A 57,671-nucleotide genomic window follows, 5' to 3' on the forward strand; every position below is an offset into this window, starting at 1 on the left:
CAGCGTTGCCCTGATTGTTGCCGGTGCCATCGAAAAAAACGCCCACCCGCAGGGTGACCGGGGCAGGTATACCGTACTGCTTGCTCATCATCATGCTCCTTCATGATTCGAAGAGCACAAGCAAGCGACAGATCACCGCCACCGGGAATCGGAGAACACCTGAAACGCACGCGGATATTCCACCGCTTCAATGCGCATAAAAAACCGGGGCGTAATTGGTCGCCACCCCCCGGATAGATTAAAGTATCCACCCCTGCCAGGTCCGTCGCGCTCCGCGCCCGCCCTGGCCCAATCCCAGGAACCGCCGCCGATGGAACACCGTGAAGCGCTGATCGCGCTACGCACCTTTCTTTCCTCCCAGATCCTAGGCCAGGAAAAACTGGTCGAGCGGCTGTTGATCGTGCTGCTGGCCGACGGCCACATGCTGGTCGAGGGCGCCCCGGGCCTGGCCAAGACCAAGGCCATCAAAGAGCTGGCCGAAGGTGTCGAAGCGCAGTTCCATCGCATCCAGTTCACCCCTGATCTGCTCCCGGCCGACATTACCGGCACAGAAATCTACCGCCCGGAAACCGGCAGCTTCGTGTTCCAGCAGGGGCCGATCTTCCACAACCTGGTGCTGGCTGACGAAATCAACCGGGCACCGGCCAAGGTGCAGTCGGCGTTGCTCGAGGCGATGGCCGAACGCCAGGTCAGTGTCGGGCGCAGTACCTATGACCTGTCGCCGCTGTTTCTGGTCATGGCCACGCAAAACCCGATCGAGCAGGAAGGCACCTACCCGCTGCCGGAGGCCCAGCTCGACCGTTTCCTGATGCACGTGAAGATCGGCTTCCCCGATGCGGCGGTGGAGCGACGCATTCTGGCCCAGGCCCGCGGTGAAGCGCTGGGTGGCGAAGTCAAGCCTGAACGGCGTGTCAGCCAGCAGGCCATCTTTGCCGCACGCAAGGAAATCCTTGGCCTGTACATGGCCGACGCGGTGGAGGAATACCTGGTGCAACTGGTCATGGCCACGCGCACACCGGCCAAGTTCGATACCGAGCTGGCCGACTGGATCGCCTATGGCGCCAGCCCACGCGGCTCCATCGCCCTGGATCGTTGTGCGCGGGCGCATGCCTGGCTGGCCGGGCGCGACTTCGTCAGCCCCGAGGACATCCAGGCCGTGCTGTTCGACGTGCTGCGCCACCGCATCATCCTCTCCTTCGAAGCCGAAGCGGCAGGGATCGACCAGGACCGCGTGGTCCAGCGCATCCTTGACGTCGTCGCCGTTGCCTGAGCCGATGCCCACCGCTCAGCAGGCCGAACCCGGCATCCGCATCGGCCTCGCCGAGCTGATCGACATGCGCCACCGGGTGCGCGAGATCCAGTTGTTCTCCCGGCCTGGCCAGCGCAGCCCGCTGGTCGGTCTGCACCACTCAAAGCTGCGCGGGCGCGGCGTGGACTTCGACCAAGTGCGCGTCTACCAGGCCGGTGACGACGTACGCAACATCGACTGGCGGGTCACCGCACGCACCCAAGAGCCGCATACCAAGCTGTTCCATGAAGAACGCGAGCGGCCGATCTTCATCCTCGTCGAGCAAAGCCAGCGACTGTTCTTCGGCTCGGGGCTGATGTTCAAGTCAGTGCTCGCGGCCCAGGCTGCGGCGCTGTTCGGTTGGGCTGCGCTGGGCCACAACGACCGTATCGGCGGGTTGGTGTTCGGCGATGATGAGCACCACGAAATCAAGCCGCGGCGCAGCAAGCAAAGCCTGCTGCAGTTGCTCAACCGTATGGCGAAGGTCAACCAGGCGCTGCACACCGAAGCCGCGCCCCACGCTGACAGCCTGGGCCTGGCTTTGCGCCGCGCACGTGAAGTACTGCGCCCAGGCAGCCTGGCCATCGTCATTTGCGACGAGCGCTCGCTCAGCGCCCAGGCTGAACAGCACCTGGCGATGCTCTCGCGCCATTGCGACCTGCTGCTGATGCCGGTCTCCGACCCGCTCGACCATGCCTTGCCTGCTGCTGGCCTGCTGCGTTTTTCCCAGCGCGGTGCGCAGCTGGAGCTAGACACGCTGGACACCAACCTGCGCCAGGCCTACCGTCAGCAGGCCGAAGCGCGTATCGAACGCTGGGACTTGATGGCGCAAAAGCTGCGCGTGGTGCTGATGCCACTGAGCACCCAAAGCGAAATGATCGAACAGTTGCGCGAATACCTCAATGCCCAGCGCCCAGGGAGCAGTAAATGAATCCGCTGGATCAGCTGCAGCCGCTGATCGCACCCTCGGCGATTGGCCTGTGGCCACCGGCACCAGGCTGGTGGCTGCTGCTCGCCTTGCTGCCACTGCTGGCCTGGGGCCTTTGGCGGCTGCGGCGCTGGCGCCCGGGCAAGCGCCGGGTGGTGCGTGCCGAACAGCCGCTCGACCCGGTGCGCCTAGAGGCGCTGGCCGAACTTGCCCGCCTACCCCGCCCCTACGACGGCGCGCCGGCCGGGGCCTGGTTGCAGCAGATCAACGCCTTGCTCAAACGCCTGTGCCGCAACCATTACCCCGGGGCCAACAGCCATACGCTCAACGGCCGCCAGTGGCTGGCGTTCCTCGACAACCGCTGCCCGGCCGCCGGCCTGACCCGCTGGATGGTATTGGTCGAGGGCGCGTACAAGCCCGAGTGCAAGCTCGACGACAAGGCCATCGTCGGGCTCAGCCAGGCCGTCGAAACCTGGATTCGCAAACATGTTTGAACTGGCCTGGCCGTGGATCTTCGTGCTGCTGCCGCTGCCGTGGCTGGCGCGCCTGGTGCTGCCCGCCGCTGACAGCGGCGAGCCGGTGCTCAAGGTGGGCTTTCTCCACGAGCTGGAAGGCCTGGCCGGCCGGCGTGCGCGCCTGAACCTGCCAACCTGGCGCCAGCAGGCGCCGTTCGTGGTGATCTGGCTGCTGCTGTTGCTCGCCGCTGCCCGCCCGCAATGGCTGGGCGACCCGTTACCGGTGGCCGCCAGTGGCCGTGACCTGATGGTTGCAGTGGATGTGTCCGGCTCCATGGACTTCCCCGACATGCAGTGGAAGGACGACGAAGTCAGCCGCCTCGACCTGGTCAAGGCATTGATGGGCGACTTCCTGCAGGACCGCGAAGGCGACCGCGTCGGCCTGATTCTGTTTGGCAGCCAGGCCTACCTGCAGGCACCGCTGACCTTTGACCGGCGCACTGTGCGTACCTTCCTCGACGAAGCGCAAATCGGCATAGCTGGCAAAAACACCGCCATCGGTGACGCCATTGGCCTTGCGGTCAAACGCCTGCGCCAGCGCCCTGCGCAAAGCCGCGTGCTGGTGCTGATTACCGACGGCGCCAACAATGGCGGGCAGATCCACCCATTGACCGCCGCCCGCCTGGCCGCCCAGGAAGGCGTGCGCATCTACACCATCGGCATCGGCGCCAACCCCGAGGCCAGCGGTACACCTGGCCTGCTCGGGCTCAACCCAAGCCTGGACCTGGACGAAGCCTCGCTCAAGGAAATCGCCGAGCTGACCCGCGGCGCGTACTTCCGCGCCCACGACGGTGCCGAACTGGACGCCATCGGCGATACCCTGGATCAGCTCGAACCCGTCGCCCAGCAGCCGACCCAGGCGCGCACGGCCAAGGCCCTGTATGCCTGGCCATTGGCCCTGGCCTTACTGCTCAGCGTGCTGCTGGTGGTGGCGGTGCAATGGCCAGACAACCTGCTGCAACGGGGCCTGCGCAAACCGCGCTTCCTGCAGCCCCACCCGCAATGGCGTGAGCGCCTTAAACGGCTGCGCTTGAGGAAGCGGCGATGATCGATCTGTGGCCGCAATGGTTGCGCCCCCTGTGGCTGCTGGTAGTGCCGCTGCTCGCCTGGCTGCTGTTCAAGCTGTGGCACCGGCGCAAGCGCGCCGGGCGCTGGCAGATGATCCTGCCCAAGGCATTCCACCCGGTGCTGCTCGGTGGCGGCAGTGGCAGCAACAGCAAACTGCCCTGGGTGGCCCTCGGCCTTGCCTGGTTGCTGGTCGTTCTGGCGCTGCTCGGGCCGAGCTGGCAGCGCGTGGAGGAATCCCGCCAACGCCCGGCCGACCCGCTAGTGATCCTGCTCGAACTGACGCCGCAGATGCTTGCCGAGGACACCCCGCCCAACCGGCTGCAGCAGGCTCGGCGCAAGATCCTGGACCTGCTCGAACACCGCCGCGACAGCCAGACCGCCCTGATCGTCTACGCAGGCAGCGCACACACCTTGGTGCCGCTGTCCGACGACCTGAGCACCACGCGCAACCTGCTCGAGGCCATCGACCCTTCGATCATGCCGCAGCCCGGCCAACGCGCCGACCTGGCCGTGCAAAAAGGCCTGGCCCTGCTGGCGCAGAGCGGCCTGGGCCAAGGCCGTCTGTTGCTGATCGGTTCGGCATTGAGCGGCCCGGAACGCCAAGGCATCGTCCAGGCCCTGGGCCGCCAGGGCCCGAGCCTGTTGATGCTCGGAGTCGGCACCAGCGACGGGGCTCCGGTGCGCCAGGCCAACGGCGAGTTCCTCAAGGACGAGCAAGGTGCCATTCTGGTACCGCGCCTGGACAGCGGCGGCCTCAGGGCGTTTATCAACAGCACCGGCGGACGCTACCGTCATGCCCGCATCGACGACCTCGACCTGCGTGGCCTGGGCCTGTACGACAACCCGCGCATCCTGCGCAATGACGGCCAGAACGTGCAACTCGACAGCTGGGCCGACCAAGGCTACTGGCTGTTGATCCCCCTGTTACTGCTGGCCGCCTGCGCGGGTCGGCGCGGCTGGCTGTTCTGCCTGCCGCTGCTGCTGGCCCTGCCGCAGCCAAGCCAGGCCTTGGAGTTCAATGACCTGTGGTTGCGCCCCGACCAGCAGGGCCAGCGCCTGCTTGAACAGAACCGCCCGGCGGACGCCGCCCGGCACTTCCAGGACCCGCAATGGCGCGGCATGGCGCTGTACCAGGCCGGCGACTACGCCGCGGCCGCCAAGGCCTTTGCCCAAGGCAATACGACAGCGGCCCACTACAATCGAGGCAATGCCCTGGCCCGCAGCGGCGAGTTGGAAGCCGCCCTGGATGCCTATGAGCAAGCCCTCGAACGCCAGCCCGATTTCAAGCCGGCGCTGGATAACCAGGCACTGATCCAGCAGCTGTTGCAGCAACGCGAAGCACAGGCCGAGGAACAACCGGCCAAAGACGATGCCCAAGGCACACCCGGCAGCGAGACCGAGGGCAACAGCAGCTCGGCCAGCAGCCCGGCGCAGGGCACGCCCGGCAACAATGAACCGGCCAACGCCGAACAGCCCGGCCAAGACAGCAACAACAGCCAGGCCACTCCCGGAAACCAGGGTGGCGACGATGACAGCATCACCCAGCCGCCCAAGCGGCCGGTTTCCACCAGCCTGGACGCCGAGCAACGCCAGGCCCTGGAACAATGGCTGCGGGAAATCCCCGACAACCCGGCGCAGCTGCTACGCCGCAAATTCTGGTATGAACAGCAATTGCATCAGGAAACCCCACGATGAGTCGCCTCGGCGTCTTTCTCTTCAGCCTCTTCTGGGCCCTTCTGGCCCAGGCCGAGCCGACCCTGCAGGCCAGCGTCGATCGCACTCGCCTGGGCGCCGGCGAAACTTTGGAACTGACCCTCGAAAGCCAGGATGTGACCCAGTTCGGCAAGCCCGACCTGCGCGCCCTGGACGGCGACTTCGAAGTGCGCGGCACGCGCCAGTTGAACAGCCTGCATACCCTCGACGGCGAGACCCGCGCCAGCACCCGCTGGATCATTACCCTGCTGCCAAGGCGTAGCGGCAGCCTGCGTATTCCTGAGCTGCAACTGGGCCAGTCACACAGCCAGGCCATCGATCTGCAGGTGCTGCAGGCCGACGCCAGCCGCCCGGATACTGCGTCCCAGATATTCGTCGAAGCCACGCTGGACAGCAACGAGGTCTATGTCCAGGCCCAGGCCGTGCTGACCCTGCGCATCTACCATTCGGTGTCGCTGTACGATGACAGCAGCCTGAGCCCGCTGCAGCTGGAAAACGCCAAGGTCGAGCCGCTGGGTGACTCACGCACCTATGAGAAGGACATCAACGGCGTACGCCACGGGGTGATCGAGACACGCTACGCACTCTATCCGCAGCACAGCGGCACCCTGGAAATCGCGCCGCTCACGTTCACCGCCACCGCCGCCGATAACGCTCAGCAGCCTGAGGGCACTGCACGCACCGCTCGCCAGGTACAGGTCAGGTCGCTGCCGCTGCGCCTGACCGTACGCCCGATCCCCGCCGCCTGGCCCGCGGCCGAACCGTGGTTGCCAGCCCGCAGCCTGACCCTGGAGGAGCACTGGAACCCCGACCCAGGCAGGCAGCAAACCCAGATAGGCGATTCGCTGACCCGCAGCATCACGCTGCGCGCCGAAGGGCTGTCCAGCACCCAGTTGCCGCAATTGCCCGCCACGGAAATCGCCGGGCTGCGCCGCTACCCGGACCAACCGCTGCTGCGCAACGAAATCAGCGAGCGCGGCATGACCGCCAACCGCGAGGAGCGCGAGGCACTGGTGCCCACCCACAGCGGCGAACTTGCCCTGCCGGCGCTGGAAGTCACCTGGTGGAATACCCGCGAGGACCATCTGGAGCACAGCAGCCTGCCGGCGCGTAACCTGAACGTGCAGGACAACCCTGCCCTGAGCGCCGACACCCCGGTAGGCGATGCCGGCAGCGCCAGCCATCTGCTCTGGCCTTGGCAACTCTGCACCGTGATTTTCGCCCTCACCACGGCGCTCGGTTTTACCCTGTGGTGGCGCGCCCGCTCGCAACCAGCGGTACTGCGCGCCGCGCAGACCGGCCCAAGCCCACGCACCCTGCTGGACGACCTCAAGCGCGCCTGCCAGGCCAACGACCCACAGGCCACCCGCCAGGCACTCGACGCCTGGGCGCGGCAGCAGCCGGAGACCTTGGCGGAGATGGCGGCGCGGTTCGTGCCGCTGTCGGATGCGCTGGATGGGTTGAACGGGGCGCTTTACAGCGAGAGTGGGCAGTATTGGCAGGGGGAGGATTTGTGGCGGGCGATTGGCACGATTCCACCGGCGGAACAGGTGTTGTTGCCTTCGGGTGAGCCGGGGAGCTTGCCGCCGCTTTATCCGAAGTGATTGGGAGAGGGGCGCAGCACTAAAGACAGGCCCCTCTCAGCCCGGATGCAATCCTGACCCTTCCCCCGCTGATCACCGGCAGCGATCAGATGAACCGATGCCCCTGAAACGGGTTCCAGCCCTGCTCCCCTTTGGTCTGTTTCAGGTAATAGGCATAATTGGTCAACATGCCATACAGCACGGCAAAGGCCACACTGATGCCCTGGTCCAGCGCCCGAGGCACCGCATTACCCGTGGCAGCCTCGTAAACGCCTTCAAGCAGCCCGATGCCCATAATGATGGCCAGCATGACCAGGTTCTTCTTCCACATGCCCAGGACGAACCAGTAGATCGGGCCAAAGAAGAATCCGAGGAAATTGTTGTTGATCAACAGTTTCTTGCGAAACGGCAAGGCGCGAAAAGCAGCTTTGTAACTCGTTTCACGTGGCCCTCCATGCTGATCGAAGAAAGCGAAACGCTCCTGCCATTTAGGCTTGAGGTTGGCGTAATCGGCCTGGATTTGTGGCGTGCTTTGCATAAAAATTCCTTTTCAAATTGGTTCCGGTAGCCCACACCAGCAGCATCGCAAGCGCCGCGGCCGGGGCGAAGATTAGATCATCGGCGATGGCCGGCAACAAGCGAGCAAATGGCCACTATGTCGACCCGTTCGCATAATGGAATGTCCCTGTAGCGCACTGCCCTCCCTTTCAACGCATCGAACACTGCCCGGCTCAGACAATCGCCAAGCCACTTGAGTTACCATACCGCCCTCCTTCGAGGGCTACCTTGGCGCTGTCATGACGCCAGATGCCGAAGCCTTCATGTCCCAATCCAACAGGTCATCCATGCGTCTGTTTCACACCTCCGACTGGCACCTGGGCCAAAGCCTGCACGGCCAGGAACGCGACTTCGAACACGCCTGCTTCCTCGACTGGCTACTCGGCCAGCTGCGCTTGCGCCAGCCCGACGCGCTGCTGATCGCCGGTGATATCTTCGACACGGTCAACCCACCGGTCAAAGCCCAGGAGCGGCTTTACGACTTCATCGTCCAGGCCCACGAGCAACAGCCGAAGCTGGATATCGTGATGATCGCCGGCAACCATGACTCCGGCTCGCGCATCGAGCTGCCCGCCGCGCTCATGCGCCGCCTGCGCACCCACGCGCTGGGCCGTGTGCACTGGCTCGACGAAGGCCAGCTGGATGCCGAACGCCTGCTGATCCCACTGACCAACGGCCGCGGCAAGGTGGCCGCCTGGTGCCTGGCCCTGCCCTTCCTGCGCCCGGCCGAGGTCACCGGCCCGCAGTTGGGCGACGACTACCTGCAGGGCATCAACCAGGTGCACCAGCAACTGATCGCGGCCGCGCAGAAAAAACGCAAGAAGGACCAGGCGCTGGTCGCCATCAGCCACGCGCACATGGCCGGCGGTGCTGTGTCCGAAGACTCCGAGCGCAGCCTGATCATCGGTAACGCCGAGGCCCTTCCGGCCAAACTGTTCGACAAGGCCATCAGCTACGTTGCCCTGGGCCACCTGCACAAGCCGCAGAAGGTCAACCGCGAAACCCGCATCCGCTACAGCGGCTCGCCGATCCCATTGTCGTTCGCTGAAATCAATTACCCGCACCAGGTGCTGGAAGTCGAGCTCGAGGGCACTGAACTGGTCAGCGTCGAAGCGCGCCCGGTGCCGCGCGCCGTGGCCCTGCAGCGCATCGGCCCTGCGCCGTTGGGCGAGCTGCTGGAGCAACTGGCCGAGCTGCCGGTGATCGACCTGCTCGAAGACCCCAACCGCCAGCCCTGGCTCGAAGTGCGTGTGCTCTTGGACGAGCCGCAGCCCGACCTGCGCCAGCAAATCGAAAGCGCATTGGAAGGCAAAGCGGTGCGACTGATCCGCATCGGCGCCGAATATGCTGGCCGTGGTAACGACGAAGAAAGCGATCTTGAGTTCGTCGAACTGTCGCAGATGACCCCGCAGGACCTGTTCAGCCGCGCCTGGGAACAGGCCTATGGCAACCCCGTCGACGAGCAGGCCCTGGCCGACTTCGCCCTGTTGCTGCAGGACGTTCAGCTGGAAGAGGAACAGCCATGAAGATTCTCGCCATCCGCCTGAAGAACCTGGCATCCCTGGCCGGCCCGGTCGACATCGACTTCACCGCCGAACCCCTGGCCAGTGCCGGGCTGTTCGCCATCACCGGGCCGACCGGTGCCGGCAAGAGCACCCTGCTCGACGCCCTGTGCCTGGCCCTGTTCGGCACCGTGCCGCGGCTCAACGCCATCGGCCGCGAAGCCAAGGTGCCGGACGCCGATGGCGACATCCCCACATCCGACCCGCGCAACCTGCTGCGCCGCGGTACCGGCAGCGGCTTTGCCGAGGTCGATTTCATCGGCATCGACGGCCACCGCTACCGCGCACGCTGGGAGGCCAACCGCGCCCGCGACAAAGCCAACGGCAAGCTGCAGCTCAGCCGCCAGAGCCTCTACGACCTTGACAGCGAGCAGGTGCTGGGCAGCGGCAAGAACGAATACAAGCAGCTGATCGAAGCCCGCCTGGGCCTGAACTTCGAGCAGTTCACCCGCGCGGTGATGCTGGCCCAAAGCGAGTTCAGTGCCTTCCTCAAGGCCGACGACAGAGAACGCAGCGAGCTGCTGGAAAAGCTTACCAACACCGCCATCTACACCCGCCTCGGCCAGCGCGCCTTCACCAAGGCGCGGGAAACCGGCGAAGCGCACAACGCACTGAAAGACCGTGCCAGCCACCTGCTACCGATGGTCGCAGAGGCCCGCGCCGAACTCGACGAGCGCCTGGAGCAGGCGCAGCAACAATTCAAGAACCACCAGGCGCGGCAGCGCCAATTGGAGCAACAGCGCAACTGGCTCAACGAACAGCGCCAACTGCAAGCCCAGCACAGCGAAGCCAGCGCGGCCTTGCAGGCTGCCGAGCAAGGCTGGCAAGCCCTGGCCGAGCAACGCCTCGACCTGCAACGCCTGGAGCGCCTGGCACCGCAGCGCCACCAGTTCCACCGCCAGCAAGTACTGACCGCGCAACTGGCGCCCTTGGCTGCGCAGATCGCAGCACAACACCAGCAGCAAGGCGAGCTGCAGACACGCACCGGCGAACTGCAACAGGCGCTGCTGGCGGCCCGCCAGTCGCTCGCCGACAGCCAGGCCCAGCACAGCGAAAACACCCCGCGCCTGCGCCAGGCGTTCGCCGGCCAGGACAGCCTGGCACGGCTGGACAATGAGCTGACAACGCAACGCACGGCCAGCCAGCAGGCCGACCAGCACGTCGCCGAAGGGCAGCAGCAACTGCAGCAGCTGGAAGAAAATCAGCAACGCAGCCTGCAACAGCTGGCACAGATCGACGAGGCACTGGCCGGTAGCCAACACCTCGCCGGGTTGGCAAACGCCTGGCAGGCCTACCTGCCCCAACTCAAGCAAGTGATGCTGATCGGCGGGCGGCTGAGCAAGGGCCGCGAAGAGCTGCCGGGCCTGCAGGCTCAGGCCAGCCAGGCCAACGTGCAGTTGCAGGCGCAGCGCGACCATTACGAACTGCTGTTCCGCGAAGCCAAGGCCGAACCACAGGCGCTGGCCGAGCAGATCGACCTGCTCGGCGGCATGCTCCAGGACAATCGCAAACAGCAGCGTGCCGTCGAAACACTGTCGCGCCTGCATGGCCGCGAGCTGGAGTTGCGCCAGCAACTTGAGGCCATACGTGAGCGCCAGCAGCAGGCCATGCAACAACGCCAGCAACTGATCGGCGAAGGGACTGCAGCCAAGGCCGAGCTTGAGGCCGCCGAGCAGGCGCTCACCCTCACCCGCCAACTGCTGGAGCGCCAGCGCCTGGCGCGTAACACCAGCGTCGAAGAGCTGCGTGGCCAGTTGCGCGACGGCGAGCCCTGCCCGGTGTGTGGCAGCGCCGAACACCCATTCCACCAGCCTGAAGCGCTGCTGCAAAGCCTGGGCCGGCATGACCAGGCCGAAGAGGACGCGGCGCAGAAGCAGGTCGAATCCCTCAATGGCAAGCTGGTGGAACTGCGCACCCAGCTTGGCGTGGTCAACGCCCAGCTCAAGGACTACCAGCAGCAACAGGTACAACTGAGCGAGCAATTGCAGCCATTGGTTGCGCAGGTGCAGGCTCACAGCCTGTGGCCTGCCCTCGCCCCCCAGGACGACAAAGCCCGCACGGCCTGGCTGGCCAACCAGCTGCAGCGCCTGGACGATGAAATTGCCAAGGACGAGAAACGCCAGAGCGCCCTGCTCGCCTTGCAAAAAGAGGCTGCCCGCCTCAACCAGCAATTGCAGGCGGCGCATGAAGCGCAACAGCAGGCCCAGCGCCACCTGGACCACCAACACCAGGCTCTGGCCAGCGACGAACAGCAGTTGCAGCAAGGCCTGGATGACCTGGCCAGTGTGCTGCCGGATGATGTCCTGAAGGCCCTAAGCGACGACCCAGCCAATGCCTTCCTCGGCCTCGATCAGCAGATCGCCCAGCGTTTGCAACAGCTGGAGCAACGCAAAGACGAGCAGGAAGAACAGCAAGCTCGCCAGGTACAGCTGGACAAGCTACGCGACCAGCAGCAGACACGCCTGCAGGCGCAGCAGCAGTTGCAGCAGACACTGGCCAGCCTTGTCGAGCAGCGCCAGCAGGCGCAGGCCAACCTCGCCGAACTGCTAGGCCAACATGCCAGTGCAGAAGCCTGGCAACAGCACCTGGAGGCACAACTGGAGCAGGCCCGTGCGGCCGATGCCGACACCGCGCAGCGCCTGCAGGACCTGCGGACCCAGGGCGTGAAACTGGCTGCCGAGCTTGATGCCAACGCCCAGCGGCAGCAGGCACTGGAGCAGGAGTGTCAGCAGTTGCAGGGCGCGATCGCCCAGTGGCGCAGCGAGCACCCCGAGCTGGATGACAGTGGCCTCGATCGCCTGCTGGCCATCGACGATGCGCAACTTGGGGCCCTGCGCCAGCAGCTGCAGCACGCAGAGAAAGCCATCGAACAAGCTCGCGTGCTGCTGCAGGAGCGTGAACAGCGGCTTGAGCAGCATAACGCCCAGACACAGGGCGAGCTGCCCGCTGACGACCTGGAGCAGACCCTGGCCGAGCTCCAGCAGCACCTCAACGTTCAGGAACAACAGTGCGCCGAACTGCGCGCGCAACAGGCCGATGACCAACGCCGCCAGCAGGCGCACCAGGCCCTGGCCGCCGAAATCGAACAGGCCCGCGAGCAGTGGCAGCGCTGGGCACGCCTGAATGCGCTGATCGGCTCGGCCTCCGGCGATGTGTTCCGCAAGATCGCCCAGGGCTACAACCTTGACCTGCTGCTGCACCATGCCAACGCCCAGTTGCGCCAACTGGCGCGGCGCTACCGCCTGAAACGTGGCGGCAGCGCCCTGGGGCTGCTGGTGCTGGACACCGAGATGGGCGACGAACTGCGCTCGGTGCACTCCTTGTCTGGCGGTGAAACCTTCCTGGTCTCGCTGGCCCTGGCCCTGGGCCTGGCGTCAATGGCGTCGAGCACCCTGCGTATCGAGTCGCTGTTCATCGACGAGGGGTTCGGCAGCCTCGACCCCGAGTCGCTGCAATTGGCCATGGACGCCCTCGACGGCCTTCAGGCACAGGGCCGCAAGGTGGCGGTGATCTCCCATGTGCAAGAGATGCACGAACGCATTCCGGTGCAGATCCAGGTGCGGCGCCAGGGTAACGGCCTGAGTGATGTCGAGGTATGCGGGTGATCCTTTACTCGTTTCGCCGTTGCCCATGGGCCATGCGTGCGCGCCTGGCACTGCGCTATGCCGGGTGCGAGGTACACATCCGCGAAGTGGCAATGAAGAACAAGCCGGCCGAGTTGCTGGCTTTGTCACCCAAGGGGACGGTGCCGGTGCTCGACACCGGCGAATGCCTGCTAGAGGAAAGCCTGGACATCATGCGCTGGGCGCTCGAGCGCAATGACCCGCAGGACTGGCGGCTGCAGGCTGACCCTGCAGCCGCACGACAGGCTGACCGGCTTATTGCCCGCAACGACAGCGAATTCAAGGCGCAGGTCAACCTGTACAAATATGCCGAGCGATACCCCGAGCACACACGCGAACATTACCGTCAGCAGGCCGAGGCCTGGCTGGCGGAGCTTGAACACCTGCTAGAGGGCCGGCCCTACCTGCTGGCCCACCACCCAAGCCTGGTCGACGCCGCACTGCTGCCCCTGATGCGCCAGTTTGCCGGGGTCGAGCCGCAGTGGTTCGCCAAGGCGGACTATCCGCGTGTGCGCAGCTGGCTGGAGGGATGGTTGGCGTCTGAGCTGTTCAACGCAGTGATGGCGCGCCCCTGATCGATAGTCACTCGATGAACTTCAAATCCGAAGGTGCGTCCTGCGCCAGGGTCTGCACAGTCTCACCCAGCTTGCCCGTACGCGGATCGCGGCGCATGACCACGATCTGGTTGCTCTTCTGGTTGGCCACCAACAGGAAGTTGTCACTCGGGTCCAGGGCAAACTCCCGCGGGTGGTCGCCTTCCACCGATCGACGCTGCAGGAAGGCCAGCTGCCCATCATCCTCGCCCACACTGAATGCAACGATCTCATTGGCCGTGCCGCGGTTGCTCACATACAGAAAGCGCCCGTCCGCCGAGAGGTGCAGGCCGCCTGCCGCCTTGGCCGCCGCGTCCTGCTGCTCGGTCAGCGGCAGGCGCTGGCGTTCGCGCAGGGCAGCATCCTCGACATCGAACATGACCACTTCGGCGCTCATTTCCAGCGTCAGATAGGCATGCCGCCCCTTGGCATCGAACAACAGGTGACGCGGGCCACTGCCAGCTGGCAGGTCGACCGATGCGGGGATGGCCGGGCTTAGCGGGCGGTCGGTGCTGGCGCCGTCGTAGCGGTAGATGAATACCCTGTCGGCCCCCAGGTCACTGGCATACAGGTGACTACCGTCCGGCGACAGCACCACTGAATGCACATGGGCACCGGCCTGGCGCTCGGGGTTCACCCCACTGGGCTCGTGTCCGGCCTGCTGCACCACATCCTTGAGTTTGCCGTCTTTGGCCACCGGTATCACCACCAGGCTGCCGCCCGGGTCTGGAGCAACGGCGTAGTTGGCAACGAACAAGTAACGCTGGTCGCGGCTGAGGCTGGCATGCGTCGGTTCGTCGCCACGGGTGGCAACCTGGTTCAGCGGCTTGATCTCACCCTTGCTGCTCACGCTGAAACTGCTGGCGTGGCCCTTTGGCGCCTCGTTGACCGCGAACAGTTGCCGCTGATCCGCCGAAAGCACCAGCCAGGAAGGGCTGACGCTCTTGACCACCTGCTGCGGCGCAGGGCCGATGAGGCCAGTCTTGCTGTCGAACTGGTAACGGTAGATACCTTGGCTCGCACCATCGGTATAACTGCCCACCAGCAGCGTGACGGCCTGGGCATTCAAAGTCAGGCTCATGAGGCTAGCGGCCAGCAGGCTCGTCCAGGTCGGGTTCATCGTCGTCTTCATCCGGGGCGCGAAAGGCACTCATACAGACTAGACGATGCTCGCCCTGGGCATCGTGCAGTTGCCACTCGTCACCGGCGCCGATGGCAGCGGCGACCTGTTCGGCAGTGAAGGCCCAACGCCGGTGTTGGCGGCCGTCCATGCATTCGACCGTCAGGCCTGTTTCATCAAGGTTGAAGTCGAAGGCGTGCAGGCCATCGATCAGTAGCATGTCGCAGGATGCGAGGGCGGTGGCGAGGGGAGACATGAAGGTACCAGCTGAAAAAGAGGCGACAGTATAGCCTTCGCGCCGCTTTGCAGCCCAGTCGCCGCAGTTCGTCGCCACGACAAACCGGCGATTGGGCCGCAAAGCGGCCCTCCACCATTCAATGGGCGAAGATCGAACCGCCCTGCTTGCCTGCCATCTTCTCGGGCTTGATCAGGAACCGCGCCAGTGCCGGCAGCAGCCACAGCGCACCGAACATGTTCCACAGCAGCATGAAGGTCAGCATCAGGCCCATGTCGGCCTGGAACTTGATGGCCGAGAAGATCCAGGTGCACACGCCGATGGCCAGGCACAGGCCGGTGAACAGTACCGCCTTGCCGGTCGAACGCAGGGTCTGGTAATAAGCTTCCTGCAGCGGCAGGCCGGCACGCAGGAAGCTCTCCAGGCGGCTGTAGATGTAGATGCCGTAATCGACGCCGATACCCACGCCCAACGCCACCACCGGCAAGGTGGCGACCTTCACGCCGATCCCCATGAAGGCCATCAGCGCATTGCCCAGTACCGAGGTCAGCACCAGCGGCAGCACGATGCACAGGGTGGCAGCAAAGGAGCGGAAGGTGATCAGGCACATCACCGCCACGCAGATGTACACCAGGATCAGGATGGTCAGCTCGGCCGACTTGATCACCTCGTTGGTCGCAGCCTCGATCCCGGCGTTGCCCGCCGCCAGCAGGAACTGCAAGCCGTCCTTGTCATGGCTTTCGGCAAACGCCTTGGCAGCGCTGGTGACACGTTCCAGGGTTTCGGCCTTGTGGTCGTTGAGGAACACCAGCACCGGCGCCAGCGAGCAGTCGGCGTTGTACAGGCCGTCGGCACGGGCGATGGAGTTGTTGAGGATGTCCGGGTTGCGCGACAGGGTTTCCCATTTCAGGCTGCCCTCGTTCATGCCCTTGATCACCTGCTTGGACACCGTCACCAGGGAAATCGCCGACTGCACGCCGGGGGTGTTCTCCATGGTCCACATCAGCTCGTCGATCGGTGCCATGGTCGAGTGGATCGAGCAGCTCTCCGCCGGCGTCTTGACCATCACCACCAGCACGTCGGAGCTGGTCGAGTAGTTGCTGATGATGAAGTTGTTGTCCTGGTTGTAGCGCGAGTCCGGGCGCAGCTCCGGCGCGCCCTGGTCGAGGTCGCCGATCTTCAGGTTCTGGCTGTACCACAGGCCACCAGCGAAGGCGACCAGGGCCAGGGCGATGGACACCGGTGCCACCTTGGCGCTGGCGAAGTTCGACAGCAGGCGCCAGAACGGATGCTCCCGGGTGGCGTCCTTCTTGCTGCGCTCGATGGCCTTTTTGCTGATGCCGATGTAGGAGATGGCTACCGGCAGCAGGATCAGGTTGGTGAAGACGATCACCGCCACACCGATCGACGCACCGATGGCCAGCTCGCGGATCACGCCGATGTCGATGATCAGCAGGGTAATGAAGCCCACCGCATCGGCGAGAATCGCGATCATCCCGGGCAGGAACAGCTGACGGAAGGTGCGCCGGGCAGCGGTCAGGGCATTCTCGGCATCACTGGACTGCAGGGCGATGCCGTTGATCTTCTGCACCCCATGGGAAATGCCGATGGCAAAGATCAGGAACGGCACCAGCATCGAGTAAGGGTCCAGGCCAAAGCCCACCACATGCATCAGGCCCAATTGCCAGACCACTGCCACCAGGGTGGTGATCAGCACGGCGATGGTGCTGCGGATGCACCAGGTGAACCAGTAGAGCAGGACCCAGGTGATGACCAACGCCACCCCAAAGAACATCGCCACCATCACCAGGCCGTCGATCAGATCACCGACCTTTTTGGCGAAGCCGACGATGTGCACCTTCACATTGGGGTTCTGCGCCTGGAACTTGTCGCGAATTTTCTCCTCGAGCAGGTGCGAGAACTGCTGGTAGTCCAGCTTGACCTGCTTCCCGGGGTCCTGCGGATCGGGGTAGCTTTCCAGCAAGGGTACATCGACGATGCTGGACTTGAAGTTGTTGCCCACCAGGCGCCCGACCTGGCCGGACTTGAGCACGTTGTCGCGCAGTGAGTCGAGGCTGTCTTGCGAACCGTTGTACGTATTGGGGATTACCTCGCCGCCGGAGAACCCCTCCTCGGTGACTTCACTCCAGCGCACGCTGGGGCTCCACAACGACTTGAGGCCCGCGCGGTCGACGCCGGGGATGTAGAACACCTCATCATGGATCTGGCGCAGGGTCTCCATGTAATTCTTGTCGAAGATGTCGCCGTTGACCGCCTCGACCGAAATGCGCACGGTGTTGCCGAGGTTGGCCAGGTCGTTGCGGTGCTCCATCATCTGCTCGATGAACGGATGCTCGAGCGGAATCATCTTCTCGAAACTGGTCGAGGGGCGAATCTGCGCGGCCTGCCAGAACAGGAAGATGCTCACCAGCACGCACAGGGCGATGACCACCGGGCGGTTGTTGAAGATCAGCCGTTCCAGCAGCGTGGGTTTGTCTTGGTGGTGGGGCTGCATGATGCTCTCTCGGCTGGTCATGGGCGAGGCTCCTCGGCTGCCTGGTCGGCACCTTCGCCGGTGGCCAGATGTAAACCGCCCTGCCCTACCAGCAGCAAGCCGCCATTGGCCAGGCCACTGACACCGGCCAGGGCAATGCGGTCGGCGCGGTTGTAGACAGTGAAGCTCTGCCCGTCATCAATGCTGCGCAGCACGCTGCCGCCATTGCCGACCAGTATCAGGCTGCCATCATCCAGAAGCGTAGCGCTTGCCAGGCCGAATTCGAGGTTGCCGCGCGCGGCCTTGAGTTCGATCGGCTGCCAGCTATCACCAAAGTCCGTAGAGCGGAACAGGTTGCCGCGCAGGCCGTAGGCCAGCAGTGTCTGCGGCTGGGCGGTGCCGATCACGCCGAACAGCGAGCCCTCGTAGGGGCCATCGAGCTTGCTCCAGCTCTGGCCGCTGTCGCTGGAGCGAAACATGCTGCCCTGCTCGCCGACGATGAACAGGCCGGCATCCCTGATCTGGGCAATACCGTTGAGGTGCATCTGGTCGGGGTTGTCCAGGCGCTCGGCGACGTCCTGCCAGTGCTGGCCGCCATCGCGGGTTTCCAGCAGTGCGCCGTAAGCGCCCACGGCAAAGCCGTGCTGGGCATCGAGGAAAGTGACATCGAGCAACGGGGCTTCACGGGCAAGGTCTTCGAACTGCTTGCTCCAGGTTGCACCGCCATTGTTGCTGGCGAGGATCTGCGCATCGTGCCCGACTGCCCAGCCACGCTTGTCGTCGACGAAGAACACTGCGGTGAGCAATTGCCGGGTAGGCACCCGGGCCTGGGTCCAGGTCTTGCCCTGGTCATCGGAGAACAGAATGTGGCCGCGATCGCCCACTACCACCAGGCGCTTGCCAGCATGAGCGGCATCGATCAGCAGGCTCTGGCTGGCCTTTGCCGATTCGGTGGAATACTCCTGGGCAGCGGCGGCTTGCGTGCTGCCCGCCCACATCCCCAGTGCCAGCGCCAGCATTGCGCCGGCCGCCAACGGCCAGGCACCGCGCCTGGCCTGCGTCATTACCCGCTCCCTCATGACCGTCCCCTGTTTGTTGTTCTTGGTGGGTCTGTGCCTTGCAGGTACTGCGAAAACCTTGTGGTAGAGGCCTGCAATAGCTTCGGGCCATCGTAGCGGGGATGTTTGCGGGAATACAACGAGCGGGACGTTATGTTTTGTTAACCAGAAACGAGGGGCTGTTGCACAGCCCAATCGCCGGCAAGCCGGCCACAGGTACTGCACCGCCCTGAAGCCATGTGCAGTACCTGTGGGAGATCCCAGGCATTTATGCCAGGCTTTTGCTCACCACTTCATACACATCGCTGGACAGCGCCCCGGAAGCGAGAATCCGCTCCAGCTCGCCCTTCATCAGCGCCTGGCGCGCGTCGTCATACTTGCGCCAGCGGGTCAGCGGTGCCAGTTGACGCGAAGCGATCTGCGGGTTCAGCGCATTCAGTTCGATCACAAGGTCCGCCAGGAAGCGATAACCCGAGCCATCGGCCGCATGGAAGTTGACCAGGTTCTGTCCGGCAAACGCACCGACCAGCGCACGCACCTTGTTCGGGTTTTTCAGGGTGAACGCCGGGTGCTGCATCAGCGCCTTGACCCGCGCCAGCCCGCCCGGCAAGGCACTGGCTGCCTGCACACTAAACCACTGATCCATGACCAGCGGGTTGTCCTTGAAGTGCTCGGCGAACGTTTCCAGGGCCTTGGCACGCTCGGCCTCGAACGGCGAATTGACCAGCACGGCCAGCGCCGTCAGCCGTTCAGTCATGTTGTCGCAGTTGTCGAATTGCTCAAGGGTCGCTGCCAGCACCTGCGGTTTACCGCTGAGCATCAGGTACGACAGAGCAATGTTCTGCAGGCTGCGACGGGCGAAGTGCTCGGCTGCGGCGACGTAGGCGGTGTTGCGCGAAACCTCGCGGTGCGCCTGATAGCGCGCCCACAGGCCATCGAACAACTGCTCGGCGATCTGCCGGCGGGCGAATTCGCGTGCCGTGTGGATGGCGTCGACATCAGCCACCTGGCTGATCTCGGTCAGGTAGGCTTCGCCCGGCAGCGACAGCATCTCGGCAACCATCGCGGCGTCCAGCGACTCGTTGGCCAGAACAGTGCCCAGGGCAGTGATCAAGCGCTGATCGAGTTTCAGTGCTTCACCACGCTGATGCTGGCCGATCAACTCCTGCAGTACCTGTACCGACAGTTGCTGACCCGCTTCCCAGCGGTTGAAGCCATCGCTGTCGTGCTGCATCAGGAACATCAGCTGGTCACGGTCGTACGGGAAGCTCAGCTTCACCGGCGCACTGAAGCCGCGCAGCAGCGATGGCAGCGGCTTGGCCTGGATACCTTCGAAAGTGAACGTCTGCTCGGCCTCGGTCACCGACAGTACGCGGCCAGTACCAACAGCGGCGGCCTCACCGGCCAGGCGCAGTGGCAGGTCGTTGCCCTCGGCATCCAGCAGGCCCAGCTCCACCGGGATCACGAACGGCAGTTTCTCGGCCTTGTCCGGCGTCTGCGGGCAGCTCTGGCGGAAGGTCAGGCTGTAGGTTTGAGCTGTGGCGTCGTAGACCTCGCTGACATCCAGGCGCGGCGTGCCGGCCTGGCTGTACCAGCGCTTGAACTGGGTGAGGTCGACGCCGTTGGCGTCTTCCATGGCCTTGATGAAGTCATCGGTGGTCACCGCCTGGCCATCATGGCGTTCGAAGTACAGGTCGCTGCCCTTGCGGAAACCCTCGGCGCCCAGCAGGGTACGGACCATGCGCACCACTTCGGCGCCCTTCTCGTACACGGTCAGGGTGTAGAAGTTGGAAATCTCGATGAAACTGTCCGGGCGCACCGGGTGGGCCATGGGCCCTGCATCTTCGGCGAACTGGTGGGTTCGCAGGTAGGCGACGTCCTCGATGCGCTTGACCGTGCGCGAGTTCATGTCGGCGCTGAATTCGGCGTCGCGGAACACCGTGAAACCTTCCTTGAGCGACAGCTGGAACCAGTCGCGGCAGGTCACGCGGTTGCCCGACCAGTTGTGGAAATACTCGTGGGCGACCACGCCTTCGACACGCTGGTGGGCAGCATCGGTGGCGGTTTCGGCGCGGGCCAGCACGCAGGTGGAGTTGAAGATGTTCAGGCCCTTGTTTTCCATGGCGCCCATGTTGAAGTCGTTGACCGCGACGATCATGAAGATGTCCAGGTCGTACTCACGGCCATAGACTTCCTCGTCCCAGCGCATGGACTTCTTCAGGCTGACCATGGCGTGGTCGCACTTGTCGATGTTCTCGGGCTCGACATAGATGCGCAGGGTCACGTCGCGGCCGGACTGGCGCACGAACGTGTCCTCGACGCACCACAGGTCACCGGCCACCAGCGCGAACAGGTAGGCCGGTTTCATGAACGGGTCTTCCCAGGTCGCCCAATGGCGGCCATCTTCAGCCGGCCCGCTGCCGATCGGGTTGCCGTTGGACAGCAGCACCGGGTAGCGATGCTGCTCGGCGATCACCGTGGTGGTGAAGGTGCTCATCACGTCCGGGCGGTCGAGGTAGTAAGTGATCTTGCGGAAACCCTCGGCCTCGCACTGGGTGCAGAACATCTTGCCGGACTTGTACAGGCCTTCCAGCGCTGTGTTGCTCTCGGGGTGGATCTTCACGCTGGTGTCGAGGGTGAAACGCTCGGCCTTGGGGTGCAGCGTGAGGCTGTCGGCTTCGAGCTGGTAGTCGCTCGCCTGCAGTTGCTGATCGTCCAGCGAGGCGCGCAGCAGCTCGAGCTGCTGGCCGTCGAGCACCAGTGGCGGCAGGCCGGCACCGCGTGCCGGATTGCGGCGCATGACCAGTTGCGCATGGACCAGCGTGTGGTCCTCGAACAGCTCGAAGGTCAGGTGCGTCTCGTCGATCAGGTACTCGGGCGCCTGGTAGTCCTTGAGGTAGATCACTTGCGGTTGTTCGGTACGCATGTGCAGGTCCTTTTTACTGGAGCACGGCCAACTGGTAGGCCGTGTACTTGCGAATATTGATCACGCCGGTGTCGAAGATCAGGTACTGCCCCTTGATGCCCAGCAGCGTGCCTTCCACCACCGGGTCCTTGTCGAGGTTGAAGCTGACGATCTTTTTCGGGTAGGCCTGGACCGGGTATTTCATCTGCACCACTTCGGCATCGGGCAGCGGCTGGATCGCCTGCAGGCCGAAGCGCGCCTGCAGATCGCGCAGGCCATCGGCGCAGGCATCGAAGATCTGCTCGCGAATGGCCACCAGGTCGAGCACCTCGGCTTCGCCCTTGAGCAGCGCGCGCCAATTGGTGCGGTCCGGCACCTGGCTGCGCAATACGTCTTCGACCAGGCCCGATTGCTGGCGGGTCGCCACGCGCATGATCGGCAACGCCTGGCTCGCACCCTGGTCAAGCCAGCGGGTGGGCAACTGCGTAGCGCGGGTGATGCCAACCTTGACCCCGGACGAGTTGGCCAGGTAGACCACGTGGTCGGTCATGCAGAACTGCTCGCCCCAGGACGGCTCGCGGCAGGTGCCGGCGTCGTAGTGGCAGCGTTCCGGCGCCATGATGCACATGTCGCACTGGGCCAGCTTGGTCATGCACGGGTAGCAGTAACCCTGGCTGAAGCTGGTCTTGGTGCGTTTGCCGCAATGGCTGCAGTGAATGGCGCCGAGGTATTGCAGGCGCAGGGTCTGGCCGATCAGCGGGTTGACCGGCACCTGCGTGTCATCCAGGCGAAAACTGTACTGCACCACGGGTGCTTCCAGGCTTACCGCCATCTTGCTCAAAGAGCCACGAGCGAGTTCGATCAATGTACCGAGTCCGACTTGAACAGAATGTTAGGGATCGGCGCAGACTTCGATGCGCACTCCTGGGACCCCATGTAGCCGGTACGCTGGTCTTCTGGCAGGTTTTTCATCTCCCAGGCGATCACCGCCTGCAGCGACAGCTCCTTCTGCTCGGCGGTGAGCTTGCGGCCATCGGACCATTTGCCGATTTCCACGGCCGTTTTCAGGCTTTCGTAGATCTGCGGCGTGATGTTTTCGATCATTTGCGCGAACGTGGACATAGCGTCTCCTAAATCAAGCGGACAGTTTACGCCGCGCCAGCGCACCACCCAAGAGGCCCGTCAGGCATCCGATGAGCAGCCCGCCGACGTGCGCGGCGTTGGCGATCTGGCCAAAACCGAGTTGGCCGACCACACCGGTCAGGCAGATGACCAGCCAGATGAGCATCATCACCAGCACGCCCTTGGGCAGGCTGAAGTGTGGGTTGGGCGCCAGCCACTGGTACAGCCAGACATGGCCGAGCAAGCCGTACAGCACCCCGGACAGGCCGCCGAACAGGCTCGGGCCACTGGTGTAGTGCTGGGCCAGGTTGGACACCAGGCTGAACAGCAAGGTCAGGCCAGCCAGCAACCAAGGGCCCTGGCGCAGTTCGATGCGCTTGCCCAGTTCCCAGTACCACATGCCGTTCATGGCCAGGTGCAGTACGCCGAAGTGCAGCAGCATCGGCGACACCAGGCGCCACCATTGGCCTTCGGCAAGGCCCTGGGCCAGCGGCGTGAAGTGCAGGTATTCACCCTGGACGCGGTAGTCGAGGAAGGTGAACCAGCTGATGGTGGTGAGGTTGTCGCCCAGGCGGGTAAGGCCGGCGACGATCAGGCACAGGAACAGGACGGCAGCGGTGACCTTGCAGGCTTTCGCCTGCTCGGCCAGTGTCGGCCCTTTCGCCGGCAAGTCGCCTTGCGCAGGGGCCTGCGCAAGCTCGACATCAGCGTTGCCGTCTGGGTAGCGCTGGTACAGCTCAAGGACATCCGCAGCCATGGTTTCCGGTGCCCAGAGGACCTGGGCTTCGCCTTCTTCGCTGACCCGGTGCGGCACCTGCAGGCGTTGCAGCAGGTGCACGAAGCCGCTGAGGTCGACCGACAGCGGCAGGCGCATCACTTCGACGATATTCATTGATTGGCCTGCGGTCGATCGACGTCGACCCAGACGAACTTGTGCGGGTCGATCCGGGTTTCATCATCCAGCCGATAGGCCGCCAGCTTGCCGTACAGCACCGCACTGTAGTCCAGGCAGGCCAGGTTGGGGCGGATCGGCGCCGGGCGGCCGCTGCGCCAGTAATGGCCGACGAACAGCAGCGGCTCCTCTTCGGCATAGCGTAGCAAGGCATTTTTCTCGGTGTGGCTGAGCGGCGTGCGGGCCACCTCATCGGGCAGCGCGTCAGGCTGGAAGACGATGTCGCCATAGGTCTTCGGGTCTTCTTCCCAGAACTTGGTACGGAAGAAGGCGCGGGTCAGGCCATCGCCGCCGGTCAACGTCAGGCCGTCCGGCAGGCGCATGTCGGTGCCGCGCAACAGGCGGTTGCAGACCGTGGAGGCGAAGCTGCCGGGCACGGCCGAGGCCTGGATGAAGTGTTCGTCGATGCGCCCGTCGGGGTATTGCTGGCGCAGCGGGTCGATCAGCCGCGGGTCCCAGCAGGCATGCACCAGGCGGAACCGCCCGGCGTCGACGAACAGCGGCATGTCGTAGAACCACTGCAGAAAATCGTGCCAGTCACCGGGGTGGTGGGCGAACTGGGTCAGGGTCTCGTCGATCAGGCGGGCATGGCGCGGCGTGTGCTCGCGCACGTAGGCCTTGCCGCTGCCGGGCAGCGCCGGGGTTACCCAGCCCAGGGCGTTGTATTCGTGGTTGCCCATGATACAGAAGGCCTGGCCGGCCTCGACCATGTCGTGGACGATGTGCAGCGCCTCGCGGATACGCGGGCCGCGGTCGACGATGTCGCCGAGGAACAGCGCCTGACGCCGCGGGTGGCACCAGACGCCACCGACACGCTTGTAGCCGAGGGTGTCGAGCAGGCGTTCGAGGGTCAGCGCACAGCCATGCACGTCACCGATGATGTCGAAACTTCGCGCCGGATCGAACATCAGTCGTCCCTGCCCCCCAGGCGGCTGCCCCAACCGAGCTTGGTGCGGCAAACCTCGTAGTAATTGTGGCCCAGCGGGTGGATCAGGCGCAGTTTCTGCGGCTTCTTGCTCACGGTGATGGTATCGCCGGGGGCGCAGGTGAAGTGGTTCTGACCGTCACAGGATACCTGCGGGTAGATCTGCAGGTCCTTGGACACCACGATCTTCAGCTCGCTGTTGCCGTCGACCACGATCGGGCGGCCCGACAGGGTGTGCGGGTACATGGGCACAATGACAATGGCGTCGAGCTTGGGGTGCATGATCGGGCCGCCGGCCGACAGCGCGTAGGCGGTCGAGCCGGTGGGGGTGGCGACGATCAGGCCGTCGGCCTTCTGGCTGCAGACGAACTGGCCGTCGATGTAGATCTCGAACTCGATCATCCGCGTCGACTTGCCCGGGTGCAGGACCACATCGTTGAGCGCATCGCCCTGGCCGATGGCCTCGTGGTGGCGGCGCACCTCGGCCTGAAGCAGGAAGCGGTTTTCCACCAGGTAGTGGCCGTCGAGCACTGCGGCGACCTTTTCTTCCAGCTCGTCCGGACGGATATCGGTGAGAAAGCCCAGGTTGCCGCGGTTGATCCCCAGCACCGGAATGTTGTGCCGGGCCAAAGCACGCGCGGCGCCGAGCAGGCTGCCGTCACCGCCGACAACGATGACCAGGTCGCATACTTCGCCCAGCAGCTTGCGCGTGGAGGTCTGCAGGCCGTGGCCAGGCAGCACTTCGGCAATGGTGTCCTCGAGGATCACGTGCAGGTGGCGCTCGAGGAGGAATTTTTTCAGTCGGCGAATGGTGTCGAGCACCTGCGAGCTGCCAAGGCGGCCGATGATACCGATATTGCGAAATTGCTCCATGGGGCTCCTGCAAGGCTCTGCGGCGGGTGACTATGCCGCGATTATGGGCGAAACGACCGGGCAGCGGCAAACCGGCTATGCTCGCAGCATGATGCCTTTCGCCGAACTCCACGACCTGCCTCGCCAATTGCGCCGAGCCGCCGTGCGCGACTTGGCCTGGACGCTGCTGTCGCCACCGCTGCTGAGCACACCGCCCTGCCCCCAGCGCCATCCGCTGGCCGGCAGCACCTGGGCGGTAGACCCCCAGCGCCTGAAAGACTGGTTACAGGCGCTGGATGCCGACGATCAGCCCCTGCGTGAGTGGCTGGCAAACAGCACCAGCCGGCGCCTGGGCCTGTACTACGAAGGCCTGTGGCAGTTCGCCCTGGGCCAGGCGCCCGGTGTCGAGCTGCTGGCGGCCAACCTGGCGATCCGTACCGGTGGGCGCACGCTGGGCGAGTTGGATATTGTGCTGCGCGATGCCGACGGCACCCACCATCTGGAGCTGGCCATAAAGCTCTACCTGGGGCCAACGGACGGCCAAGGCCATGACCCCGCGCAGTGGCTCGGGCCGGGTTGCCATGACCGGCTGGGCACCAAACTGGCGCACCTGGCCGGGCACCAATTGCCCATGTCGGCAGACGCACAAAGCCGTGAGGCGCTGGCCGGGCTTGGTATTGGCCAGGTACAGGCACACCTGTGGCTGGCGGGGTATCTGTTCTATCCGTGGTTTGGGCACGCCGAATCGCCTGCAGGGGCCAACCCGCTGCACCTGCGCGGGCGGTGGTTGCGGCGGCGGGATTGGGCACTGGCCAAGGTGGGACGCTGGCAGCCCCTGCCCCGCCATGCCTGGCTGGCACCGGCAAGGTTCGAGGCCGATCAAGGGTGGACCGCGCGGCAGTTCGCTCAATGGCTTGAGGGGCTTGACCCGCAAGCACCGGCGCAGATGCTGGTCCGGCTTGAACCAGGCCCGGAAGGCGAATGGCATGAGGTGGACCGCGTGTTTCTGGTGGCTGACAGCTGGCCGCACTTGCACCTTAGCGGGTAAACCACCCCGGCATTGAGAGCAGCAGGCCGCAAACACAATTTCACCGACCCAGCGCAAAGATTTAATTGCAGCAACGATTACAGTTACCTCTGAGCGCCGCCAAGAGCGCCACTTTCGACCTGATGACGAGGACCACCCATGGTTTCATCCAGCCCCGCGCCCCACTACGCACGCCTGTCCATCGCCCTGCATTGGCTGATGCTGGTGCTGCTGGCCGCTGTCTACGCCTGCATCGAGTTGCGTGGCCTGTTCCCCAAGGACAGCGCCGAGCGCAACCTGATGAAGGACCTGCACTTCATGCTCGGCCTGACGGTGTTCGTGCTGGTTTGGCTGCGCCTGGCCGTGCGCCTGCTCCGCCCTGCGCCGCCCATTGTGCCCAAGCCTCCCGCCTGGCAGACCGGGCTTGCCCACGTGATGCACCTGGCGCTGTACCTGTTGATGATCGGCTTGCCGCTGGCCGGCTGGCTGATCCTCAGTGCCGCCGACAAACCGGTGCCCTTCTATGGCCTGGAGTTGCCGCACCTTATCGCTGCGGATCCGGACCTGGCCAAGTTCATCAAAGGCTGGCATGAACGCGTGGGCAGTTGGGGGTACTGGCTGATCGGCCTGCACGCGCTGGCCGGGCTTTATCACCACTATGTAGTGCGCGACAACACGCTGCTGCGCATGCTGCCTTACAAGTAGCCGCGTCGGCCCTGCAGGCCACCGGTGTGCAAAAAGATCAGGCGAGTGCTGGGCTTGAACAGCCCGGCCTCGACCTGCCCACGCAGGGCCATCAGTGCCTTGCCGGTGTAAAGCGCCTCTAAAGGGACACCCGTGCTGGCCTCAGCCTGTTCGATGAAAGCCTGCAGCTCATCATCGAGCCTGGCAAAACCCTCTCGGCAGGCCTCGTGCAACTGGTACCCGGCCGTACCGGCCAGCGCCTTTATGGTCTCGGGTACACCATGGTCCAGCGGCACTGCCAGGGCGCCATGCACCCTGTGCGCGCCGGCCTCGGCCAGCACCAGGCCAGCCAGCGTGGTCCCGGTGCCAGCGGCCAGCCACCAGGCGTCATAGTCCGGCCAACCCAATGTGCCCAACTGGGCCTTGGCCTGCTCGACGATCAATGCACACCCCTGGGCACCAGCCTGCCCGCCACCGCCTTCGGGGATGCAGTGCCAGCCGGGATACAGCGCTTGCCAAGGTGCCCAGAAGCCGGGGTCATGACGGGCACGGTAGCCTGCGTAACCAAGCCAGTGCAATTGCATCCCCAGCGCCTGCAGATCACGCACCGTGGGGGTGTCCTGGGCATGGCCGCGCAACAGACCAACGGTGGCGAAGCCGAAGCGCTTGCCGGCGGCGGCCAGGGCATGGAGATGGTTGGAGTGATTGCCGCCGAGGCTGATCAACCCGGCGGCGCCCGAGGCGTGGGCGTGCAGCAGGTGGTGGCGCAGCTTGAACCATTTGTTGCCGCTGATCAGGGGGTCGATCAGGTCCAGGCGCAGGATGGCGGCTTCAACGTTGGCACTTTTCAGCCAGGCAAGTTCGAGGGGCTGTAATGGCGCCTGGGGAAGGTCATGGAAGCGGGTAGACATGTTTGAGCGCCAGATGCGAGGCCGTCAGTCTACCAGTGAAAACCTGGGGCCGCTTTGCGGCCCCGGCCATCTCAAAGCTCTGCAGCCAGACGCGAGCCCTGGTTGATCGCCCGTTTGGCATCCAGCTCGGCCGCCACATCCGCGCCGCCGATCAGGTGTACCGACTGCCCCGCAGCCAGCAGCCCTTCGTGCAGCTCCCGCAGCGGCTCCTGCCCGGCGCAGATCACCACGTTGTCCACCGCCAGTACCTGCGGCTCACCTTCAGCTACGCGGATGTGCAGGCCCGCATCGTCGATCCTAAGGTACTCGACGCTGTTGAGCATCTGTACCTGCTTGTTTTTCAGGCCCGTGCGGTGGATCCAGCCGGTGGTCTTGCCCAGGCCATCGCCCACCTTGGCCTTCTTGCGCTGCAGCAGGTACACCTGCCGTGCCGGTGCATGCGGCTCGGGCTTGATGCCCGCCACGCCGCCTCGCGCCTGCAGGTCGCGGTCGATGCCCCACTCCTTCCAGAACGCCTCCCGGTCCTGGCTGCTGGCCACGCCCTGATGCACCAGGTATTCGCTGACGTCAAAACCGATGCCGCCAGCACCGATCACCGCAACCGACTCACCCACCGGCTTGCGCTGGAGCAGTACGTCCAGGTAGCTGAGCACTTTGGCGTGCTCGACGCCTGGAATGGCTGGCGTACGCGGCGCAATGCCGGTGGCCAGGATGATCTCGTCGAAAGCGCCTTCCAGCAGGGCCGGCACATCGACCCGAGTGTTCAACCGCAGGTCGACACCGGTGCTTTTCAACTTGTTGCCGAAATAGCGCAGGGTCTCGAAGAACTCCTCCTTGCCCGGCACCCGCTTGGCCACGTTGAACTGCCCGCCAATTTCGCTGGCCGCGTCGAACAGCGTCACCTCGTGGCCGCGCTCTGCGGCTACGGTGGCAGCCGCAAGGCCTGCCGGGCCGGCACCCACTACAGCAATGCGCTTGACCGTGTTGACTGGCAGATAATTGAGTTCGGTTTCGTGGCAGGCCCGAGGGTTGACCAGGCAACTGGTCAGCTTGCCGCCGAACGTATGATCCAGGCACGCCTGGTTACAGCCGATGCAGGTATTGATTTCATCGCCGCGCCCCTGCGCCGCCTTGTTGACGAACTCCGGGTCGGCCAGGAACGGTCTGGCCATCGATACCATGTCGGCATCGCCCTCGGCCAGCACGGCCTCAGCCACTTCGGGGGTATTGATGCGGTTGGTGGTGATCAACGGAATGGTCACCGCCCCGCGCAGCTTGGCGGTGACTTTGCTGAACGCGGCACGCGGCACCTTGGTGGCGATGGTCGGGATACGCGCCTCGTGCCAGCCGATCCCCGTGTTGATGAGGGTCGCGCCAGCCCGCTCGACGGCTTTGGCCAGCAACTCGATCTCGTCCCAGGTGCTGCCGCCCTCGACCAGGTCGAGCATCGACAGGCGGAAGATGATGATGAAATTCGGCCCCACGGCCTCGCGCACCCGGCTGACGATCTCGACCGCCAGGCGCATGCGGTTTTCATAGCTGCCGCCCCAGCGGTCAGTACGGTGGTTGGTGTGGGCGGCAAGGAACTGGTTGATGAAGTAGCCTTCCGACCCCATGATTTCGACGCCGTCGTAACCGGCGCGCTGTGCCAGCACGGCACAATTGACGAAATCGGCGATCTGCTTCTCGATCCCGGCCTCGTCCAGCTCTTTAGGCTTGAACGGGTTGATCGGCGCCTGGATCGCACTGGGCGCCACCTGCCGGGGGCTGTAGGCATAGCGCCCGGCATGCAGGATCTGCAGGCAAATCTTGCCGCCAGCGGCATGCACGGCCTCGGTGACGATGCGGTGCTTGTCAGCCTCCTCCTCGGTGCTCAACTTGGCTGCACCGGAATACACGCCCCCTTCATCGTTGGGCGCGATACCACCAGTGACCATCAGCCCAACGCCGCCACGGGCACGCTCTGCAAAATACGCAGCCATGCGTTCGAAGCCACCGGGACGCTCCTCAAGGCCTGTGTGCATCGACCCCATCAGGGTGCGGTTAGCCAAGGTGGTGAAGCCCAGGTCGAGCGGGGCCAGCAAGTGCGGATAGCGGTCGGCAGCCATGGAACGGTTCCCCATGTGGCGTGATCACGGAATGCGGGTGCCTCGGCGGGCCCCGTCGTTTATCTGCCAACGACATTAAACAGCCGTTTGAATGCGCTCAATGATCGAAACTGACAACTTACTGATCATCCTGCACAGGCGAACTGCAGTACCGGCGGTGAGATACACCCGCACTTTTACGCCTTTTTTACTCGACATTATGCAATGGCAGTCGATACTGCCGGTCATTGCCCCTGTGAGCCTGCTCGATGCCTCTGCCTGCTTTGCGCTTCATCGCCTTCATCATCGGCGTATTCCTGATTACCCTGGCGGTCAGCATGGTCATCCCCATGGCCACGCTGCTGCTGTATGGCCTTAGCGACGACCTCGGTGCCTTCCTCTGGTCCAGCCTCATAGCCCTGTGCGCAGGCCTTGTGCTGGTGGCTCGTGGCATACCCGATGCGCCGCAGCTAAGGGCCCGAGACATGTACTTCCTGACCACAGCCAGCTGGGTCATCGTCTGCGCGTTCGCAGCCCTGCCCATGGTGTTCATCCGGCATATCAGCTACACAGATGCATTCTTTGAGACCATGTCGGGCATCACCACCACGGGCTCGACGGTACTTACCGGCCTGGACAGCGCATCGCCCGGCCTGCTGATCTGGCGATCGCTGCTGCACTGGCTGGGAGGCATAGGCTTCATCGGCATGGCCGTCGCGATCTTGCCGTTGCTGCGCGTGGGCGGCATGCGCCTGTTCCAGACCGAGTCCTCGGACTGGTCGGACAAAGTGACGCCCCGTTCACACGTCGCGGCAAAAATGATCCTGGTGATCTACCTGGGGCTGACAGCACTCGGTACATTGGCCCTGTGGGCCGCCGGCATGACCCCTTTCGACGCCATCAATCATTCGATGTCGCTGATCTCCACGGGTGGCTTTTCGACGTCCGATGCATCGCTTGGCCACTGGACTCAGCCCGCTGTGCATTGGGTGGCGGTAGTGATCATGATCCTCGGAAGCCTGCCCTTCGCCCTGTATGTAGCGACCTTGCGTGGCCACCGGCGCATCCTGTTCAAGGACCATCAGGTGCGTGGCTTTCTCGGCTTTCTCCTGCTTGTCTGGGTCACGGTAGGGACCTGGCTCTGCTGGCACAGCGACTTTTCGTGGTGGGATGCTTTTCGCATCGTGGCGGTCAATGTGACGTCGATCGTTACGACCACCGGCATTGCGGTAGGGGACTACACGCTCTGGGGCAGCTTCGCCATGCTGTTGTTCTTCTACCTGACTTTTGTCGGTGGATGTTCGGGCTCCACAGCCGGCGGACTGAAAATATTCCGCTTTCAAGTCGCCGCGTCACTGCTGGTCAGCAGTTTGAAACAGCTGATTCACCCGCGGGCGATGATCTCGAAGAAGTACAATGGTCACCCCATTGATGAAGAAATCGTGCGCTCATTGCTGACGTTCTCCTTCTTCTTTTCCGTCACCATTGCCGTGATCGCCCTGGCGCTGACCCTGATAGGGCTTGACTGGACCACTGCCCTGAGTGGCGCGGCGACAGCTGTGTGCAACGTCGGGCCAGGGCTGGGCAGCGTGATCGGGCCGGCCGGCAACTTCAGCTCACTACCGGACGCTGCGAAGTGGCTACTGACCATCGGCATGCTGCTAGGCCGGCTCGAGATTCTCACCGTGCTGGTGCTCGTCGCGCCTGCCTTCTGGAGGTTCTGATTGCAGGGCAGCACGTGGGGGCAGCAATAAATCCGGGCAGGATCCGTTTATTCGTTCTAGGTTTACTGACGCAGGGAACTAGAACAATAAGCGGAGAATATCCCCATGAACCGAGCCCTTCGCCTGGCATTGGCCAGCACCGTACTGGCAGCTTGCGCAACAGCCCAGGCCGCGCCAACCTTCATCAACATCCTCACAGGTGGCACCAGCGGCGTCTACTATCCCATCGGCGTTGGAATATCACAGATCTACAGCCATGGCATCGAGGGCAGCAAGACTTCAGTGCAAGCCACCAAGGCATCGGTGGAAAACCTCAACCTGCTGCAAGCCGGCCGTGGCGAACTGGCGTTCGCGCTGGGAGATTCGGTGGCGGATGCCTGGAACGGAGATGCCGAAGCCGGCTTCAAGGCGCCCCTGAAGAAACTGCGCGCCATCGCCGGCACCTACCCCAACTACATCCAGATCGTCGCCAGCAAGGAGTCAGGCATCACCTCGCTGGAAGACCTCAAAGGCAAACGTATCTCGGTCGGTGCGCCGAAGTCCGGCACCGAGCTCAACGCCCGCGCCATCTTCAAGGCCGCAGGGCTCAGCTATGAGGACCTGGGCAAGGTCGAATACCTGCCGTATGCCGAATCTGTAGAGCTGATCAAGAACCGTCAGCTGGACGCCACACTGCAATCTTCCGGGCTCGGTCAGGCGGCAATCCGTGACCTGGCCGCTACCCTGCCGGTAGTGTTCGTACCCGTGCCAGCCGCCATCGTGAGCAAAATCGGCAACAGCGCCTATCAACCCGCGACCATTCCCGCCAAGACATACGATGGCCAGGATGCTGACGTGCCAACCGCAGCCATCACCAACATCCTGGTCACACGCGCCGATATCAGCGATGACATGGCCTACGACATGACCCGGCTGATCTTCGAAAACCTGCCGCGCCTGGTCACCGCCCACTCGGCAGCGAACGATATCCAGGCACAGAATGCTGCGAGAAACCTGCCCATTCCACTGCATCCAGGCGCAGAACGGTACTTCAAGGAGAAAAACCTGCTCCCCTGACTATTGACTCGACCCATGGGGGAGCGGCACATGAGTGATACCGGGCAAGGTCTGCAAGCCAGTACTGACCGTTGGCCTGCCACGCTTTTTGCCGTGGCCCTGGCATTTTCGACCTTTCAGATCGCAACGGCGGCTTTTCCGCTGATTTCCAGTCAGGTACTGCGGGCAGTACACGTGGGGTTCTTGCTGCTGGTCGTGTACCTGAGCTACGCGTTCACTGGTCATCGCAGGCCGTGGCAACCGCTTGGCTGGCTGCTGGGCCTGGCGGGCATGGCCACCGCTGCCTACCAGTGGCACTTCGAAGGGGAGCTGATTCAACGCTCCGGGGAACTGACCACAAGTGACCTGGTGTTCGGCCTGCTGCTGATCGGCCTGGTGTTCGAGGCAGCGCGCCGGGTGATGGGCATCGCACTGCCCATCATTTGCGCTCTTTTTCTGGCCTACGGGCTGCTCGGCCAGCACCTGCCCGGTGACCTTGCGCATCGCGGCTACGGCCTCGATCAGATCGTCAACCAACTGGCCTTCGGAACCGAGGGGCTGTATGGCACGCCCACCTATGTTTCGGCGACCTATATCTACCTGTTCATCCTGTTCGGTGCGTTCCTTGAACAGGCCGGCATGATCCGGCTGTTCACTGACTTTGCCATGGGCCTGTTCGGCCATCGCAGCGGGGGGCCGGCCAAAGTCTCGGTATTCTCCTCGGCGCTGATGGGGACCATCACCGGCTCAGGGGTGGCGAACGTGGTCACCACCGGGCAGTTCACCATCCCGCTGATGAAGCGCTTCGGCTACAAGCCGGCATTTGCCGGTGGCGTGGAGGCGACCGCAAGCATGGGCAGCCAGTTGATGCCACCGGTCATGGGCGCGGTGGCGTTCATCATGGCCGAGACCATCAACGTACCCTATGCCGAAGTGGCGAAGGCCGCGCTCATTCCGGCCTTGCTGTATTTCGGCTCGGTCTACTGGATGGTGCACCTGGAAGCCCGGCGCAGCCAGCTGCATGGGCTACCCCGCGAGCAATGCCCGAGTGCCTGGGATGCAGTGCGCCAACGCTGGTTCCTGCTGATCCCTCTGATAGTGCTGGTCGGCCTGTTGTTCTCCGGCCGCACACCGCTGTATTCGGGAATGGTCGGCCTGGCACTGACTGCCATCGTCATTCTTGGTTCGGCAATCATCCTGCGGGCACAACAGACATGGCTGCGGGCGGCCTTTTGGGTTGCGCTGGGGGTCATCTGTTCAGGATTCTTCCGTATGGGCATCGGTGTCATCCTGCTGGTGATTGCCTCGCTCGCCATCGCCTGCGCGTTCATACAGGGTGGCCGTGCCACACTTCGTGCCTGCGTCATGGCCCTGGCCGAAGGTGCGCGCCACGCGGTACCGGTCGGTATTGCATGCGCCTTGGTCGGGGTGATCATCGGTGTCACCTCGCTCACCGGCCTGGCCACGACCTTCGCCGGCTACATTCTCGACCTGGGCCGCGAAAACCTGTTCCTGTCCCTGCTTCTGACCATGTTGACCTGCCTGGTACTGGGCATGGGTATCCCGACCATTCCCAATTACATCATCACCAGTTCCATCGCTGCTCCGGCCCTGCTGGAGCTTGGCGTGCCGCTGATCGTTTCGCACATGTTCGTGTTTTATTTCGGCATCCTTGCCGACCTGACGCCGCCGGTGGCATTAGCCTGCTTTGCCGCCGCCCCCATCGCCAAGGAGAAAGGACTGTTGATCAGCTTCTGGGCTGTGCGCATTGCATTGGCCGGTTTCGTCGTACCGTTCATGGCGGTGTATGACCCGGCGTTGATGATGCAAGGCGACAGCCTCGGCGCAACGCTGTACATGCTGATCAAGGCCATGTTTGCAGTGGCACTCTGGGGGTGCGCAGCCACCGGCCACTGGCGCATGCCCATGCCATGGTGGGAACGGCTGTTGGCATTCATGGCTGGCGTAGCACTGATTCTTGCCTTGCCGATCAGCGACGAGGTCGGCTTCGCCCTGGGCATTGCCGTCATGGGCTGGCACTACTGGCGGAGCCGGCCATTGCCGCGGCAACCTGCATGACCAGCCTGTGCATCGGGCTTGCCGGTGTGGTTTGGGCAAGCCTGCCGTTGCAGGAGGTTACCCTGGCCTGGCAGCACAGTGTGGAGAAGGTCCGCTGGGAGGAGGATTATCAGGTGACACCCGCAGGCCTCGTGCTGCAGGAGGCTCGGGTGCGGGGCAGCGGTGCCGGCATGGAGATCCCGGACGACGCTCGCCTGCGTGATGGGGCATGGCACTACCATCGTCATCTGCCCCCGCTGCAACCTCTGCATGCCGGACGCACGCCGGAGGCCGGCGACTATCAATTGTGCGTCAAGGGCCGTTGCCAGCCCCTTTCCCACTGGCTGGGACCACCGACCCACACCATTGCTGCCGTGGATTTCTGGGCATGCGAACCGGGTGATGCCGCAGATCAGCGCAAAGCACTGCCCTGAACGCGCTGACAGGGCAGTGCAAGTGCTGATCAGCTGACGACGTGCAGGTAGTGCAGGTGGCGCTCGTACTGATCGAGAATGTCGCCGATCACATCGTCCCGGCTCCATCCCATGATGTCGTAATCCTGGCCCCCTTCGCGCAGATGGACTTCAGCACGGAAGTATTTGCGGGTATCGGAACCCTCGTCGGTATCCTGCATGACGAAACTGGGCGTGTTGAATGCGCGCGGGCGTACCTCATACAGGAAGCGCCCTTCTCCAGCATGGGAGAGCTCAAGCATCACGCGCCCATCTTCGCGCTCGTTCACCGCAACTTCATAGCCCTGCTTGCGCAATTCCAGGGCGACTTCTTCACAGGCAGGCTTCACCACTTCGGCTATGAAGCGGGACACATGGGCCCGCCGCGGCATCATGGCGATATTGCGCAGTCGCCGCTGCCACCCGCCGTGGGGCTGGCGCGTATGCCGGGGGCCGGGCAATGCCTGGTTGCGCAGCCCGCGGCGGGTGGCATCGAGGCTGAGTGCCCTGAACAGGCCCCAGATCGCGATCAGCAAAATGGCGGCGAAGGGCAAGGCACTGGCAATGGTCGCGGTCTGCAGCGCCTTGAGGCCGTTGGCCAGCAGCAGCGCAATGGCGACCGCGCCTATGCTGACCGACCAGAAGATGCGTTGCCACAAAGGCGAATGGCCTTGCCCCGACGAGGCCAGCATATCGACCACAAGCGCGCCGGAGTCCGCCGAGGTGACGAAGAACACCACCACCATGAGCACCGCTATCAACGAAATGACACTGGAGAACGGGAAGTGCTCGAGAAAGGCGAACAGGGCCAGGGAACTGTCCTGATCGACCACAGCGGCCAGGTCCTTGACACCCTCGTTGAGGATCATGTGTATCGCTGAGTCACCGAACACCGTCATCCAGAGCAAGGTGAAGCCTGCGGGTACGAACAGTACACCGCAGACGAACTCACGAATGGTCCGCCCCCGGGAAATGCGTGCGATGAACAGGCCTACAAAGGGCGACCAGGACAGCCACCAGCCCCAGTACAGCAGGGTCCAGCCACCGATCCAGTCAGTGGGTTCATAGGCGTAGAGGTTGAAGGTCTTGTTGACGATGTCGGAAAGGTAGGCACCGGTATTCTGCACGTAGGCCTGCAGCAGAAACACGGTGGGCCCCAGCAACAGCACGAACAGCATCAGGATTACAGCCAGGCTCAGGTTGAGCTCGGAAAGGATGCGAATACCCTTGTCCAGCCCGCTGGCCACCGACAGCGTCGCCAACGCGCAGGTGGCGGTGATGAGAATGACCTGGACCGTGGCGTTTACCGGCAGACCGAACACATGGTGGAAACCGCTGTTGATCTGCAGTACCCCATAACCCAGCGAGGTCGCCACACCGAACACCGTGCCGAGGATGGCGAAGACATCCACGGCGTGCCCGATAGGCCCGTATATCCGTTCACCGATCAGCGGATAGAGCGCCGAGCGCAAAGTCAGTGGCAAGCCATTGCGGAAACTGAAATAGGCCAGAATGAGCGCGACGATGGCATAGATCGCCCAGGCATGCAGGCCCCAATGGAAGAAGGTGATCTTCATGGCTTCGCGAGCCGCGGCGACTGTGCCAGGGTCGCCCACAGGCGGTGTGGTGAAATGCATCACCGGCTCGGCCACGCCAAAGAACATCAGGCCGATGCCCATGCCTGCCGAGAACAGCATGGCGAACCAGCTGCTCTTTCGGTAATCAGGCTCGCTGTGATCAGGCCCCAGCTTGATGTCGCCGTAGCGGCTGACGGCCAGAAACACCACGCTGATCAACACCAGCGCTACGGTGAGAATGTAGAACCAGCTGGCGTTGGTGATGATCCATTGCTGGACTTGTTCGAACAGGGCCTGGGCATGCTCCTGGAATGCCGTGGCGTACAAGACCAGCAGAAAAATGAGTATCGCGCTGGTGTAAAAGACGGGTGGATTGAGCGTGCTCCTGGGTTTGTCGGCTGCTGTCATTACGGCAGTTCTCCTTGTAAAACGATGAGCACAGGGTGCCCCGGCACCACGACATCTGCCCAGATTAGCAGCCAGGCAGATCTCCGTTTGCCGAGCCTGTGCACTTGTACAGCCATGAACCGTAACGCCCGAGGAAAAAAATCTCAAATCGCTGCGCATGTCGAGCCCGCCTGGCGGGACGGTACCGGGCGAAGGCGCCGGGCGTCCGCCCGTCCTGCCTGAGTACCACCTCTGTCGGGTTTGCCACCCCAGTAATACACGTCATACTCGTGGCTTTACCCTCTGACACTGCGTAGACGATGCCCGACCGTACCCGCCTCCCCTCCCTCCCTCTCGGCCGTTCACGCTGGCGAGAATGGCGCCAGCGCCTGGCGTTCTGGATCGGGGCGCTGCTGGTGGGGCTTGTCGCACTGGCGTTCGCCTGGCTAGCCGAAGCTGCATTCGCTTCGTTCGAACGCCTGCTGGAATGGATGCCCTGGGCACCCCTTCTCATCACTCCCCTAGGGTTCGCGCTTCTGGCGTATTTGACACAGCGCTGGTTTGAAAACGCCAAGGGCAGCGGCATACCTCAAGTCATCGCTGCCCTGGAAATGCCATCCCGGCGCCTGCGTGCCCGATTGCTTTCGATTCCCGTTGCCGCCGCGCGCATGAGCCTGACCTTGGGCGCCCTGCTGGTAGGAGGTTCGGTCGGGCGAGAGGGGCCGACGGTTCACATCGGCGCTGCCGTGCTCTACACCTTCGGCCAGCGATTGGGCCTGCACGGGCGCCGCGCGATTGCCGGCCTGATCCTCGCAGGCGGCGCAGCCGGCATAGCCGCCGCGTTCAATACCCCGCTGGCCGGTGTCGTCTTTGCCATTGAAGAGCTGAGCCGCACGTTTGAGCAACGCTTCAGCGGCCTGGTGCTGACGGCGGTGCTGATTGGCGGCGTGGTCACGCTGGGGCTGATGGGGCACAACGCCTACTTTGGCGAAATAAGCGGGCGGATGCCCGTAGGCTGGGGCTGGAGTGTGGTGCCTGCATGCGCGCTGTTGGGGGGAGTGCTGGGTGGGTGTTACGCCAGGCTGGTGCTGCCTACCGATAAGGGCGTACTTGGCCGCCTGTGTACACTACGCGGGCGCTACCCGGTGCGGTTCGCGGCGATCTGCGGGCTGGTGCTGGCAGTGCTGGGGCTAGTTTCTGGCAACCATGTGTTCGGCACCGGCTACGAAGAGACCCGTGCCTTGCTCGAAGGCCGACCGATCACCGATGCCAGCTTCCTTCTCTGGAAGTTTCTGGCCAATGTCGTCTCTTACCTCTCCGGCATACCGGGCGGCCTGTTTTCGCCTTCGCTGAGCATCGGCGCGGCATTCCAGCCGCTGTTGAGCCTGATCCCCAATGTTGACCCACAGGCGTGTGCATTGCTGGGAATGGGCGCCTACCTGGCAGGCGTAACGCGTTCACCGTTGACTGCATCGGTCATTGTTCTGGAACTTACGCATAGTCCGGACCTGGCCATCCCGATGCTGGCAGTGACATTGATGGCTGCCGGCATCTCCGGTTGCATTTCGCCGGTTTCCCTCTACCACGCCCTGGCAAAGCAGATCATCGACAAAGTTGCACCTGCCAGATCCAGTTGAAATCAACGGCTGCGCGAGGCACGCTCAAGACGACTGTGACACAATGCTCAGCGACTTCTTGGTTCACCGCCTCGTCATTGCGAGTATCAACGAAATCAAAGGCATGCGAAAACTATTGGCAAGCGCCTTGGCGCTGGTAATGATCGCCGCCCTGTGCGGCTATGGCTTCTGGACCCAACAGCGCCCGGAAGGCCACTACCTCTCCGACCTGCGCATCGAACTGGCGTTGAACCACGGCGTGCCCGGCGAGCAGGGCAACCTGCTGGGCGTCGAGCCCCTGCTTTACCCAAGCGACTATCAAAACCTGCAACGCCTGCACCGCAAGCTCTCGGCCTACCTGCAACAAGCCCGTGCCCAGGGCCTGATCAGCCCGCGCACGGTGGTGGTGCTGCCGGAGCACATTGGCACCTGGCTGTGGGCCCGCGGCGAAAAGAACGAGCTGTACCAGGTCACCCGCAGCCGCGAGGCAGAGCAATGGCTGGAGTTGAGCAACCCGCTGCGCTATGGCCTGGCGATAGTGCGGGCCAGCGGCGATGACCGCCGGGCCGACGCGCACTTGCGCATGAAGGCTCAGCAGATGGCCCGCGACTACCAGCAGCTGTTCGGCAGCCTGGCCAAGGAGTTTGGCGTGACCTTGGTGGCCGGCTCGATCGTGCTGCCTGACCCCTATGTGGAAAAAGGCGTGCTGCATACCGGCGGCGGCCCGTTGTTCAACAGCAGCCTGGTGTTCGCCAGCGATGGTTCACCGCTGGGCCAGCCACAACGCCAGCAATTCCCGGACAGCCAGGTACGGCGTTACATCCATGATGGCCGCAAGCAACCCCTACAAGTGGTGCAAACCCCGGCCGGGCGTCTTGGCGTGCTGATCGGCAGCGATAGCTGGTACCCGGAAAACCACCAGCAGTTGGAGAACCAACAGGTACAACTGATCGCCAACCCGGTTTTCCTGAGCGGCAAAGACAGCTGGCAAGCGCCATGGCGTGGCAACCGGCACCAGGATGCGGCGGCCGAGCTTGCCCTGCAGCGCGGTGAAGTGAGCGAGAAGACCGCCTGGCAACGCCTGACCGAGGCTGCCGGCCAAGGGGTCAGCAGCATGAGTGTATTCATGCGGGGGCAGTTCTGGGACCAGGGCAGCGACGGTCAAGGCTTCGCCCATCAGAGCGGCGAATTGCTTACAGGCCCTCCCAGCCAGGGCGCACGCCTGCTGAACGTGTGGCTGTAGGGGTATGTCCCGCCCCCGCGTTCGCCTGGGCGACCTCTCGGTAGGTTTCGTCCAGCCACTTGCTGAGGCCATCCAGGGCCTCGGTCACGATCCTCAGCCGCTGCTGCGCCGTTACGGGCTGGATGAAACACGCTTGGCCGAAGCCGGCGCACGGCTGTCGATCCCCCGTTACATGCACTTGGGGCATGCTGCAATCGCGCTGTGCGGGGAGCCTGCCTTGGGCCTGCACATGGGACGCCTGAGCCGCCTGGCCCAGGCCGGCCTGGCGGGCGTCACAGCCGCGCAGGCGCCTACGCTGGGCGAAGCCGCCCGTACACTGCTGCGCTTCGAGCCGCTGTATGCTGCCAACTACCGTGGGCATTCGAGTTTTCAGGAAGATGCCCAGGGGGCATGGCTGCGCTTTTATTCAATCAGCCCCTACAACGCCTACAACCGTTTCGTGGTTGACTCGCTTCTGACCGGCTGGCTCGCCCAGCTTGCAGCCCTGACCGACACGCCCATACAGGCCGAGCGCCTGGAGATCGAATTCGAAGCACCCGGCTACGCCGCCCAGTACCAGCCGTTGTGCAGCACCGCCGTGCAGTTTGGCGCCAGTGGCAACCGACTGCGCCTGGGCCGGGCCACGCTGGAGCTGGCCAACCCCCAGCATTGTCCGAGCACCTGGCAGCACCTGCTGCAACTGTGTGAAACGCACATGCTGCAGCGCACCCGGGTGCGCAGCCTGGGGGAGCGCATCACCCATTTGCTCGGCCCCCTGCTCAACGGTGGCCGTGAGCCCGGCCTGGAAGAAGTGGCACTGCGCCTGCAACTGCCCGCCTGGACCTTGCGGCGCAAACTGGCAGAGGAAGGCACGCGCTTTCGCGACTTGCTCAACGACACCCGGCGCGACCTTGCCGAGGCCTATATCCGCGATACGGAATTGACCTTCGGCGAGATTGCCTACCTGTTGGGTTTTGCATCGGCCGAGGCCTTCCAGCGCGCATTCAAGCGCTGGACGGGCCTCACACCGGGGGGGTTCCGCCGCAGTCAGCGGCAGGTCGGTCAAAGCTCGGTGGCGTCGTCGGCCGGTTCCGGGGTGTCCAGCTCGTAGGCTTGGTACTCGAGCAGCTCTTCCTGATATTCATCCATTACCCTGCGCCCTCTTCACTCTTTTATCTTCGTTGGTCATGCCTTCAAACCTAGGCAGGCTGGATGAAGAAATGATGACAAGCCTATGAGTGGTAAACGTAGCAGGTGTTCAGAAAGTTATCGTCTGGTGATCTGTAACAGCGAATGATTGGCCGTGTCGACGCCTGTTCAGGGAAGACCATTCAGAGTGAGGGTGCTTCAGCCTCGGCAGGCTGTGCATCCTGCTGCACCTGAATCGGCGCAGGCGCCGCCGGCGGTGCGACCGGTTGCGAACCCTGGCTGTCATCAACCACCGGCGCTGCTGGGGCCTCGCTTGCCGGGGCCACCGCCTCAGAGGCTGGTGCTGGTTCTGCTGGCGCCGGTGTTGCTGGCGCAGGAGCAGGAGCAGGTGCCGCCTCTGCCAAAGGAGCGCTCACAGGTGCTGGCGAAACTTGCTCAGGCAACCCCAAGGCAGGCGCTGTGTTCTCGGCCTTGGGCACAGGCGCTTCAACCTTGGCCTTGCTGACCTTCTTCGGCTTGGGCTTGGGCAAGTAGCTTTCGACCAGAGCAAAGTAACGCTCGTAGAACTGCGGCGCGGTCACAGTCTCGCTGGCGACCTTGACCATCGAATCGTCACTGGAGCCGATCGGCATCGAAACAGAACCCAGCACACCCACGCCGAGGCTGGCGGACGTATTGGACTTCTTGAGGGCGTAGCGGTCCTGCAACGCGTTGGCGAACATGGTCGAACGCTGTTCGTCACTGCTGTCGGGCGCGCAGGTCACGCTGAAGCTGATCTGCAGGTGGTTCTCGCTGTTCTGCTGGAAGCTTTTGTTACCGGCAATCTGGTTGGCGCCGCTGCTGGTGATGATGTAACCCTGGCTCAGCAGCGCACGCCGGGCAGCCTCGCACGAGCCGGCTTCACTGACCGGGAAACTGCGCGAGAAGGTGCCCGAGTCATCGAAGTTCTCATGCTCATAGATAGCGGTTTTTTTCGAGGAGCAACCGGTCACGCCCGCCAGCACCAGGGCCAGCCCGAGCGCACCAAAGACGGATGATCTGGTCATTGCGAATTCCGGGTAAGTCGAGAGGTGCCTATTGTGCATCACAGCACCCTTGCACTGAAACCGTTCGACGGTGAAGAGTCTGTCAGCATCGTGTAAATGTTGACTTTGCAGGCGCGTAAACGAAAAAAGCGACCCTAAGGTCGCTTTCTCGTTTTGCTTCGAAGCGTTCAAGGGCTTCGAGGCGAAGATGGCGCAGCGGACGGGACTCGAACCCGCGACCCCCGGCGTGACAGGCCGGTATTCTAACCGACTGAACTACCGCTGCGTATCGCTCGGGCTTTCGCCCGGTTGAAACTGTGATCTACCCTTGCGGCGAACAAAGCCTCAGGGCAGACACAAAAAAAGCGACACGAAGATCGCTCTTTTTGCTGCTTCGAAGCGTTCAAGGGGCTTCGAAACGAAGATGGCGCAGCGGACGGGACTCGAACCCGCGACCCCCGGCGTGACAGGCCGGTATTCTAACCGACTGAACTACCGCTGCGTATCGTTCAGGCTTGCGCCTGATTGAAACTGGGATCAGCCTGAGGCAATGTTGCCTTTTGGCTTCAGACCGGTGCAAAGCACCCATCTGTTACTGAAGAATGGCGCAGCGGACGGGACTCGAACCCGCGACCCCCGGCGTGACAGGCCGGTATTCTAACCGACTGAACTACCGCTGCGCATAGTGGCTTATCAGGCCTTGTTCCTCTCTGGCCATCTGCCTCTTTCGAAGCATCGTGCACCAGGAACGCTCAGGAAGTGGTGGGTGATGACGGGATCGAACCGCCGACCCTCTGCTTGTAAGGCAGATGCTCTCCCGGCTGAGCTAATCACCCTCGCGATGTTGCTTGTTGCATTTGCTTCGCTGAGGCCGCGAAATTTACGCAGGTGCCGATGCTAAGTCAATAGCCCCGTTGAATTTTTTTTTGAAAAGGGTGGGAGAGCAGCTACAAGCTACAAGCTGCAAGCCGCAAGAAAAAGCCAGGTGGCGCTGGCCCGATTTCCAAGCCCGGCAAATGACGAAGGGACCTCACGGCCCCCTCTTGCAGCTTGCAGCTCAGCTATAGATCATCTTGCGCGTCATGCCGCCATCGACCACGAACTCCTGGCCAGTGACGAAAGCTGCCTGGCGCGACAACAGCCAAGCAACCATGGCCGCCACGTCTTCCACCGTCCCTACCCTGCCCGTCGGATGCTGGGCATGGTCGGCATCGCTCAACGGCTCGGCACGGCGTTGCGCAGGGTCGCGCGTATCGATCCAGCCCGGGCTCACGGCATTGACGCGGATCTCCGGGCCCAGGCTCATGGCCAGGGCATGGGTCAACGCCACCAGGCCGCCCTTGCTTGCTGCATAGGCCTCGGTATCCGGCTCGGACTGCCGGGCACGGGTCGAGGCCAGATTGACGATCGCACCATTGTGCGCTCGCAAGTAAGGCGCACAGTGCTTGGCCAACAGCATCGGGCCGCTGAGGTTGACCGCCAGCACCCGGTTCCATTGCGCCAGGCTCAGGCTCTCCAGGGTCTGGTTATGCGGGTTGGCGATGGCCGCGTTGCACACCAGCGCGTCCAGCCGCCCGAACTGCCCCAACACCTCGGAAACCCCGGCACTGACCTGGGCTTCGTCGGCTACGTCCATGGTGATGAACCAGGCGTTTTCACCCAGGGCCTTGGCAACCTTGGCGCCGCGAGGGCGGTCCAGGTCGCTCAGCACCACCTGCCAACCCTCGCAGATCAACCAGGCAGCAATGCCCAGGCCGATGCCGCGTGCGGCACCGGTTACCAGGGCTACCCGGCCGTTATGGCCCGGCCCGCCGCCCTTCCAGTCGATCACAGCGCTGCCAGCCCACGCGCAAGGTCGGCTTGCAGGTCAGTCACGTCTTCCAGGCCGACGGCAACGCGGATCAGGCTGTCGCGAATACCCGCAGCCTCACGCTCCTGCGGCGTCAGGCGGCCGTGGGAGGTGGTGGCCGGGTGCGCGATAGTGGTCTTGCTGTCACCCAGGTTGGTGGTGATCGAGATCACCCGCGTGGCATCGATGAAGCGCCAGGCGCCTTCCTTGCCACCCTTGACCTCGAAACTCACCACCGCACCAAAGCCGCTCATCTGGCGCTTGGCCAGTTCGTGCTGCGGATGGCTTGGCAAGCCGGCGTAATGCACCTTCTCGATACCCTCCTGCTGCTCCAGCCACTCGGCCAGTTGCTGAGCGCTCTGGCAGTGCGCACGCATGCGCAGCTTGAGGGTTTCCAGGCCTTTGGTGAAGATCCAGGCGTTGAACGGGCTGAGGGTCGGGCCGGCGGTGCGCAAAAAGCCCACCACTTCTTTCATCTGCTCGCTGCGCCCGGCCACAACGCCGCCCATGCAACGGCCCTGGCCGTCGATGAACTTGGTAGCGGAATGGAACACGATGTCAGCGCCAAGCTTGAGCGGCTGCTGCAGTGCCGGGGTGCTGAAGCAGTTGTCCACCACCAGCATGGCACCACGGGCATGGGCAATCTCGGCCAGCGCGGCAATGTCCACCAGTTCGGCCAACGGGTTGGAAGGCGACTCGAGGATCAGCAGCTTGGTATTGGCCTTGATGGCCTTGTCCCAACCCGCCAGATCGACCAGCGGCACGTAATCCACTTGTACGCCGAAACGCTTGAAGTACTTCTCGAACAGGCTGATCGTCGAGCCGAACACGCTCTGCGACACCAGCACATGGTCGCCGGCGCTGCACAACGACATCACCACGGCGAGGATCGCCGCCATGCCGGTAGAGGTGGCCACGGCCTGCTCGGCACCTTCCATTGCCGCCAGGCGCTCCTCGAAGGCACGCACGGTCGGGTTGGTGTAGCGCGAGTAGACGTTGCCCGGGGTTTCACCGGCAAAGCGCGCGGCCGCATCAGCGGCCGTGCGGAAGACATAGCTGGAGGTCAGGAACAGCGCTTCGCTGTGCTCCGCCTCCGGTGTACGGTTCTGACCGGCACGCACCGCCAGGGTGTCGAAGCCGACACCCTCGAGGTCACTGTCCAGTCGCCCGGCATCCCATTGATCCGTCATGCCGTCGCTCTCCAAATCAGTTGTTGTAGAGGTCGATGATCGCGCTGACCGCCTGGTTCTTCACCTTGGCCAGGTCATTGCGAGCCTGCTCGATGCGGTCGAGGTAGGCCTCGTCGATGTCGCCAGTGACGTATTCACCGTTGAACACCGCGCAATCGAAGTGCTCGATCTTGATCTTGCCGCCACCGACCGATTCGATCAGGTCCGGCAGGTCCTGATAGACCAGCCAGTCGGCGCCGATCAACTCGGCCACCTGATCGGTAGTGCGGTTGTGGGCGATCAGTTCGTGAGCGCTCGGCATGTCGATGCCGTAGACGTTGGGGTAACGCACTGCAGGGGCCGCGGAACAGAAGTAGACGTTTTTCGCGCCGGCTTCGCGGGCCATCTGGATGATCTGCTTGCAGGTGGTGCCGCGTACGATCGAGTCGTCGACCAGCATCACGTTCTTGCCGCGGAATTCCAGCTCGATGGCGTTGAGCTTCTGGCGCACCGATTTCTTGCGTGCAGCCTGGCCGGGCATGATGAAGGTACGGCCAATGTAGCGGTTTTTCACGAAGCCTTCGCGGAACTTGACGCCCAGGTGGTTGGCCAGCTCCAGGGCGGCGGTGCGGCTGGTGTCAGGGATCGGGATGACCACATCGATGTCGTGGTCCGGGCGCTCGCGCTGGATCTTCTCGGCCAGCTTCTCGCCCATGCGCAAGCGCGCCTTGTATACCGAAACGCCATCCATGATCGAGTCCGGACGGGCCAGGTAGACGTGCTCGAAGATGCACGGTTGCAGTTTCGGGCTTTGAGCGCACTGCTTGGTGTACAGCTGGCCTTCTTCGGTGATGTACACCGCTTCGCCGGGCGCCAGGTCGCGGATCAGGGTGAAGCCGAGCACGTCCAGGGCAACGCTTTCCGAGGCGATCATGTATTCAACGCCTTCGTCGGTATGACGCTGGCCGAACACCACCGGGCGAATGCCGTTGGGGTCACGGAAGCCGACAATGCCATAGCCGGTGACCATCGCCACCACGGCGTAACCGCCGACGCAGCGGCTGTGCACGTGGGAAACGGCGGCGAACACGTCTTCTTCGGTGGGCTGCAGCTTGCCACGCACCGCCAGCTCATGGGCGAACACGTTCAGCAGCACTTCCGAGTCGGAGTTGGTGTTGACGTGGCGCAGGTCGGACTCGTAGATCTCCTTGGCCAACTGCTCGACGTTGGTCAGGTTGCCGTTGTGCGCCAGGGTGATGCCGTACGGCGAGTTGACATAGAACGGCTGGGCTTCGGCCGAGGTCGAACTGCCCGCAGTCGGGTAACGGACGTGGCCGATACCCATATGGCCTACCAGGCGCTGCATGTGGCGCTGCTGGAAGACATCGCGCACCAGGCCATTATCCTTGCGCAGGAACAACCGGCCGTCGTGGCTGGTCACGATACCTGCAGCGTCCTGGCCGCGGTGCTGGAGGACCGTAAGCGCGTCATACAGCGCCTGATTGACGTTCGACTTACCGACGATACCGACGATGCCACACATGCGACGCAACCCCTACTTTGATGAAACTTGAGTGAATAGCGCTCAAGGCTTTGCAGGCCCGAGCAACTGTTCCTTGAACGGGAGATCAGCCGGAGTGCTGATCACCCCACTGGACATCCACTGGCTGGTGAAACCCAGGATCAGGTTCTTCGACCAGTCAGCGACCAATAGAAACTGTGGTATCAGGCGAGATTCCTGCCACCAGGTATCCTGCTGCACCGGCCCCAGGCTGAGCAGGCCGATGGCGACCACCACCAGCAAGGCTCCGCGCGCCGCGCCGAAGGCCATGCCGAGAAAACGATCGGTACCGGACAGCCCGGTCACGCGGATCAGCTCACCGACCAGGAAATTGACCATCGCGCCCACCAGCAGGGTGGCGACGAAAAGAATGGCGCAGCCAGCGATGATGCGCATCGATGGGGTCTGGATGTAGCTTTCAAGATACACCGAGAGCGACCCACCGAACATCCAGGCGACTGCACCGGCAATGATCCAGATGAGCAGGGACAAGGCTTCCTTGACGAAGCCGCGCTTGAGACTGATCAGTGTGGAAACGGCGATGATCGCGATGATCGCCCAATCAACCCAGGTAAATGCCACGGTGCTGCCTGCAGACGTTTGAGGCGGCGCATTTTACCAGAGCAAAGGGCCGGGAGTAAGCGGAATGTCAGGCCGATTGGCCAGCCCGCAGATGGGCTGCAGGGCAGCCCCCTGAAATCAACCGCGTTCTGGCTGGAAACGGATCACAAAGCCCTTCAGCTTCTGCTGCCGATTGATTGCATCACGCAGGCGCTCAGCCTCGGCACGCTCGATCAGCGGACCCACATACACCCGATTCATGCCACCGGCCGAACGAATGTAGGCATTGTAACCCTGGCTGCGCAGGGTTTTCTGCAGGTTCTCGGCTCCGGCGCGATTGGACAGGCTGGCCAGCTGGATCGACCAGCTCACCGGCAAGCCGTTGACGTCGATTTTCGACGGTGCGGTAGCGCTTGCTGCTGGCGCAGGCGTAGCGGCCGGCTGCACCTGGGCCTTGGATGCCGGAGCAGGCGCCTGCGGCTTGGGCTGAACTTGAGCCTGGGTTTGCGGCGAAGGCGTGATCGGCTGGCTCGGCGTGGCCACCGGGGCCGAGGACTCATTGACCACCACAGGTGCCTGCTGCGGCTCTTGCGGCAGCGGTTGCGGCTCGGGCACTGCAACCGGCTCTACCTTGACTTCAGGCAAGCTCGGCATCGCTGGAGCCTGCGGGGCCTCGACGCGCACCTGGCGCATTTCGTCCTCGCGGGTGAACAGCATCGGCAAGAAAATCACCGCCAGCGCCACCAGCACCAACGCACCCACCATGCGCTGTTTCATCCCTTTATCCAGCACTGCCATCTACTCACCCCTCCAGGGCCTGCTGCCCCAGCCATTCCAGGGCCTCGGCAACACAGAAAAACGAACCGAACAGCAGGATCTGGTCATCCGCCGTCGCCTGAGCGCATTGCCCATCAAGAGCGGCGCCGACGCTGGAATAAGACTTCACCGACGCGCCGAGGTTCGTCAAGGCGCCGACGAGTTCGGCGGCCGGACGGCTGCGCGGTGACTGCAAAGGCGCCACCGCCCAGTCGTCGACCAGGCCCTGCAACGGCGCCAGGACGCCTGCCAGGTCCTTGTCCGCCAGCAGGCCGAAGACTGCCAGGCGCCGGCCCTTGAGCGGTCGCGCTGACAGGCGACGCGCCAGGTATTCTGCTGCATGGGGGTTATGCCCCACATCCAGCAACAGCTCCACGCGCTTGCCTTGCCAACTGAACGTGCGACGGTCCAGCCGCCCGGTGATACGGGTATCGAGCAGCGCCTGACGAATTTGCCCGGCATCCCAAGGCAGCCCCATCAGCAAATAAGCCTGCAGGGCCAGGGTGGCGTTCTCCATCGGCAGGTCGAGCAGCGGCAGGCCTGACAGCTCCACCACCGCGCCATCTGCTGCTGTCCCGCGCCAGTGCCAGGTACTATCGGCACTGGTCAGATCGAAGTCACGCCCCCGCAGGAACAACGGCGCCGCCAGTTCACGCGCCTTGTCCAACAATGGCCGAGGGGGATCCAGGTCACCGCACAATGCCGGCTTGCCCGGGCGGAAGATGCCAGCCTTCTCGAAGGCTACCAACTCGCGGGTATCGCCCAGGTAATCGACATGGTCGACGCCGATACTGGTCACCAGGGCCAGGTCGGCATCGACGACGTTCACGGTATCCAGACGACCACCCAGGCCTACTTCAAGCACCACGGCATCCAGCCCGGACTGGTAGAACAGCCAGAATGCCGCCAGGGTGCCCATCTCGAAATAGGTAAGGGAAATCTCGCCTCGCGCCGCCTCGACGGCCGCAAAGGCTTCGCACAGGCGCTCATCACTGGCCTCCTGGCCATCGATCAGCACCCGTTCGTTGTAACGCAACAGGTGTGGCGAGCTGTACACGCCAACCTTGAGCCCCTGGGCACGCAGCATCGACGCCACGAAGGCACAGGTCGAGCCTTTGCCGTTGGTGCCGGTGACGGTCACCACGCGGGGCGCCAGCTTGCCCAGGGCCAATCGTGCAAGCACCTTTTGCGAACGCTCCAGCCCCATGTCGATGGCCGAGGGGTGCAACTGCTCGAGGTAGGCGAGCCATTCGCCCAGGGTTCTGTCTTTCATCAGGCGACCGCAGCGGCCTCGCGTGCCTGCTCGGGAGTTTCCTGGCCGGTCATCTGCGCCAGCAGACGCGCCAGGCGTGGACGCAGCTCGCCACGCGAGATGATCAGGTCGATGGCGCCGTGCTCCAGCAGGAACTCGCTGCGCTGGAAGCCCTCAGGCAGCTTTTCGCGCACGGTCTGCTCGATCACGCGCGGGCCGGCAAAGCCGATCAGCGCCTTCGGCTCACCGACAATGACATCGCCGAGCATCGCCAGACTGGCGGAAACACCGCCGTAGACCGGATCGGTCAATACGGAGATGAACGGAATACCCTCTTCGCGCAGGCGGGCCAGCACGGCCGAGGTCTTGGCCATCTGCATCAGCGAGATCAGCGCTTCCTGCATGCGCGCACCACCGGAGGCCGAGAAGCAGATCATCGGGCAGCGGTTTTCCAGGGCATGGTTGGCGGCGCGGACAAAACGCTCACCGACGACGGCGCCCATGGAACCACCCATAAAGGAAAATTCGAAGGCACTGACCACGATCGGCATGCCCATCAGGGTACCGCTCATGGAGATCAGGGCGTCCTTCTCGCCGGTCTGCTTCTGGGCACCGACCAGGCGGTCCTTGTACTTTTTGCCATCGCGGAATTTCAGGCGGTCGACCGGCTCCAGCTCGGCACCCAGCTCGGCGCGGCCTTCAGCATCGAGGAAGATGTCGATGCGCTGACGTGCGCCAATACGCATGTGGTGGTTGCACTTGGGGCAGACATCCAGGGTCTTTTCCAGCTCCGGACGATACAGCACGGCCTCACAGGCTGGGCACTTGTGCCACAGGCCTTCTGGCACCGAGCTCTTCTTCACCTCGGAACGCATGATCGAAGGGATCAGTTTGTCGACTAACCAGTTGCTCATGCTTTATTTCTCCAGTATTGGCGGGCGGGGACCAGTCTGGCCGGCCATGCCCTGCCCTTTGAGCTCAAATTCTTCTGTCAAACGATGACGAACCGGCCACAGGGGCTGCCTGCGTACCGCACCGTCTTCAACGTATTCTTTGGCCAACCGGCATGCCGGCAGCCGCCCCGCAGGGCTGCGATAGCTATGGACGATGGCGCGCAGCCAGCCGTCACATCTGGCATCACGCCTGTTTCACCGCGCGCATGAACGCTTCGATCTTCGCCGCGTCCTTTATGCCCTTGGCCTGCTCCACACCACCACTGACATCCACCGCATACGGCCGTACCTGGGCGATGGCCTGGCCGACATTGCCGGCCGACAAGCCTCCGGCGAGAATGATCGGCTTGCTCAGCCGTGAAGGCACCAGCGACCAGTCGAACGCTTCGCCAGTACCACCGGGTACGCCGGCAACATAGGTGTCGAGCAGGATGCCACGCGCACCGGCATAGTGCCGGCAGGCAGCCTCCAGGTCGTCACCCGGGCGCACTCGCAGCGCCTTGATCCAGGGGCGGTGATAGCCTTCGCAGTCAGCCGGGGTTTCGTCGCCGTGGAACTGTAGCAGGTCCAGCGGCACAGCCTCGAGGATCTCGTTGAGTTCGCAGCGCGAGGCGTTGACGAACAGGCCGACCGTAGTCACGAAGGGTGGCAACTCGGCCATGATCGCCTGCGCCTGGCGCACGTCGACGGCGCGCGGGCTTTTGGCATAGAAAACGAAGCCGATGGCATCGGCCCCCGCCTCGGCGGCGGCCAGCGCGTCTTCTATGCGGGTAATCCCGCAGATCTTGCTGCGAACATTGCTCATGGACTGCAAACCCTGAGAAAACACTGAAAGGCCCGATGGTAGCAAAAGCGTTTTCGCCCGTCAGTCGGCCAACGCCTCGTAGCCGGTCAGAAAGTGTGGGCCAATGTAACGCTGTGGCAGCTGGAATTCCTCCGGGTACTCTACCTGCACCAGGTACAGGCCGTACGGATGGGCCGTCACACCGCCTTCGCGCCGGTTGCGCCCTTCCAGCACTTCACGGGCCCAGCCCGCAGGGCGCTCACCTGCACCAATGGTCATCAGCACGCCGGCAATGTTGCGCACCATATGGTGCAGGAAAGCGGTGGCCCGCACATCCAGCACGATCATCTGCCCGTGACGGGTGACCCGCAGGTGATGGATATGCTTGATCGGCGACTTGGCCTGGCACTGGCTGGCGCGAAAGGCACTGAAATCGTGGGTACCCAGCAGGAACTGCGCAGCATCAGCCATGCGTTCTACATCAAGTGGCCGGTGATTCCAGGTCACTTCCTCGGCCAAGTGTGCCGGGCGGATCGGATCGTTGTAGATGACATAACGGTAGCGCCGGGCGGTGGCCTTGAAGCGCGCATGGAAATCCGCAGGCATCGGCCGCGACCAGACCACACTGATGTCATGGGGCAGGTTGAAGTTGCTGCCCAGGGTCCAGGCGCGTTCGTCGCGATTGGCGCGGGTATCGAAATGCACGATCTGCCCAGACCCATGCACACCGGCGTCGGTACGCCCGGCGCAGACCACCGTGATGGGCTCGTTGGCCACTTTCGACAGGGCTTGCTCCAGTGCCTGCTGGACACTGGGCACACCGCTGGCCTGGCGTTGCCAGCCGCGGTAGCGCGAACCCTTGTATTCCACGCCCAGGGCAATGCGGGTGAAGCCTTCGGCGGCCGATTCGGTGGCAGCGGTGTCGATGATGTCCAAGAGCGTGAAACCTGTGGGGCAATACGAAGTGCCGGGGATTATAACGACAACGGCAGCCTTGTTGGGCTGCCGTTGGTTTTACGCTGCAGGTGAGGCCTTCAGACCAGCCGGGACAGCATGTCTTCGGCTTCCTGACGTTGGGTGTCGTCGCCATCCTTGACCACTTCATCGAGGATGTCGCGCGCACCCTGATGGTCGCCCATGTCGATATAGGCACGTGCCAGATCGAGCTTGGTGGCCACTTCGTCGCTGCCGGAGAAGAAATCGAAGTCCAGGTCGTCCAAAGGTTCCGGCTCCTGGGCAGCATCGGCAGCGGTGAAGTGCGGCGCCAGCGACGGCGACTCGAGATTCTGCGAGAGCTTGTCCAGTTCGGCGTTGACGTCGCTCAGCTCCGAAGCAAAGCTCTTGGCAGCCGGTGACTGGTCATCCAGCGACAGCGACAGGTCGAAGTCTTCCGGCAGCTCCAGCTCGGAAATCGGGTCGAACTCAGGGATGGAATCGAAAGCGGCCAGTTCGGCAACAACGTCGACCGGCTCTTCCTCGACCGGTTCGGCAACGCTCGGCTCACCCATGTCCAGGTCGAAGTCCGCCAGATCATCGACGCTCTGCGGTTCGGCCTGAGCCTGCGCCAGCAAGGCTTCGAAGTCGGCATCGGCATCTGCTTCCTGCACGGCAGGATCAGCGGCGGCGAGCGGCTCGTCATTTACCTGCAGATCCGTCAACGCCGCTTCATCGAGCATCGGCGGTTCAAGGTCGTTCAGGGGCAGATCGTCACCCAGGTCAAGGTCGAAGGCACTGTCCAGACCAGTGTCATCAAGGGCAGGCGCTTGAGCATCGGCCTCGGCTTGCGGTTCAGGTTCAGGTTCAGGCTCAGGTTCAGGTTCAGGCTCGGCATCGACCTCTGCAGGCGGCTGCGGCTCATCCTGCAACAGATCCTGCACATACTGCTCATCCAGCTCGGCAGCCAGCGCCGCAGCCCCCAGCCCCGCTGCGGCGATGCCGAGCATGGCCGGGTAATGCTCCTTGAGCTGACTGACCTGCGCGATATTTTCTTCGCTGCCCGGCAGCTTGCGCTCCTGCTCCACGAATGCGCTGTGGTCACCCTGGCGCGCATAAACCTCCATCAGCTTCAACCGCAGGCCATCATGCTCCGGTTGCGCAGCGACGGCCGTCTCCAACAGGTCGGCCGCATGGTTCAGACGGCCGCTGGCCAGGCTCTGCTCGACCTCAGCCAACAGCTCGGCATTCGGGTCCTGTGCCGGTGATGGCGCGGCAACGGGGGCTGGGGCTACGGGTTTTTCCGCCGCAACGGCTGCAGCAGCCGAAGCCGCTACCACCGCCGGCGACAGGGTTACGCCAGGCGCCGACACTTCCAGCTCATCGAAGCTGCTCGAAGGCAGGTCGAGGTCGGGGTTACGCTCGCCCTCCTCGGCCAGTGCCCGCGCCATACGCAGGTGCTTTTCGGCCTCCTGCTGGGCTTTGCGTCGGCGCGCCAGCAGCAACAGCAGCAACAGCAGCACGAGGAATGCGGAACCTGCGATCAGGCCCAGCACCAACGGATTCCCCAGCATCTCATCCAGCGCGCCCGGCTGCTGGGCGGCTGGGGCATCCTCGCCAGCCGGGGCAGAGCCAGGCGCGGTGTCGACGGCAGCCGGCGCCGGTGCCACGACGGGCTCGGCGGGCGGTACCTGGGCGTTGCCTGCAGGCTGCGCCGGGGCCGATTCACCAGGCAAGGCGGCGGCCGATGCCGGCTCCCCGGCAGCACCCTGTGCCTCCAGGCGTGCCAGCTGGTCGTTCTTGAGCTGAATCAGGCGCTGCAGCTTGTCCAGCTGGCTCTGCAGGTCGCTCATCCGGCTCTTGAGTTCTTCATTGTCACGACGGCTGGTGTCCAGGCTCTCCTGGGCCACGGCCAGCTTGTCGTTGAGCGCCTTGGCATCGCCAGCGCCAGGCTGGTTGCCTGGGCTGACCAGGCGCAGGTTGTCGCCCTGGGCTATACGCTCGGGCGCGGCATCGGCGGCACCGCGACGGGTGGCGTCCAGCTGCCGGGCGCGGGGGCCTAGGCGCCGGCCCTCACGCCAGGCGGCGTACTGTTCGGCCACTTCGCGATTCGCCTCGACCTGCGGGATGCTCTGGACCTGCTGCTGATCGGGCAGGCGCAACACCTGGCCAACCTTCAACTGGTTGATATTGTTGCCGATAAAGGCATCCGGGTTCAGCGCCTGAATGGCGATCATTGTCTGCTGCACCGAGCCACCACTTTGGGTATTGCGCGCAGCAATCTGCCAAAGAGTATCGCGTCGTTTGGTGGTATAGCTGCCGGCGCTGCTGGTTGCCGGGGTGACATTGGCCGCAGCAGGCTGCTCGCCCTGAGCCTTGGCCTGGTCGAGCAGCACACTGTAGTCACGCAGCAGGCGGCCCTGGGGCCACATCACCTGGACCAGAAACTTTACCACCGAACCCGGCAGCGGCTGGCTGGAGGTTACCCGCAGTACGCTCTTGCCATTGGGGTTGATCACCGGGGTAAAGGTCAGGTCCTCGAGGTAGCCCGGATACTCCACCCCGGCCTTGCTGAACTCTTCCGGCGGCGCCAGGCTTGGCGCCACTTCGGCAGCGGTGAGGTCGCGCACATCGAGCAATTCGATCTCGGCGTCCAGCGGCTGGTTCTGCGCCGATTTGAGCGTCAGTTCACCCAACCCCAGGGCATTCGCCATGCCAGATGACAGCGCCGACGCTGCCGCCATGGCCAGAACCAGTTTGCGAATTCGAAGCATGACCTCATCCCTTGTATGAATCGTCCCGAAACCGCAAGCGGTGCGGGACAAAAGTGCTCGCCAGTATCTTTTACGCTATGTGTTTAATCAACAATTGCGCCACCTGCACGGCGTTTAGCGCAGCGCCCTTGCGCAGGTTGTCGGTGGTCAGCCACAGGTTGAGCTGCTGGTCTTCGTCAACACCATGGCGTACACGACCAACATAGACCACGTCTTGCCCTACTGCGTCCCCTACCGGGGTCGGATAATCATCCCGCTCGACCAACTCGACACTGTCGGCACCCTCCAGCGCGGCATTGACCGCAACAAGATCCACCGGATTACGGCTCTGTACCGCCACACTGAAGCTATCGCCAAAAAACACCGGGACTTGAACGCAGGTCACGGAAATCTTCAGTTCCGGCTGGCCCAACAGCACCGGCAGCTCATCAACCAGGCGGCGCTCGAGCGCGGTGTGGCCCTGCTCGTCTGCCGCACCGACCTGGGCCAGCAGGTTGAACGCCACCTGGCGATCGAAGAAACGCGGCTCCAGCGGGCGCGCGTTGAGCAGCTCGGCGGTCTGCCGGGCCAGTTCGTTGACAGCCTCCCGGCCCTGGGCAGACACCGCGAGCGCGGCCATGACCTGCACGCGCTCGATCTCCAACAGCCCCTTCAGTGGCGCCAGCGCGACGGCCAAGGCCACGGCTGCGGCACTGGGGCTGGCGATGCACGCCGGCAGCGCCAGGCCGGCGATGCGCTCGGCATTGGCCTCAGGCACGACCGCCAGGGCGTCATCCAGGCCGCCAGACAGGTCAATGACCGTGCAGCCGGCCTCACGGGCCTTGCTGGCAAAGCTACGACTGACGGCCGGGCTGGCGGCGAAGAAGGCCAGTTTGACCTGGGTGAAATCGAAACTGTCGACTTCACGCACTTTGACCTTCTTGCCGGCGAACATCACGCTGCTGCCCGCCGACTCCATGCTGGCCAGCAGGTGCAGCGTGCCGACCGGGAAGTGCAGTTCTTCGAGAATCTGTACCAAGGTTTCACCGACACTACCGGTGGCGCCGACGACGGCGATGTCCAGGGGTTGGGTCATGGAGAGGATCCTTTTTGCTGTAACGGCGGGGGCGGCACTTTACTCGGATTGTACCGTTTTGTCTGTGCTGGCCCTGTGGGGCGCGCACATAAAAAAACCCGCGCTGTCGCCAGCGCGGGTTTTCTGTTCAACCCAGAACGATCAACGCTCCAGCAGAATCCGCAGCATGCGGCGCAGCGGCTCGGCAGCACCCCACAGCAGCTGATCGCCGACGGTGAACGCGCCCAGATATTGCGAGCCCATGTTCAGCTTGCGCAAACGGCCCACCGGAATGTTCAGGGTACCGGTGACGTTGGTCGGGGTCAGCTCCTGCATGCTGATCTCGCGCTGGTTCGGCACCAGCTTCACCCACGGGTTGTGCTGGCTGATCATGCCTTCGATATCGGCCAGCGGCACGTCCTTGTTCAGCTTGATGGTCAGTGCCTGGCTGTGGCAACGCATGGCGCCGATGCGCACGCAGATGCCATCGACCGGGATCGGGCTCTTGAAGCGGCCGAGGATCTTGTTGGTTTCGGCCTGGGCCTTCCACTCTTCACGGCTCTGGCCGTTCGGCAGCTCCTTGTCGATCCATGGGATCAGGCTGCCCGCCAGGGGCACGCCGAAGTTCTCGGCCGGGTAGGCCTCGCTGCGCATGGCCTCGGCCACCTTGCGGTCGATGTCGAGGATGGCGCTGGCCGGGTTGGCCAGGTCATCGGCAACTGCCGCGTGGGTAGCACCCATCTGCTTGATCAGCTCACGCATGTTCTGCGCACCGGCACCGGACGCCGCCTGGTAGGTCATGGCGCTCATCCACTCGACCAGGCCCGCTTCGAACAGGCCGCCAAGGCCCATCAGCATCAGGCTGACAGTGCAGTTGCCGCCGATGTAGTTCTTGGTGCCGGCATCGAGCTGCTGGTCGATCACCTTGCGGTTGACCGGGTCGAGCACGATCACCGCATCGTCCTGCATGCGCAGCGACGAGGCAGCATCGATCCAGTACCCCTGCCAGCCGGCTTCACGCAGCTTGGGGAAGACCTCGTTGGTGTAGTCGCCGCCCTGACAGGTCAGGATCACGTCGAGGGTCTTGAGTTCTTCAATCGAATAAGCGTCCTTGAGCGGAGCAATATCCTTGCCCACGTTCGGGCCCTGGCCACCGACATTGGAGGTAGTGAAGAACACCGGCTCGATAAGGTCGAAATCCTGCTCCTCCAGCATCCGCTGCATGAGCACGGAACCGACCATGCCGCGCCAACCGATCAGACCTACACGTTTCATCGCAACTACACCTTTGCTAAAAGTGGGCCGCCACCGACCAAAAACGGTGGCGGGCCAGAGAGATTACAGATTCCGCAGCGCTGCGACTACTGCGTCGCCCATTTCCTGCGTACCTACCTTGCTGCAACCGGCCGACCAGATGTCACCGGTACGCAGGCCCTGGTCCAGGACCTGGCTTACCGCCTGCTCGATGGCCTCGGCTGCGGCCTGCTGGTTGAAGCTGTAACGCAGCATCATCGACACCGACAGAATGGTCGCCAGCGGGTTGGCAATGCCTTGGCCGGCGATGTCCGGCGCCGAGCCGTGGCAAGGCTCGTACATGCCCTTGTTGTTGGCATCGAGCGACGCCGAAGGCAGCATGCCGATCGAACCGGTCAGCATGGAAGCTTCATCCGACAGGATGTCACCGAACATGTTGTCGGTCACCATCACGTCGAACTGCTTGGGCGCGCGCACCAGTTGCATGGCGGCGTTGTCGACATACATGTGGCTCAGTTCTACGTCCGGGTAGTCCTTGGCCACGTCCTCGACCACTTCACGCCACAGTTGGCTGGAGGCCAGGACGTTGGCCTTGTCCACCGAGCACAGCTTCTTGCCACGCACGCGGGCCATGTCGAAGCCGACGCGGGCGATACGGCGCAC

General features: G+C 63.6%; 47 protein-coding genes and 4 tRNA genes (2 of these 51 cut by a window edge). 18 read left to right on the forward strand and 33 right to left on the reverse strand.

Annotation, left to right across the window (positions count from 1 at the left end; genetic code table 11):
* A protein-coding gene (locus tag IWW33_RS03525; RefSeq protein ID WP_174141797.1) for a DUF2235 domain-containing protein crosses the window boundary here: on the reverse strand, nt 1–91 show its start. 1,217 nt of this gene lie to the left of the window's left edge; only the first 91 of its 1,308 coding nucleotides appear in the window; it begins with the start codon at nt 89–91; its stop codon lies off the left edge, out of view.
* 219 nt (nt 92–310) lie between these two features.
* Between IWW33_RS03525 and IWW33_RS03530 the strand changes: the two genes are divergently transcribed.
* The 6 genes from IWW33_RS03530 to IWW33_RS03555 are packed head-to-tail and all read left to right on the forward strand — an operon-like array spanning nt 311 to nt 7,116.
* Nucleotides 311–1,270 (forward strand): MoxR family ATPase, encoded by a 960-nt coding sequence (locus IWW33_RS03530; protein WP_012313500.1) that lies wholly within the window; start codon nt 311–313, stop codon nt 1,268–1,270.
* A 4-nt stretch (nt 1,271–1,274) separates the two neighbouring features.
* A complete protein-coding gene (locus tag IWW33_RS03535; protein ID WP_046786502.1) occupies nt 1,275–2,219 on the forward strand; it encodes a DUF58 domain-containing protein in 945 nt (314 codons plus the stop codon).
* Nucleotides 2,216–2,710: a DUF4381 domain-containing protein gene (locus IWW33_RS03540; protein WP_046786503.1), complete on the forward strand. Its 495-nt coding sequence runs from the start codon at nt 2,216–2,218 to the stop codon at nt 2,708–2,710. Before IWW33_RS03535 ends, IWW33_RS03540 begins: the two co-directional genes overlap by 4 nt.
* On the forward strand, nt 2,703–3,779 hold the full coding sequence (locus IWW33_RS03545) for a VWA domain-containing protein (RefSeq protein ID WP_174141799.1): 1,077 nt from the start codon (nt 2,703–2,705) through the stop codon (nt 3,777–3,779). The genes IWW33_RS03540 and IWW33_RS03545 overlap by 8 nt, the downstream gene beginning before the upstream one ends.
* Nucleotides 3,776–5,494, forward strand: coding sequence for a tetratricopeptide repeat protein (locus IWW33_RS03550; protein ID WP_174141800.1), 1,719 nt, complete (start codon nt 3,776–3,778; stop codon nt 5,492–5,494). The genes IWW33_RS03545 and IWW33_RS03550 overlap by 4 nt, the downstream gene beginning before the upstream one ends.
* Entirely contained in the window at nt 5,491–7,116 is a 1,626-nt protein-coding gene (locus IWW33_RS03555; RefSeq protein WP_119688549.1) for a BatD family protein, read from the forward strand. Before IWW33_RS03550 ends, IWW33_RS03555 begins: the two co-directional genes overlap by 4 nt.
* A gap of 85 nt (nt 7,117–7,201) precedes the next feature.
* On the opposite strand, the gene IWW33_RS03560 is transcribed toward IWW33_RS03555, so the two are convergent.
* Nucleotides 7,202–7,633, reverse strand: a complete 432-nt coding sequence (locus IWW33_RS03560; RefSeq protein ID WP_046786507.1) for a DUF2628 domain-containing protein — start codon at nt 7,631–7,633, stop codon at nt 7,202–7,204.
* A gap of 307 nt (nt 7,634–7,940) precedes the next feature.
* Here IWW33_RS03560 and IWW33_RS03565 point away from each other — a divergent pair, with 307 nt between their 5' ends.
* Genes IWW33_RS03565 through IWW33_RS03575 form a run of 3 tightly spaced genes read left to right on the forward strand, consistent with a single transcriptional unit; the run spans nt 7,941 to nt 13,413 of the window.
* The gene (locus tag IWW33_RS03565) at nt 7,941–9,179 is read left to right on the forward strand and encodes an exonuclease SbcCD subunit D C-terminal domain-containing protein (protein ID WP_115275439.1); all 1,239 of its coding nucleotides are present in this window, start codon (nt 7,941–7,943) and stop codon (nt 9,177–9,179) included.
* Nucleotides 9,176–12,820: an AAA family ATPase gene (locus IWW33_RS03570; protein WP_174141802.1), complete on the forward strand. Its 3,645-nt coding sequence runs from the start codon at nt 9,176–9,178 to the stop codon at nt 12,818–12,820. Before IWW33_RS03565 ends, IWW33_RS03570 begins: the two co-directional genes overlap by 4 nt.
* Complete coding sequence (locus IWW33_RS03575; protein WP_174141845.1) at nt 12,817–13,413, forward strand: glutathione S-transferase; 597 nt, start codon at nt 12,817–12,819, stop codon at nt 13,411–13,413. Before IWW33_RS03570 ends, IWW33_RS03575 begins: the two co-directional genes overlap by 4 nt.
* Nucleotides 13,414–13,420: 7 nt before the next feature.
* Here the strand turns inward: IWW33_RS03575 and IWW33_RS03580 are convergent, their stop codons facing one another.
* The 10 genes from IWW33_RS03580 to IWW33_RS03625 form a co-directional block, all read right to left on the reverse strand.
* Nucleotides 13,421–14,551 (reverse strand): lactonase family protein, encoded by a 1,131-nt coding sequence (locus IWW33_RS03580; protein ID WP_174141803.1) that lies wholly within the window; start codon nt 14,549–14,551, stop codon nt 13,421–13,423.
* Nucleotides 14,517–14,807: a DUF5629 family protein gene (locus IWW33_RS03585; RefSeq protein ID WP_115275578.1), complete on the reverse strand. Its 291-nt coding sequence runs from the start codon at nt 14,805–14,807 to the stop codon at nt 14,517–14,519. The genes IWW33_RS03580 and IWW33_RS03585 overlap by 35 nt, the downstream gene beginning before the upstream one ends.
* A gap of 118 nt (nt 14,808–14,925) precedes the next feature.
* Nucleotides 14,926–17,301, reverse strand: a complete 2,376-nt coding sequence (locus IWW33_RS03590) for an RND family transporter (RefSeq protein WP_119689133.1) — start codon at nt 17,299–17,301, stop codon at nt 14,926–14,928.
* Nucleotides 17,302–17,318: 17 nt separating this feature from the next.
* Nucleotides 17,319–18,359, reverse strand: a complete 1,041-nt coding sequence (locus tag IWW33_RS03595; protein ID WP_196914199.1) for a YCF48-related protein — start codon at nt 18,357–18,359, stop codon at nt 17,319–17,321.
* A 247-nt stretch (nt 18,360–18,606) separates the two neighbouring features.
* Complete coding sequence (gene pepN, locus IWW33_RS03600) at nt 18,607–21,264, reverse strand: aminopeptidase N (RefSeq protein ID WP_174141805.1); 2,658 nt, start codon at nt 21,262–21,264, stop codon at nt 18,607–18,609.
* Nucleotides 21,265–21,277: 13 nt separating this feature from the next.
* On the reverse strand, nt 21,278–22,108 hold the full coding sequence (locus tag IWW33_RS03605) for a DUF2797 domain-containing protein (RefSeq protein WP_115275650.1): 831 nt from the start codon (nt 22,106–22,108) through the stop codon (nt 21,278–21,280).
* On the reverse strand, nt 22,105–22,365 hold the full coding sequence (locus IWW33_RS03610) for a DUF1315 family protein (RefSeq protein ID WP_174141806.1): 261 nt from the start codon (nt 22,363–22,365) through the stop codon (nt 22,105–22,107). Before IWW33_RS03610 ends, IWW33_RS03605 begins: the two co-directional genes overlap by 4 nt.
* 13 nt (nt 22,366–22,378) lie before the next feature.
* A complete protein-coding gene (locus IWW33_RS03615; RefSeq protein ID WP_174141808.1) occupies nt 22,379–23,257 on the reverse strand; it encodes a rhomboid family intramembrane serine protease in 879 nt (292 codons plus the stop codon).
* Nucleotides 23,254–24,225, reverse strand: a complete 972-nt coding sequence (locus IWW33_RS03620) for a metallophosphoesterase (RefSeq protein ID WP_046786515.1) — start codon at nt 24,223–24,225, stop codon at nt 23,254–23,256. The genes IWW33_RS03615 and IWW33_RS03620 overlap by 4 nt, the downstream gene beginning before the upstream one ends.
* Nucleotides 24,225–25,115 (reverse strand): NAD(+) kinase, encoded by an 891-nt coding sequence (locus IWW33_RS03625; RefSeq protein WP_012313480.1) that lies wholly within the window; start codon nt 25,113–25,115, stop codon nt 24,225–24,227. Before IWW33_RS03625 ends, IWW33_RS03620 begins: the two co-directional genes overlap by 1 nt.
* A 43-nt stretch (nt 25,116–25,158) precedes the next feature.
* On the opposite strand from IWW33_RS03625, the gene IWW33_RS03630 reads away from it, so the two are divergent.
* Both IWW33_RS03630 and IWW33_RS03635 read left to right on the forward strand, forming a co-directional pair.
* Nucleotides 25,159–26,142 (forward strand): DUF1853 family protein, encoded by a 984-nt coding sequence (locus IWW33_RS03630; protein WP_115275655.1) that lies wholly within the window; start codon nt 25,159–25,161, stop codon nt 26,140–26,142.
* 138 nt (nt 26,143–26,280) lie between these two features.
* Nucleotides 26,281–26,826, forward strand: coding sequence for a cytochrome b (locus IWW33_RS03635; protein ID WP_119688545.1), 546 nt, complete (start codon nt 26,281–26,283; stop codon nt 26,824–26,826).
* Here IWW33_RS03635 and IWW33_RS03640 read toward each other — a convergent pair.
* Nucleotides 26,817–27,716, reverse strand: coding sequence for a pyridoxal-phosphate dependent enzyme (locus tag IWW33_RS03640; RefSeq protein WP_174141809.1), 900 nt, complete (start codon nt 27,714–27,716; stop codon nt 26,817–26,819). The genes IWW33_RS03635 and IWW33_RS03640 overlap by 10 nt on opposite strands.
* A gap of 71 nt (nt 27,717–27,787) precedes the next feature.
* Nucleotides 27,788–29,824: an NADPH-dependent 2,4-dienoyl-CoA reductase gene (locus IWW33_RS03645; RefSeq protein WP_174141811.1), complete on the reverse strand. Its 2,037-nt coding sequence runs from the start codon at nt 29,822–29,824 to the stop codon at nt 27,788–27,790.
* A 248-nt stretch (nt 29,825–30,072) separates the two neighbouring features.
* Between IWW33_RS03645 and IWW33_RS03650 the strand changes: the two genes are divergently transcribed.
* The 4 genes from IWW33_RS03650 to IWW33_RS03665 all read left to right on the forward strand — a co-directional run bounded on the left by IWW33_RS03650 (nt 30,073) and on the right by IWW33_RS03665 (nt 35,054).
* Nucleotides 30,073–31,527 (forward strand): TrkH family potassium uptake protein, encoded by a 1,455-nt coding sequence (locus IWW33_RS03650; protein ID WP_125924855.1) that lies wholly within the window; start codon nt 30,073–30,075, stop codon nt 31,525–31,527.
* A 105-nt stretch (nt 31,528–31,632) separates the two neighbouring features.
* The gene (locus IWW33_RS03655; RefSeq protein WP_046786521.1) at nt 31,633–32,583 is read left to right on the forward strand and encodes a TAXI family TRAP transporter solute-binding subunit; all 951 of its coding nucleotides are present in this window, start codon (nt 31,633–31,635) and stop codon (nt 32,581–32,583) included.
* A gap of 30 nt (nt 32,584–32,613) precedes the next feature.
* Nucleotides 32,614–34,641, forward strand: coding sequence for a TRAP transporter permease (locus tag IWW33_RS03660; protein WP_115275654.1), 2,028 nt, complete (start codon nt 32,614–32,616; stop codon nt 34,639–34,641).
* Complete coding sequence (locus IWW33_RS03665) at nt 34,638–35,054, forward strand: DUF1850 domain-containing protein (RefSeq protein WP_046786522.1); 417 nt, start codon at nt 34,638–34,640, stop codon at nt 35,052–35,054. The genes IWW33_RS03660 and IWW33_RS03665 overlap by 4 nt, the downstream gene beginning before the upstream one ends.
* Before the next feature lie 29 nt (nt 35,055–35,083).
* Here IWW33_RS03665 and betT read toward each other — a convergent pair whose 3' ends face one another.
* Complete coding sequence (betT, locus tag IWW33_RS03670) at nt 35,084–37,057, reverse strand: choline BCCT transporter BetT (protein WP_115275644.1); 1,974 nt, start codon at nt 37,055–37,057, stop codon at nt 35,084–35,086.
* Nucleotides 37,058–37,356: 299 nt separating this feature from the next.
* Between betT and IWW33_RS03675 the strand changes: the two genes are divergently transcribed.
* The 3 genes from IWW33_RS03675 to IWW33_RS03685 all read left to right on the forward strand — a co-directional run bounded on the left by IWW33_RS03675 (nt 37,357) and on the right by IWW33_RS03685 (nt 40,985).
* Nucleotides 37,357–38,673, forward strand: coding sequence for a chloride channel protein (locus tag IWW33_RS03675; protein WP_231386142.1), 1,317 nt, complete (start codon nt 37,357–37,359; stop codon nt 38,671–38,673).
* 103 nt (nt 38,674–38,776) lie between these two features.
* Nucleotides 38,777–39,895, forward strand: coding sequence for a nitrilase-related carbon-nitrogen hydrolase (locus IWW33_RS03680; protein ID WP_046786699.1), 1,119 nt, complete (start codon nt 38,777–38,779; stop codon nt 39,893–39,895).
* Nucleotides 39,896–39,899: 4 nt separating this feature from the next.
* Nucleotides 39,900–40,985, forward strand: coding sequence for an AraC family transcriptional regulator (locus tag IWW33_RS03685; protein WP_046786525.1), 1,086 nt, complete (start codon nt 39,900–39,902; stop codon nt 40,983–40,985).
* Between the two features lie 220 nt (nt 40,986–41,205).
* Here IWW33_RS03685 and IWW33_RS03690 read toward each other — a convergent pair whose 3' ends face one another.
* From IWW33_RS03690 to leuB, 18 genes are all read right to left on the reverse strand, one after another.
* Complete coding sequence (locus IWW33_RS03690; RefSeq protein WP_115275643.1) at nt 41,206–42,069, reverse strand: DUF2242 domain-containing protein; 864 nt, start codon at nt 42,067–42,069, stop codon at nt 41,206–41,208.
* Nucleotides 42,070–42,257: 188 nt separating this feature from the next.
* Nucleotides 42,258–42,334: transfer RNA gene (locus IWW33_RS03695), tRNA-Asp, on the reverse strand.
* 139 nt (nt 42,335–42,473) lie between these two features.
* Nucleotides 42,474–42,550, reverse strand: a tRNA-Asp gene (locus IWW33_RS03700).
* Nucleotides 42,551–42,651: 101 nt separating this feature from the next.
* Nucleotides 42,652–42,728 (reverse strand) — tRNA-Asp (locus tag IWW33_RS03705).
* An 80-nt stretch (nt 42,729–42,808) separates the two neighbouring features.
* A tRNA-Val gene (locus IWW33_RS03710) sits at nt 42,809–42,884 on the reverse strand.
* 221 nt (nt 42,885–43,105) lie between these two features.
* Nucleotides 43,106–43,879, reverse strand: a complete 774-nt coding sequence (locus IWW33_RS03715) for an SDR family oxidoreductase (protein ID WP_046786527.1) — start codon at nt 43,877–43,879, stop codon at nt 43,106–43,108.
* On the reverse strand, nt 43,876–45,087 hold the full coding sequence (locus IWW33_RS03720) for an O-succinylhomoserine sulfhydrylase (protein ID WP_119688537.1): 1,212 nt from the start codon (nt 45,085–45,087) through the stop codon (nt 43,876–43,878). Before IWW33_RS03720 ends, IWW33_RS03715 begins: the two co-directional genes overlap by 4 nt.
* Before the next feature lie 16 nt (nt 45,088–45,103).
* Entirely contained in the window at nt 45,104–46,609 is a 1,506-nt protein-coding gene (gene purF, locus IWW33_RS03725; RefSeq protein ID WP_046786528.1) for an amidophosphoribosyltransferase, read from the reverse strand.
* Between the two features lie 42 nt (nt 46,610–46,651).
* Nucleotides 46,652–47,209, reverse strand: a complete 558-nt coding sequence (locus tag IWW33_RS03730; protein ID WP_012313468.1) for a CvpA family protein — start codon at nt 47,207–47,209, stop codon at nt 46,652–46,654.
* 117 nt (nt 47,210–47,326) lie between these two features.
* Nucleotides 47,327–47,986, reverse strand: a complete 660-nt coding sequence (locus IWW33_RS03735; RefSeq protein WP_115275640.1) for an SPOR domain-containing protein — start codon at nt 47,984–47,986, stop codon at nt 47,327–47,329.
* Between the two features lie 4 nt (nt 47,987–47,990).
* Nucleotides 47,991–49,277 (reverse strand): bifunctional tetrahydrofolate synthase/dihydrofolate synthase, encoded by a 1,287-nt coding sequence (gene folC, locus IWW33_RS03740; RefSeq protein WP_174141812.1) that lies wholly within the window; start codon nt 49,275–49,277, stop codon nt 47,991–47,993.
* Nucleotides 49,277–50,170, reverse strand: coding sequence for an acetyl-CoA carboxylase, carboxyltransferase subunit beta (accD, locus tag IWW33_RS03745; RefSeq protein WP_012313465.1), 894 nt, complete (start codon nt 50,168–50,170; stop codon nt 49,277–49,279). Before accD ends, folC begins: the two co-directional genes overlap by 1 nt.
* Nucleotides 50,171–50,393: 223 nt before the next feature.
* Entirely contained in the window at nt 50,394–51,014 is a 621-nt protein-coding gene (locus tag IWW33_RS03750; RefSeq protein WP_174141813.1) for a phosphoribosylanthranilate isomerase, read from the reverse strand.
* Between the two features lie 60 nt (nt 51,015–51,074).
* Nucleotides 51,075–51,929 carry a tRNA pseudouridine(38-40) synthase TruA gene (gene truA, locus IWW33_RS03755; protein ID WP_115275637.1) on the reverse strand — a complete coding sequence of 285 codons (855 nt, stop codon included), beginning with the start codon at nt 51,927–51,929 and terminating at the stop codon, nt 51,075–51,077.
* A 98-nt stretch (nt 51,930–52,027) separates the two neighbouring features.
* On the reverse strand, nt 52,028–54,700 hold the full coding sequence (locus IWW33_RS03760) for a FimV/HubP family polar landmark protein (RefSeq protein ID WP_196914200.1): 2,673 nt from the start codon (nt 54,698–54,700) through the stop codon (nt 52,028–52,030).
* 70 nt (nt 54,701–54,770) lie between these two features.
* Nucleotides 54,771–55,775: an aspartate-semialdehyde dehydrogenase gene (locus IWW33_RS03765; protein WP_115275635.1), complete on the reverse strand. Its 1,005-nt coding sequence runs from the start codon at nt 55,773–55,775 to the stop codon at nt 54,771–54,773.
* Between the two features lie 141 nt (nt 55,776–55,916).
* A complete protein-coding gene (gene asd / locus IWW33_RS03770; protein WP_046786534.1) occupies nt 55,917–57,029 on the reverse strand; it encodes an aspartate-semialdehyde dehydrogenase in 1,113 nt (370 codons plus the stop codon).
* A gap of 63 nt (nt 57,030–57,092) precedes the next feature.
* Nucleotides 57,093–57,671 carry the 3' portion of a 3-isopropylmalate dehydrogenase gene (gene leuB, locus IWW33_RS03775; RefSeq protein WP_115275634.1) on the reverse strand. 504 nt of this gene lie beyond the right edge of the window, so only the last 579 of its 1,083 coding nucleotides appear in the window; the start codon falls outside the window, past its right edge — the gene reads right to left on this strand; the stop codon is at nt 57,093–57,095.

The organism is Pseudomonas sp. M2, assembly GCF_015751845.1.
Taxonomy (GTDB): domain Bacteria; phylum Pseudomonadota; class Gammaproteobacteria; order Pseudomonadales; family Pseudomonadaceae; genus Aquipseudomonas; species Aquipseudomonas putida_E.

Excerpts from the sequence above, each read along its gene's own strand:
- IWW33_RS03530 (WP_012313500.1), top strand. The coding sequence starts at position 311 with ATGGAACACCGTGAAGCGCTGATCGCGCTACGCACCTTTCTTTCCTCC.
- IWW33_RS03535 (WP_046786502.1), top strand. The coding sequence starts at position 1,275 with ATGCCCACCGCTCAGCAGGCCGAACCCGGCATCCGCATCGGCCTCGCC.
- IWW33_RS03540 (WP_046786503.1), top strand. The coding sequence starts at position 2,216 with ATGAATCCGCTGGATCAGCTGCAGCCGCTGATCGCACCCTCGGCGATT.
- IWW33_RS03545 (WP_174141799.1), top strand. The coding sequence starts at position 2,703 with ATGTTTGAACTGGCCTGGCCGTGGATCTTCGTGCTGCTGCCGCTGCCG.
- IWW33_RS03550 (WP_174141800.1), top strand. The coding sequence starts at position 3,776 with ATGATCGATCTGTGGCCGCAATGGTTGCGCCCCCTGTGGCTGCTGGTA.
- IWW33_RS03555 (WP_119688549.1), top strand. The coding sequence starts at position 5,491 with ATGAGTCGCCTCGGCGTCTTTCTCTTCAGCCTCTTCTGGGCCCTTCTG.
- IWW33_RS03560 (WP_046786507.1), bottom strand. The coding sequence starts at position 7,633 with ATGCAAAGCACGCCACAAATCCAGGCCGATTACGCCAACCTCAAGCCT.
- IWW33_RS03565 (WP_115275439.1), top strand. The coding sequence starts at position 7,941 with ATGCGTCTGTTTCACACCTCCGACTGGCACCTGGGCCAAAGCCTGCAC.
- IWW33_RS03570 (WP_174141802.1), top strand. The coding sequence starts at position 9,176 with ATGAAGATTCTCGCCATCCGCCTGAAGAACCTGGCATCCCTGGCCGGC.
- IWW33_RS03580 (WP_174141803.1), bottom strand. The coding sequence starts at position 14,551 with ATGAACCCGACCTGGACGAGCCTGCTGGCCGCTAGCCTCATGAGCCTG.
- IWW33_RS03585 (WP_115275578.1), bottom strand. The coding sequence starts at position 14,807 with ATGTCTCCCCTCGCCACCGCCCTCGCATCCTGCGACATGCTACTGATC.
- IWW33_RS03590 (WP_119689133.1), bottom strand. The coding sequence starts at position 17,301 with ATGCAGCCCCACCACCAAGACAAACCCACGCTGCTGGAACGGCTGATC.
- IWW33_RS03595 (WP_196914199.1), bottom strand. The coding sequence starts at position 18,359 with ATGAGGGAGCGGGTAATGACGCAGGCCAGGCGCGGTGCCTGGCCGTTG.
- pepN (WP_174141805.1), bottom strand. The coding sequence starts at position 21,264 with ATGCGTACCGAACAACCGCAAGTGATCTACCTCAAGGACTACCAGGCG.
- IWW33_RS03610 (WP_174141806.1), bottom strand. The coding sequence starts at position 22,365 with ATGTCCACGTTCGCGCAAATGATCGAAAACATCACGCCGCAGATCTAC.
- IWW33_RS03615 (WP_174141808.1), bottom strand. The coding sequence starts at position 23,257 with ATGAATATCGTCGAAGTGATGCGCCTGCCGCTGTCGGTCGACCTCAGC.
- IWW33_RS03620 (WP_046786515.1), bottom strand. The coding sequence starts at position 24,225 with ATGTTCGATCCGGCGCGAAGTTTCGACATCATCGGTGACGTGCATGGC.
- IWW33_RS03625 (WP_012313480.1), bottom strand. The coding sequence starts at position 25,115 with ATGGAGCAATTTCGCAATATCGGTATCATCGGCCGCCTTGGCAGCTCG.
- IWW33_RS03630 (WP_115275655.1), top strand. The coding sequence starts at position 25,159 with ATGGGCGAAACGACCGGGCAGCGGCAAACCGGCTATGCTCGCAGCATG.
- IWW33_RS03635 (WP_119688545.1), top strand. The coding sequence starts at position 26,281 with ATGGTTTCATCCAGCCCCGCGCCCCACTACGCACGCCTGTCCATCGCC.
- IWW33_RS03640 (WP_174141809.1), bottom strand. The coding sequence starts at position 27,716 with ATGTCTACCCGCTTCCATGACCTTCCCCAGGCGCCATTACAGCCCCTC.
- IWW33_RS03645 (WP_174141811.1), bottom strand. The coding sequence starts at position 29,824 with ATGGCTGCCGACCGCTATCCGCACTTGCTGGCCCCGCTCGACCTGGGC.
- IWW33_RS03650 (WP_125924855.1), top strand. The coding sequence starts at position 30,073 with ATGCCTCTGCCTGCTTTGCGCTTCATCGCCTTCATCATCGGCGTATTC.
- IWW33_RS03655 (WP_046786521.1), top strand. The coding sequence starts at position 31,633 with ATGAACCGAGCCCTTCGCCTGGCATTGGCCAGCACCGTACTGGCAGCT.
- IWW33_RS03660 (WP_115275654.1), top strand. The coding sequence starts at position 32,614 with ATGAGTGATACCGGGCAAGGTCTGCAAGCCAGTACTGACCGTTGGCCT.
- IWW33_RS03665 (WP_046786522.1), top strand. The coding sequence starts at position 34,638 with ATGACCAGCCTGTGCATCGGGCTTGCCGGTGTGGTTTGGGCAAGCCTG.
- betT (WP_115275644.1), bottom strand. The coding sequence starts at position 37,057 with ATGACAGCAGCCGACAAACCCAGGAGCACGCTCAATCCACCCGTCTTT.
- IWW33_RS03675 (WP_231386142.1), top strand. The coding sequence starts at position 37,357 with ATGCCCGACCGTACCCGCCTCCCCTCCCTCCCTCTCGGCCGTTCACGC.
- IWW33_RS03680 (WP_046786699.1), top strand. The coding sequence starts at position 38,777 with ATGCGAAAACTATTGGCAAGCGCCTTGGCGCTGGTAATGATCGCCGCC.
- IWW33_RS03685 (WP_046786525.1), top strand. The coding sequence starts at position 39,900 with ATGTCCCGCCCCCGCGTTCGCCTGGGCGACCTCTCGGTAGGTTTCGTC.
- IWW33_RS03690 (WP_115275643.1), bottom strand. The coding sequence starts at position 42,069 with ATGACCAGATCATCCGTCTTTGGTGCGCTCGGGCTGGCCCTGGTGCTG.
- IWW33_RS03720 (WP_119688537.1), bottom strand. The coding sequence starts at position 45,087 with ATGACGGATCAATGGGATGCCGGGCGACTGGACAGTGACCTCGAGGGT.
- purF (WP_046786528.1), bottom strand. The coding sequence starts at position 46,609 with ATGTGTGGCATCGTCGGTATCGTCGGTAAGTCGAACGTCAATCAGGCG.
- IWW33_RS03735 (WP_115275640.1), bottom strand. The coding sequence starts at position 47,986 with ATGGCAGTGCTGGATAAAGGGATGAAACAGCGCATGGTGGGTGCGTTG.
- folC (WP_174141812.1), bottom strand. The coding sequence starts at position 49,277 with ATGAAAGACAGAACCCTGGGCGAATGGCTCGCCTACCTCGAGCAGTTG.
- accD (WP_012313465.1), bottom strand. The coding sequence starts at position 50,170 with ATGAGCAACTGGTTAGTCGACAAACTGATCCCTTCGATCATGCGTTCC.
- IWW33_RS03750 (WP_174141813.1), bottom strand. The coding sequence starts at position 51,014 with ATGAGCAATGTTCGCAGCAAGATCTGCGGGATTACCCGCATAGAAGAC.
- IWW33_RS03760 (WP_196914200.1), bottom strand. The coding sequence starts at position 54,700 with ATGCTTCGAATTCGCAAACTGGTTCTGGCCATGGCGGCAGCGTCGGCG.
- IWW33_RS03765 (WP_115275635.1), bottom strand. The coding sequence starts at position 55,775 with ATGACCCAACCCCTGGACATCGCCGTCGTCGGCGCCACCGGTAGTGTC.
- asd (WP_046786534.1), bottom strand. The coding sequence starts at position 57,029 with ATGAAACGTGTAGGTCTGATCGGTTGGCGCGGCATGGTCGGTTCCGTG.